At 72.9% G+C, this 56,922-nt stretch carries 47 protein-coding genes and 1 pseudogene (2 of these 48 cut by a window edge); 24 read left to right on the top strand and 24 right to left on the bottom strand.

All coding sequences use genetic code 11. The features are described from left to right. Together QQM67_RS16740 and QQM67_RS16735 are read left to right on the top strand one after the other, a co-directional pair. Positions 1-223, top strand: partial view of an FkbM family methyltransferase gene (locus QQM67_RS16740; protein WP_314174684.1) — the 3' end only. It extends 671 nt beyond the left edge of the window; the window shows 223 of its 894 coding nt (coding positions 672-894); the start codon falls outside the window, past its left edge; its stop codon occupies positions 221-223. A 438-nt stretch (positions 224-661) separates the two neighbouring features. Then, positions 662-2,416, top strand: coding sequence for a glycosyltransferase family 2 protein (locus tag QQM67_RS16735; RefSeq protein ID WP_314174683.1), 1,755 nt, complete (start codon positions 662-664; stop codon positions 2,414-2,416). A 6-nt stretch (positions 2,417-2,422) separates the two neighbouring features. Here the strand turns inward: QQM67_RS16735 and QQM67_RS16730 are convergent, their stop codons facing one another. Beyond that, entirely contained in the window at positions 2,423-2,911 is a 489-nt protein-coding gene (locus QQM67_RS16730) for a hypothetical protein (protein ID WP_314174682.1), read from the bottom strand. Between the two features lie 207 nt (positions 2,912-3,118). Here QQM67_RS16730 and QQM67_RS16725 point away from each other — a divergent pair, with 207 nt between their 5' ends. Together QQM67_RS16725 and QQM67_RS16720 are read left to right on the top strand one after the other, a co-directional pair. Then, entirely contained in the window at positions 3,119-3,367 is a 249-nt protein-coding gene (locus QQM67_RS16725) for an SCO4226 family nickel-binding protein (protein WP_314174681.1), read from the top strand. A 71-nt stretch (positions 3,368-3,438) separates the two neighbouring features. After that, the gene (locus tag QQM67_RS16720) at positions 3,439-3,741 is read left to right on the top strand and encodes a hypothetical protein (protein WP_314174680.1); all 303 of its coding nucleotides are present in this window, start codon (positions 3,439-3,441) and stop codon (positions 3,739-3,741) included. On the opposite strand, the gene QQM67_RS16715 is transcribed toward QQM67_RS16720, so the two are convergent. From QQM67_RS16715 to QQM67_RS16705, 3 genes are all read right to left on the bottom strand, one after another. Further along, positions 3,728-4,675, bottom strand: a complete 948-nt coding sequence (locus tag QQM67_RS16715; protein WP_314175116.1) for a phosphatidylinositol-specific phospholipase C — start codon at positions 4,673-4,675, stop codon at positions 3,728-3,730. The genes QQM67_RS16720 and QQM67_RS16715 overlap by 14 nt on opposite strands. 152 nt (positions 4,676-4,827) lie before the next feature. After that, positions 4,828-5,334, bottom strand: a complete 507-nt coding sequence (locus tag QQM67_RS16710; RefSeq protein ID WP_314174679.1) for an HIT family protein — start codon at positions 5,332-5,334, stop codon at positions 4,828-4,830. Continuing rightward, the gene (locus QQM67_RS16705; RefSeq protein WP_314174678.1) at positions 5,324-6,346 is read right to left on the bottom strand and encodes a nucleoside triphosphate pyrophosphohydrolase family protein; all 1,023 of its coding nucleotides are present in this window, start codon (positions 6,344-6,346) and stop codon (positions 5,324-5,326) included. The genes QQM67_RS16710 and QQM67_RS16705 overlap by 11 nt, the downstream gene beginning before the upstream one ends. Before the next feature lie 282 nt (positions 6,347-6,628). Here QQM67_RS16705 and QQM67_RS16700 point away from each other — a divergent pair, with 282 nt between their 5' ends. Next, positions 6,629-7,435, top strand: coding sequence for an acyltransferase domain-containing protein (locus tag QQM67_RS16700; protein ID WP_314174676.1), 807 nt, complete (start codon positions 6,629-6,631; stop codon positions 7,433-7,435). Positions 7,436-7,706: 271 nt separating this feature from the next. On the opposite strand, the gene QQM67_RS16695 is transcribed toward QQM67_RS16700, so the two are convergent. Next, positions 7,707-8,183 (bottom strand): GNAT family N-acetyltransferase, encoded by a 477-nt coding sequence (locus QQM67_RS16695; protein ID WP_314174675.1) that lies wholly within the window; start codon positions 8,181-8,183, stop codon positions 7,707-7,709. A gap of 23 nt (positions 8,184-8,206) precedes the next feature. Here QQM67_RS16695 and QQM67_RS16690 point away from each other — a divergent pair, with 23 nt between their 5' ends. Continuing rightward, entirely contained in the window at positions 8,207-9,010 is an 804-nt protein-coding gene (locus tag QQM67_RS16690; RefSeq protein WP_314174674.1) for an exodeoxyribonuclease III, read from the top strand. Positions 9,011-9,018: 8 nt separating this feature from the next. Further along, entirely contained in the window at positions 9,019-10,134 is a 1,116-nt protein-coding gene (locus QQM67_RS16685; protein WP_314174673.1) for a sulfotransferase, read from the top strand. 128 nt (positions 10,135-10,262) lie between these two features. Here QQM67_RS16685 and QQM67_RS16680 read toward each other — a convergent pair whose 3' ends face one another. The 8 genes from QQM67_RS16680 to QQM67_RS16645 all read right to left on the bottom strand — a co-directional run bounded on the left by QQM67_RS16680 (position 10,263) and on the right by QQM67_RS16645 (position 22,306). Further along, on the bottom strand, positions 10,263-11,153 hold the full coding sequence (locus tag QQM67_RS16680; RefSeq protein WP_314174672.1) for a TauD/TfdA dioxygenase family protein: 891 nt from the start codon (positions 11,151-11,153) through the stop codon (positions 10,263-10,265). Between the two features lie 150 nt (positions 11,154-11,303). Next, positions 11,304-12,602: an FAD-dependent oxidoreductase gene (locus QQM67_RS16675; protein WP_314174671.1), complete on the bottom strand. Its 1,299-nt coding sequence runs from the start codon at positions 12,600-12,602 to the stop codon at positions 11,304-11,306. Continuing rightward, the gene (locus QQM67_RS16670; RefSeq protein WP_314174670.1) at positions 12,599-14,380 is read right to left on the bottom strand and encodes a prenyltransferase/squalene oxidase repeat-containing protein; all 1,782 of its coding nucleotides are present in this window, start codon (positions 14,378-14,380) and stop codon (positions 12,599-12,601) included. The genes QQM67_RS16675 and QQM67_RS16670 overlap by 4 nt, the downstream gene beginning before the upstream one ends. Beyond that, positions 14,374-15,495 (bottom strand): UbiA family prenyltransferase, encoded by a 1,122-nt coding sequence (locus QQM67_RS16665; RefSeq protein ID WP_314174669.1) that lies wholly within the window; start codon positions 15,493-15,495, stop codon positions 14,374-14,376. Before QQM67_RS16665 ends, QQM67_RS16670 begins: the two co-directional genes overlap by 7 nt. Positions 15,496-15,664: 169 nt before the next feature. After that, positions 15,665-16,717: an aminotransferase class I/II-fold pyridoxal phosphate-dependent enzyme gene (locus QQM67_RS16660; RefSeq protein ID WP_314174668.1), complete on the bottom strand. Its 1,053-nt coding sequence runs from the start codon at positions 16,715-16,717 to the stop codon at positions 15,665-15,667. Positions 16,718-17,193: 476 nt separating this feature from the next. After that, positions 17,194-17,763 carry a hypothetical protein gene (locus QQM67_RS16655; protein WP_314174667.1) on the bottom strand — a complete coding sequence of 190 codons (570 nt, stop codon included), beginning with the start codon at positions 17,761-17,763 and terminating at the stop codon, positions 17,194-17,196. Further along, entirely contained in the window at positions 17,760-18,713 is a 954-nt protein-coding gene (locus tag QQM67_RS16650) for a MerR family transcriptional regulator (protein ID WP_314174666.1), read from the bottom strand. Before QQM67_RS16650 ends, QQM67_RS16655 begins: the two co-directional genes overlap by 4 nt. Positions 18,714-19,102: 389 nt before the next feature. Beyond that, complete coding sequence (locus tag QQM67_RS16645; RefSeq protein ID WP_314174665.1) at positions 19,103-22,306, bottom strand: AfsR/SARP family transcriptional regulator; 3,204 nt, start codon at positions 22,304-22,306, stop codon at positions 19,103-19,105. Between the two features lie 356 nt (positions 22,307-22,662). On the opposite strand from QQM67_RS16645, the gene QQM67_RS16640 reads away from it, so the two are divergent. Together QQM67_RS16640 and QQM67_RS16635 are read left to right on the top strand one after the other, a co-directional pair. Continuing rightward, positions 22,663-23,973: a hypothetical protein gene (locus QQM67_RS16640; protein WP_314174664.1), complete on the top strand. Its 1,311-nt coding sequence runs from the start codon at positions 22,663-22,665 to the stop codon at positions 23,971-23,973. Positions 23,974-24,044: 71 nt separating this feature from the next. After that, a complete protein-coding gene (locus tag QQM67_RS16635) occupies positions 24,045-24,554 on the top strand; it encodes a hypothetical protein (RefSeq protein ID WP_314174663.1) in 510 nt (169 codons plus the stop codon). Between the two features lie 162 nt (positions 24,555-24,716). Here the strand turns inward: QQM67_RS16635 and QQM67_RS16630 are convergent, their stop codons facing one another. Next, complete coding sequence (locus QQM67_RS16630) at positions 24,717-26,996, bottom strand: ATP-binding protein (protein WP_314175115.1); 2,280 nt, start codon at positions 26,994-26,996, stop codon at positions 24,717-24,719. Between the two features lie 458 nt (positions 26,997-27,454). On the opposite strand from QQM67_RS16630, the gene QQM67_RS16625 reads away from it, so the two are divergent. The 3 genes from QQM67_RS16625 to QQM67_RS16615 are packed head-to-tail and all read left to right on the top strand — an operon-like array spanning position 27,455 to position 31,058. After that, positions 27,455-29,062, top strand: a complete 1,608-nt coding sequence (locus QQM67_RS16625; RefSeq protein ID WP_314174662.1) for a flavin-containing monooxygenase — start codon at positions 27,455-27,457, stop codon at positions 29,060-29,062. Next, complete coding sequence (locus QQM67_RS16620; protein WP_314174661.1) at positions 29,062-30,171, top strand: alpha/beta fold hydrolase; 1,110 nt, start codon at positions 29,062-29,064, stop codon at positions 30,169-30,171. The genes QQM67_RS16625 and QQM67_RS16620 overlap by 1 nt, the downstream gene beginning before the upstream one ends. A 14-nt stretch (positions 30,172-30,185) precedes the next feature. Beyond that, positions 30,186-31,058: an SDR family oxidoreductase gene (locus QQM67_RS16615; RefSeq protein WP_399067100.1), complete on the top strand. Its 873-nt coding sequence runs from the start codon at positions 30,186-30,188 to the stop codon at positions 31,056-31,058. Positions 31,059-31,456: 398 nt separating this feature from the next. Here the strand turns inward: QQM67_RS16615 and QQM67_RS16610 are convergent, their stop codons facing one another. Beyond that, on the bottom strand, positions 31,457-35,089 hold the full coding sequence (locus QQM67_RS16610) for a S41 family peptidase (protein ID WP_314174659.1): 3,633 nt from the start codon (positions 35,087-35,089) through the stop codon (positions 31,457-31,459). 370 nt (positions 35,090-35,459) lie between these two features. Next, positions 35,460-35,873 carry an SsgA family sporulation/cell division regulator gene (locus tag QQM67_RS16605; protein ID WP_314174658.1) on the bottom strand — a complete coding sequence of 138 codons (414 nt, stop codon included), beginning with the start codon at positions 35,871-35,873 and terminating at the stop codon, positions 35,460-35,462. A 301-nt stretch (positions 35,874-36,174) separates the two neighbouring features. Between QQM67_RS16605 and QQM67_RS16600 the strand changes: the two genes are divergently transcribed. The 4 genes from QQM67_RS16600 to QQM67_RS16585 all read left to right on the top strand — a co-directional run bounded on the left by QQM67_RS16600 (position 36,175) and on the right by QQM67_RS16585 (position 40,464). Then, on the top strand, positions 36,175-37,470 hold the full coding sequence (locus QQM67_RS16600) for an energy-coupling factor ABC transporter permease (RefSeq protein ID WP_314174657.1): 1,296 nt from the start codon (positions 36,175-36,177) through the stop codon (positions 37,468-37,470). A 1-nt stretch (position 37,471) separates the two neighbouring features. Further along, complete coding sequence (gene cbiQ / locus QQM67_RS16595) at positions 37,472-38,233, top strand: cobalt ECF transporter T component CbiQ (protein WP_314174656.1); 762 nt, start codon at positions 37,472-37,474, stop codon at positions 38,231-38,233. Positions 38,234-38,346: 113 nt separating this feature from the next. Then, complete coding sequence (locus QQM67_RS16590) at positions 38,347-39,087, top strand: ATP-binding cassette domain-containing protein (RefSeq protein ID WP_399067098.1); 741 nt, start codon at positions 38,347-38,349, stop codon at positions 39,085-39,087. A gap of 48 nt (positions 39,088-39,135) precedes the next feature. After that, positions 39,136-40,464, top strand: coding sequence for a serine hydrolase domain-containing protein (locus tag QQM67_RS16585; protein WP_314174654.1), 1,329 nt, complete (start codon positions 39,136-39,138; stop codon positions 40,462-40,464). 172 nt (positions 40,465-40,636) lie between these two features. Here the strand turns inward: QQM67_RS16585 and QQM67_RS16580 are convergent, their stop codons facing one another. Continuing rightward, positions 40,637-41,095, bottom strand: coding sequence for an ATP-binding protein (locus QQM67_RS16580; RefSeq protein ID WP_314174653.1), 459 nt, complete (start codon positions 41,093-41,095; stop codon positions 40,637-40,639). 191 nt (positions 41,096-41,286) lie between these two features. Between QQM67_RS16580 and QQM67_RS16575 the strand changes: the two genes are divergently transcribed. The 4 genes from QQM67_RS16575 to QQM67_RS16560 all read left to right on the top strand — a co-directional run bounded on the left by QQM67_RS16575 (position 41,287) and on the right by QQM67_RS16560 (position 43,689). Beyond that, the gene (locus QQM67_RS16575) at positions 41,287-42,168 is read left to right on the top strand and encodes a helix-turn-helix domain-containing protein (RefSeq protein ID WP_314174652.1); all 882 of its coding nucleotides are present in this window, start codon (positions 41,287-41,289) and stop codon (positions 42,166-42,168) included. Further along, positions 42,165-42,422: a DUF397 domain-containing protein gene (locus tag QQM67_RS16570; RefSeq protein ID WP_314174651.1), complete on the top strand. Its 258-nt coding sequence runs from the start codon at positions 42,165-42,167 to the stop codon at positions 42,420-42,422. The genes QQM67_RS16575 and QQM67_RS16570 overlap by 4 nt, the downstream gene beginning before the upstream one ends. Positions 42,423-42,544: 122 nt before the next feature. Further along, the gene (locus QQM67_RS16565; protein ID WP_314174650.1) at positions 42,545-43,363 is read left to right on the top strand and encodes an SAM-dependent methyltransferase; all 819 of its coding nucleotides are present in this window, start codon (positions 42,545-42,547) and stop codon (positions 43,361-43,363) included. After that, positions 43,360-43,689 carry a hypothetical protein gene (locus tag QQM67_RS16560; protein WP_314174649.1) on the top strand — a complete coding sequence of 110 codons (330 nt, stop codon included), beginning with the start codon at positions 43,360-43,362 and terminating at the stop codon, positions 43,687-43,689. Before QQM67_RS16565 ends, QQM67_RS16560 begins: the two co-directional genes overlap by 4 nt. A gap of 58 nt (positions 43,690-43,747) precedes the next feature. Here QQM67_RS16560 and QQM67_RS16555 read toward each other — a convergent pair. Both QQM67_RS16555 and QQM67_RS16550 read right to left on the bottom strand, forming a co-directional pair. Then, positions 43,748-45,490: pseudogene (locus tag QQM67_RS16555) on the bottom strand (ATP-binding SpoIIE family protein phosphatase); the annotation flags it as partial. A 1,918-nt stretch (positions 45,491-47,408) separates the two neighbouring features. Beyond that, the gene (locus tag QQM67_RS16550) at positions 47,409-47,699 is read right to left on the bottom strand and encodes a hypothetical protein (protein WP_314174648.1); all 291 of its coding nucleotides are present in this window, start codon (positions 47,697-47,699) and stop codon (positions 47,409-47,411) included. Between the two features lie 271 nt (positions 47,700-47,970). Here QQM67_RS16550 and QQM67_RS16545 point away from each other — a divergent pair, with 271 nt between their 5' ends. From QQM67_RS16545 to QQM67_RS16530, 4 genes are all read left to right on the top strand, one after another. Further along, positions 47,971-48,810 (top strand): helix-turn-helix domain-containing protein, encoded by an 840-nt coding sequence (locus QQM67_RS16545; RefSeq protein ID WP_314174647.1) that lies wholly within the window; start codon positions 47,971-47,973, stop codon positions 48,808-48,810. Next, a complete protein-coding gene (locus QQM67_RS16540) occupies positions 48,807-49,049 on the top strand; it encodes a DUF397 domain-containing protein (RefSeq protein WP_314174646.1) in 243 nt (80 codons plus the stop codon). The genes QQM67_RS16545 and QQM67_RS16540 overlap by 4 nt, the downstream gene beginning before the upstream one ends. Positions 49,050-49,061: 12 nt before the next feature. Then, entirely contained in the window at positions 49,062-49,838 is a 777-nt protein-coding gene (locus tag QQM67_RS16535) for an SDR family NAD(P)-dependent oxidoreductase (RefSeq protein WP_314175114.1), read from the top strand. Positions 49,839-49,998: 160 nt separating this feature from the next. After that, the gene (locus tag QQM67_RS16530) at positions 49,999-50,979 is read left to right on the top strand and encodes an alpha/beta fold hydrolase (RefSeq protein ID WP_314174645.1); all 981 of its coding nucleotides are present in this window, start codon (positions 49,999-50,001) and stop codon (positions 50,977-50,979) included. Between the two features lie 127 nt (positions 50,980-51,106). Here QQM67_RS16530 and QQM67_RS16525 read toward each other — a convergent pair whose 3' ends face one another. The 5 genes from QQM67_RS16525 to rsmI form a co-directional block, all read right to left on the bottom strand. After that, entirely contained in the window at positions 51,107-52,072 is a 966-nt protein-coding gene (locus QQM67_RS16525) for a 4-(cytidine 5'-diphospho)-2-C-methyl-D-erythritol kinase (protein WP_314174644.1), read from the bottom strand. Further along, a complete protein-coding gene (gene rsmA, locus QQM67_RS16520) occupies positions 52,069-52,920 on the bottom strand; it encodes a 16S rRNA (adenine(1518)-N(6)/adenine(1519)-N(6))-dimethyltransferase RsmA (RefSeq protein WP_314175113.1) in 852 nt (283 codons plus the stop codon). Before rsmA ends, QQM67_RS16525 begins: the two co-directional genes overlap by 4 nt. Positions 52,921-53,090: 170 nt before the next feature. After that, positions 53,091-54,779 carry a ubiquitin-like domain-containing protein gene (locus QQM67_RS16515; protein ID WP_314174643.1) on the bottom strand — a complete coding sequence of 563 codons (1,689 nt, stop codon included), beginning with the start codon at positions 54,777-54,779 and terminating at the stop codon, positions 53,091-53,093. 290 nt (positions 54,780-55,069) lie between these two features. Further along, entirely contained in the window at positions 55,070-55,912 is an 843-nt protein-coding gene (locus tag QQM67_RS16510; RefSeq protein WP_314174642.1) for a TatD family hydrolase, read from the bottom strand. 357 nt (positions 55,913-56,269) lie between these two features. Then, positions 56,270-56,922: the 3' portion of a 16S rRNA (cytidine(1402)-2'-O)-methyltransferase gene (rsmI, locus tag QQM67_RS16505; protein ID WP_314174641.1), read on the bottom strand. The gene runs 199 nt beyond the window's last position; only the last 653 of its 852 coding nucleotides appear in the window; its start codon lies beyond the right edge, outside the window — the gene reads right to left on this strand; it ends in the stop codon at positions 56,270-56,272.

Below are 56,922 nucleotides of genomic sequence, written 5' to 3'. Positions count from 1 at the left end.
CGAGTACGTGGGGATGCAGTCGGAGGTCGCCGTGCTTCAACTGTACGAGGGGAGCCCGCACATGATCGAGGCCATCGCCGCCTACGAGGAGGCGGGCTTCGAGATCACCGGCATGTATCCCGTCACCCGTGAGGAGACCACGGGGCGGGTCGTCGAGTTCGACTGCATATTGGCGCGCGCGGACTCGGTGCCGGCGCAGCGTTCGGCTCCGCCCCGGGGCTGAGGTGCAGGAGCGTACGCGGGGCTTCGGACCCCTGGTCCGGGTCCAGGGCCGGGGTCCGGCGTGCGGTCCCGTTTCCGGCGCCGGTTCTGCGTTTCCGGCGCGGCGCCGTCGGCTTGAACGTACGGGCTTCCAGGGGGAGTTGGGGGTTCTGACGCCCGGTTCTGACGGTCCCGGGTGCGATGCCCGGCCACGCACGCGGAGGCCGTCTCCGACCGCGCGCGTCTCTCCCGGCTCTCGCCCGATGTCCTTCCGGCGGGGACCGCGCCCGGCGCGGTGAGAGGCACGCCACAGCATCCCCTCACCTCTGCCGGAGACCCGTGAGCTGCCGGCGGCGGAGGCGGTTTCACACTGCGATTTTCCGGCGGTCGAACGCCGTTCACTTGTGATGTGCAGCCTGCGGGCAGGCATAAAGAGACGCAATCAACGCGAAAGGCAGCAGTGCGTAACACGTCGTCCACGGTTTACCAGGCGCCGATCAAGGTGAGCGTCGTCGTTCCCGTCCACGACACCGGCGAGACGGTCCTGACCGGACTGCGCTCCTTCCTCGCCCAGACCATGGCCCCGTCGGACTTCGAGGTCGTCTACGTCGACGACGGCTCCACCGACGGCACCGTCGGAATCCTGGAATCCGAGATCGCCCGTCAGGAAGGCCAGGAAAGCCAGGAAGGCCAGGAAGCCGGACCGGCGGTCCGGGTGATCCGCATCGCGAACTCCGGCTGGCCCGGCAGGCCGCGCAACGTCGGAATGGACGCCGCGCGGGGCGAGTTCGTCTACTTCGTCGACGATGACGACTGGCTGGCACCCGAAGCCCTGGAGCGTACGTACGCGCGGGCGCGGGAGACCGGAGCCGACATCGTGATAGGCCGCATCGCCGGACACGGACGCCGCGCGCCGCGAGCCCTCTTCGAAAAGCCGCTGGCCGCCGCCGACTTGCGCTCGGGCACCGAGCTGCTGGCCTCGATGACGGTGCACAAGCTCTTCCGGCGCGCCTTCCTCCAGGAGCACGGGCTGCGCTTCGCCGAGGGCCAAGTCCGGCTCGAGGACCACATGTTCACCCTGCGCGCCTATCTCCTCAGCGGCCGGGTCGCGACCGTGCACGACTACACCTGCTACCACTGGGTGCGTCACAGCCGCGACGATCTCAACATCAGTTACGGGACGATCGAGCCGGGCCCGTACATCGACAGCGTCCGGAAAGTGCTCGCCATCCTGGACGCTCCCGGCACCCGCGTCGCCCCCGGCAAGCACCGCGACCGGCTGACGGCGAACTGGTACGGCAAGAAGGCGCTCGCGCGCGTCAGCGGACAGCGCCTCCTCGACCAGCCCGCCCCGCGCAGGGCCGAATGGATCGAGGCCGTCGGCGCGCTGGCGGCCGGGATACCGAGGGAGGTCGACGCGGTGCTCCCCACGCGGCTGCGCATCGTCGCGGCCCTCGCCCGGCACGGCGACCGCGCGCTGCTGGAAGAACACGCGGAGTTCGAGGCCGGGATCGACCAGCGGCCCGTCGTCCGCTCCGCCGGGTGGGACGACGGACGGCTCACGGTCAGGTGCGCCGCCCGGCTGGTCCGCAAGGCGGGCAAGGGCGTTCCCGCCGCGCCGCTAGCCTTCTCCCGCGCCGGGGGCCGCTACCGGCTGCGGCTGTCGCCGGGCGTCGCACAGGTGCCGGAGGCGGCCGAGGCCGCCGACTTCACCAGGGCCGTACGCCGCAGCAACGTCCGCGGCCTGCTCCGTCACCGCGAAGGGGGCACCGTGCTGAGCGTGCCGCTCGATCACCGAGTGACCGAGCGGCCGCTGCCGGAGCAGGAGTCCGCCGCGTCCGGGCTCGTGGCACGGGCCGCGCGTGTGCTGCGGCTGTCGCGGTGGCTGAGGTCCCGCCTCCCGGGCGCCCGCCGGAACCCGGATCTGTGCGCGCTGGGCTTCGAGACCGAGTTCACCGTCGACCCGTACACGGCCGACAACGGCCGCCCGCTGGCGCCGGGAACCTGGGATCTCCAGCTTCAACTGGGCTGCGGCGGCTGGCGCATCGCCCGGACGCTGCGCGGCCAGTCCGTCGAGGTACCGGCCGACATGCGGGCGGACGTACGGCCGGAGGCAGCACCACCCCAGGACGTACCGGACGACGCCTCATCGCACGGCGTACGGGAGGACGCAGCGGAGTCCCCGCCGGTCGCGGCGGCCGCCAGGCCCGGCTAGGAGCGTCTAGGAGCGGCCGTGGCCGTGGCCTCTGCCGCGCTCGACCGTTCCGCCGTACTGCGCCTGGATCGGTCCCAGCTTCGAGGGCTTGTCGGTGACGACGATCCAGCGGGAGCCGACGAGGTAGGTGCCGCCGTAGTCCTTCGAGTAGTCCAGCCAGCCACGCTTGGCGTGGTTGTCCTTGAAGGTCACGAAGGTGTACAGCGTCTTGTCCGCCTTGCAGGCGCCCAGGCGGTAGTCCTCGACCTTCTTCTGGATGTCGGCCTTGCACTTCAGCGCCCCCGCGAGCTTCTCGACCGTGGGCGGCTTCGAGGACTTCGCCACGGACGCGGTTCCGGAGTCGCCGCTGCATCCGCCGAGCAGCAGCGCGGCGGAGGCCGCCACGACTGCCGGGAGGACGATCCTGCCGGGTCGTCGCGACAGGGCTCCCAGTGGCGCCCCCTCGTAGCGCCGCTGGGTGCTGTCGGCCTCGGCCGGTGGCAACTGCTCTCTCATCAGCGCTCCCTGGGACGGAGAAGGCTCCACGACTCTAGGTCGCGGCCACGGTGCGGGGCCGTATTTGTCACCGGCGTGAAGGGTTCCGGACGGGGCCTTCGGCGGCCCGTCGTTTATAGGGGATAAGCGCTGGTTTGGGGTTCTTGTCCGCCGGTAGCACCATGGGAGTCGGCGGGGGTCCTCATCGACCACCGGAGGAGGAGGGCTGTGCCCAGATTCATAGACGTCCATCACGGGATGCACGGCATCACAGCGGAGCAGCTCGACAGCATCCACCGGGCCGACCTGGCCGCCGAGCACGCCGAGGACGTGCACTTCGAGCGGGCCTGGGCCGATCCGGCCTCTGGGACGGTGTTCTGCCTGTCGGAGGCGCCGTCCGCCGAAGCCGTACGGCAGGTGCACGCGCGGGCGGGACACCCGGTGCGGGAGGTCCATCCCGTGCCGCTCAGCGTGTGACGGGAACAGGAACAGGAACAGGAACAGGAACGGGAACAGCAACAGGAATCAGGACGACGGGAGGCCGAGCCATGACGTTCGTCCAGATCATCGAGTACGAGACGACGCGCGCGGACGAGCTGGAAGCCGTCTTCGACGAGTGGATGAAGGCCACGGAGGGCAAGCGGACCGTGCTGCACGAGATGCACGGACAGGACCGTGAGAACCCGACTCACTTCGTGGACATCGTCGAATTCCCCTCGTACGAGAAGGCGATGGAGAACAGCCGGCTGCCGGAGACGCAGAAGATAGCCGACCAGGCCCGCGCCCTGTGCACGGGCGAGCCGCGCTTCTTGAACCTGGACGTGCAGCGCGAGCAGATCAAGCAGAGGTGAGCCGAGCGGCCTTACGCCGGAGCCGGAGCCCGCGGGCGGCGGCTCTGGTGGGCTGGTGCCGCAACAGGGCCTCGGTGAGGCCGTGTTCGTTCGGGAAGTCCATGGGGACGATGCCCAGACCGTGCCAGCCCGAGTTGTCGGCTGAGTCGAGCAGGTCGCGGACGCGGGGGTTGAGGCGGTCCGCGTTGGAGCGGGGCGGCAGGAGTGCCGCCGTACTGACGAAGTTGACGTAGAGCTTGCCCGGTTGGGCGACGGCCTTGCGGAAGTGCTCCTCGATCAGCGGGTACTTGGCACCCGGCTCCTCCATGTAGGAGTCCTGGATGTCGAAGAGCGCCGCGTCCCCGTAGCGCACGCCGGGGAGCCCGTCGGAGTCGCCGAGCAGCACCACACGGCCGCGCGCGGAGCCCAAGTCCGGCAGCGCGGCGTCCAGTTGGAAGAGGGGACGCCAGCCGTGTCCGTCCAGATAGTCGTCGAAGACGGCACGGAAGCGCTCGGCGCTCTCCTCCGAGTACTCCTGCTTGACGCGCATCAGGACCGTCTCGGACGGATGCGAGGCGAGGAAGTCCCGGCAGGCGCCCAGTACGTCGTCGAAGTTGAGGTGCTGGTACGAGGGGCCGTGGTGGATCGTGAAGGAGCCCTCGAAGAGGCGGCAGCGGATGTCGAGGAAGCGGACGCCGGACGCGAGCTGATCCGCGATGGCCGTGTTCTGGCACTCGGTCCACGGACCGCCGTGGCGGGCACCGGAGTTGTGGGTGCCGGGGATCGTCAGCTCCCGCAGCAGGGCGGCGTCGGGCAGCAGTGACATCCAGGCGTCGGGACCGGCGTCCGCGGCGGTGCGGGCGGGTGCGGCGTGTGCGTCGGCGGCGGTGGCCGCGGCCGTCAGCGCGGCGAGGGAGAGCGCGGCTGAGCCGCGGAGGAAGTGACGGCGTTTCATGGCCATGACAATGATGGAAGCACAGGGCTCCGGCTTTCCACAGAGTGTGAATGCGCCGTCCTGACACGGTAGTTGCGCGCCGGCGCCTCACCTGCCTGCCTGCGCTCGGCCGGATTGCGCTCGGCCGGACTCGCGCTCTGCCGGACCGCGCTCTAGCGTCCGAGCCGCGCGGCGCACGCGTCGCGCAGCCGGGCCGCGAGCGCGGCGGACTCCTCCGGGGACCTCGGCAGGACGCCGTTCTCCGTCATCAGCGCGTGGAACTGCTGCTGCCTGTACGGCACTCCCTCCGGCAACCCCGCGATGTGCCAGTGCAGATGGGCGTTGCCCTGGCGGCTGCCGAGGGACAGCAGATAGGTGCGCTCGGGCGCGACCACGTCCTCGACGGCCAGCGCCACCCCGCGCACGACACCCATGAGGCGCAGATACGCGGCCTCGTCGAGCTCGCGTACGACGTGCTCGACGTGAGCCTTCGGGGCGACGAGGACCTTGCCGGGGAGCGTGGGGTACCGGTCGAGGAAGGCGATCTGCTCCTCGTCCTCGTACACGGTCTCGTGGGCGAACTCCGGGTCGCCGCCCACGAACGCGCAGACGAAGCAGGGCCCGGAACGGGCCCGCGCCTCATACGCGTCGAGATCCATCGGCTCGCGGTCAGCGGTCATGTGCGTGCTCCGCGGCGGCGATTCGCGCGCCGATGTCCGAGTCGAGCTCGTCCATGGTCCGGTGGTAGGCCTCCGCGAGCGGAACGCCGTACCGGTGGGCGAGGATCAGCACCGACCACAGGCAGTCCGCGAGCTCGTGCTCCAACGCGCCCCGCCCGCCGCGAACTTCGCGGGCCCCCTCCTCGGCCATGACCAGTTTCGCGAGGTCGCCGACGTCGCCGGTGAAGCCGAGCATGAACTCCTCGCGGGTCCATACCCGTCCGCGTTCGAGGCGGTTCAGCTCGTCGTACAGGTCGTGGACGTGTACGGCCCGGTGTCGCAGCTCTTCCAGGTCCGCGGCCGGCGGTACGCGGACGCGTGGGGTGCGTGACGGGCGGAGGACCGATTCGCTGGCGATCGGGGTGAAGTCCGCCGCGAGGAACGCGCGGAGCGAGCGGGCGTTGCCGGGGGAGACGGCGGCGAAGACGGGCTCGCCCGCGGGGACGAGGGTGAGGGCGTCCCGGATCAGGGACCGTCCCGTCCCGTGGCCGCCGCTCTGTGCGGGGTCGTTGAGCTCGACGCTCAGTTCGCGGCGGCCGGCGAGCCCGTCGGCGAGGGTGACCAGGCCGCGGTCGTCCCCGAACGTCCGTACGCGCGTGCGCAGTTCGAGGGCCAGCCGGACGCGGGGGTGGTCCTCCAGGCCGGTGCGTTCGTGCAGGCGGGGCGGGCCGCCCGTGCCCCTGGCGGTCAGGGTGGCGTCGACGCAGCCGATCGCGCCGTCCGGACCGGCGAGCCCGCGCAGCACGTCCGGGGTGAGGGAGCCGCCGAAGCCGTCGGGTTCCAGCTCGTCGACCTCCTCGGGCGGGAGCGACGTCGCGATGACCGCGTGCCCGGTGAACGCGACCGAGCACTCCAGCCCGCGGGGCAGCGGCCCGAGCACGGTAACGCCACCGTCGGCGGGCGGGAACCGTCCGTCGGCCGCGTCGAGGAACAGACGGAGCAGAGGGTGGGGCTGGTGCTGGTCAGCGGCCACGGCGGACCGCCTGCCGCGGCGTTCGCCGTCCTCGTGTCCCGCCGTGCGTCCGGGCTCGTGTCCCGCCGTGCGTCCGGACGTTCTCGGGTGTGCGCATGGGCCCAGCCTCACACGGAGCTCCGGGGAGGCGTACCGGATTACAGCGGCTCTGGTCCGGTGCCGTCGCGGTGCACGGACGGGCGTCCTCGGGGCCCTCCGCCGGGCGTGGGAAAGGGGGTTCGAGGGGCCCGGGCAGGCGGACCGATTGGCGCAGCGCACCCTGTGCGGGCCAGGCTGGCCCCCATGAGCATCGCGTTCCTCTTCCCGGGGCGGGGTTCGCAGCGTCCCGGCATGCTGCACCGGCTGCCCGACACCGCGGCGTCCGCGACCGTACTGGCCGAGGCGGACTGGGCGTTGCGGCGGCTCGCGTCCCGTACGGGCGGGGAGAGCGGCACCGGCTCCGGGCCGGAGTACGCGGACGGCATCGTCGAGCTGGACTCACCGGAGGCGCTGGAGCGCTCGCCGGTGGCCTGCCATGTCGCGCTGCTGATCGCCGGGGTCGCGGGCGCCCGCGCGCTGATCGAGGACGAGGAGGTGCGCCCCTCGTACGTCGCCGGGCACGGCACCGGCGGATACGCGGCGGCCGTGCTCGCGGACGTGCTCACCTTCGAGGAGGCGCTCCGTGCGGTACGGCTGCGCGGCGAGCTGCTCCAGAGCGCCGAGAGCACGAACGCCCCGGAGAGCGATGTGGCGATCCGGCTGGCTCAGCACCTGGCCACGGTCAAGAGGCGCCCGCAGTCCGTGTCTTACGTGGGCGGGGTGCAGGGGCGGAGCCTGCTCGGGGACACGAACGCCGTCTTCGACGACCTCGCGTGGTCGGCCGCCCGGCCGGTGCGGTGGGCCGAGGTGCTGACCGTGCTGGCGGAGGAGAAGGTGGCCTGCTGCGTCGAGCTGCCGCCGGGTCGTGCGCTGACGGGGCAGCTGACGGACGCGGGGACGGGCCTGCGGGCGGTGTCGGTGGAGGAGCAGGGCATCGCGGAGGCCGCGGAGTTCGCGCGCGCGGCGGGCGGCGGAGGCGGCGGGAGCCGGCACCAGAGCGAGGACTGGTAAGCCCCGGCCCGACCCCCGGAGCGAACGCCTCGGCCTGCGACCGGCTCCGGGCCCGCCCTCGGCTCAGGCCCGGGCTAAGCCCCGGGCACCGGGCCAGGCTTGGGCCCTGGTTCGGGCCCCGCCTCGGGCCCCGCCTCGGGCCCGGCCTCGGGGTTGGGGTTCGGGTCCGGGCCCGGCCCCCAGTCTGGGTTCGGGCCCTGGTCCAGATCCGGGCATGGGCCCCGGCTCCCGGCTCGGAGCAGGCCGCCCCGGCGGGGGCCGGCGGGGCCGGTCAGAGTGGCTTCGCGTAGCAGCGGCTCTGGGGCTCGAAGCGGTAGAGGCCGAACTTCTCCGTGGGTTCGTAGCCCGAGGAGACGTACAGCCCGATCGCCTCGGGCTGCTTCGTGCCCGTCTCCAGCACCATGCGGGTGCGGCCCGCGGCCCGCGCGTCGTCCTCCAGCGCGGCCAGGACCTGACGGGCGAGCCCGCGCCCCCGCGCCTCCCGTACCACGAACATTCGCTTGATCTCGGCGTCGCCGTCGGCGTAGCCCTCGTCGTTGCGCTCCTGTGCGCGCCAGCCGCCCGTCGCGACGGGGCGGGCGTCCTCGTCGTACACCAGCAGATACAGCCCGTGCGGCGGTTCGAACATCGCGGGGTCGAGCGGCGTGATGTCGCCCCCGTCGCCGTAGCGCTCCGCGTACTCCAGCTGCACGGTGTCGTTGAGCTTCATCGCGTCAGGGTGGTCGTAGGGCACGCGGACGATTCGCATGACCGCATCGTAAGGTGACCCGGATGCCGAAGGTGACGACGATCAACGTGAACGGGCTGCGGGCGGCGGCCAGGAAGGGCTACCGCGAGTGGCTGGCGGCGACCGACGCGGACGTGGTCTGCCTCCAGGAGGTGCGGGCGGAACCGCACCAACTCCCCGACGACGTACGCACACCCGAGGGCTGGCACACGGTCTACGCGCCCGCGGCGACGAAGGGCCGCGCCGGTGTGGCGATCCTCACGCGGCGCGAGCCGGACGAGGCGCGGATCGGCTTCGGCGCGGAGGAGTTCGAGGACTCCGGCCGCTACGCCGAGGTGGATCTTCCGGGGATGACCGTGGCCAGCCTGTATCTGCCCTCGGGGGACGTCGGCACGGAGCGGCAGGCCGCCAAGGAGCGCTTCATGGCGGCCTTTCTGCCGTACCTGCGCGAGCTGCGCGAGCGTGCGGCGGCGGACGGGCGCGAGGTGCTGGTGTGCGGCGACTGGAACATCGCGCACCGGGAGGCGGACCTGAAGAACTGGCGCGCGAACCGGCGTTCCGCGGGCTTCCTGCCCGAGGAGCGGGAGTGGCTCTCGCGGGTCTTCGATCCGGAGGACGGCGGCTACGCGGACGTCGTACGAGCCCTGCATCCGGACGTCGCGGGGCCGTACTCGTGGTGGTCGTACCGGGGGCGGGCGTTCGACAACGACGCGGGCTGGCGCATCGACTACGCGGTGGCGACGCCGGGGCTGGCGTCGCGTGCCGTCAAGGCCGTGGTGGAGCGGGCCGCCGCTCATGAGGAGCGCTGGAGCGATCACGCCCCGGTGAGCGTGGACTTCGTGGCCTAGGACGAGCAGTGGGCGGCACGGACGGCATCGACAGGGACGGACTGGATACGGACGGCATGGACCCCTACACCGGCACGGACACGGGCACCGCCGCGGGCACGACCGGACCGTCCCCGCGAACGTTGACGTTCGTCGTCGGCACCGGACGGTGCGGATCGACCGCCCTCTCGGACGTGCTGCGGCTGCACCCGGACGTGCTCGGCCTCAGCGAGCTCATCGCCTCCGTCGAACCCGGCGCGCTGCCCGAACAGCCGCTGACCGGCGAGGAGTTCTGGCAGCTGCTCGCGTCCAGCCGACCGTTCGCCGACCGCATGATCCGCGAGGGGGCGCCGCTGCCCGAGCATCTCTATCCCCGCCTGCCGGGAGGCCGGTTCTCGGGGGCCGACGGCGGCGGCGTGCCGGCGCTCTGCCTGACGACTCTGCCGCACCTCACCGACGATCCGGACGCGCTGTTCGACGCGCTGGAGCCCGAGTTGGCGGGCCGCGGACGCGCAGCCGTGGCCGATCACTACCGTGCTCTCTTCGCGGCCCTCGCGGCGCGCGTCGGCGGCGGCCGTGCCGTGGTGGAGCGCTCGGGCTTCTCGCTCGCGTCGGTGCCGCGGCTGCGCTCCCACTTCCCCGAGGCCCGTTTCGTCCACCTCTACCGCGACGGGCCCGACTGTGCGCTCTCCATGAGCCGCCATGCGGGTTTCCGCCTGCTGCGGACGGCGGCGCAGGCCGAGGAGGGGTCCGGGGACCAGGAACTCGCGGCGCGGCTGGGGACGTTGATGGCGGACGACAGCTTCGACCTGCGGGCCGTGCTGGACCGGCCGGTGCCCGTGGAACGCTTCGGCGAGCTGTGGAGCGCGATGGTCACCGAGGGGGTCGGCAGTCTCGGCGAGGTTCCCGCGCCGCTGCGCGCCTCCCTGTCGTACGAGAGCCTGCTCGACGAGCCCGAGCGCGAACTGACCGCGCTGGCACGGCACATCGGCGTCGATCCGCGGCCGGACTGGCTGAAGGCCGCCGGCGCGCTGCTCGACGGCGGCCGCCGTGGCGCGGCGCTCGCCCTGCCGCCGGACGAGCGCGCCCGGCTGAGCGCGAGCTGCGCCCCGGGGATGCGGGCGCTGGGGCTCGGTCCCGGCTGAAGCTGGAGCGGCCGGGACCGGCCCGGATCGGCGGGACCGGCCGGGCGGGCGGCGGAACCGGCACCCGCGGCGCCGCCCCGGCACACGCCCCCCCCGGCCACGCCACACGCCACCCGCACCGCCGAACGTCAGTAGCCGGAGCGGGCGTTGACCCGCCGCGGGTAGTAGCGCTCGTCGCCCCTGCGCTCGTACGGCTTCCAGCGAGGCGCGTCGCCCGTGGGGTGATCCCCGAGGACGGTCACGCGCCGGCCGAGCCGGTACTCCTGGTAGTCGTTGATCGCGACGTGCTGGGTGGCACGGTTGTCCCAGATGGCCACCGCGCCCGGCTCCCAGCGGTAGCGGCAGTTGAAGCGCGGCGACTCGGAGTGCTCGAAGAGGTACTGGAGCACCGCGTCGCTCTCGTTCCGGCTGAGCTGCGGAATGTGCGACGTCCACATGCGCGTGACGTAGAGCGAGCGCCGTCCCGTCTCCGGATGTACGCGTACGACGGGGTGTTCGGCGGAGTGCGTCCCCACCTCCGGTGCCTGGAGGACGTGCACCGCGGTGAGCCCGTCGAGCATCTCCCTGAAGGGCTCGGAGAGCGTCTCGTAGGCGAGGTACTGGTTGCTCCACATCGTGTCGCCGCCCGACTCGGGGCAGGTGATCAGCTGGAGGACGGAGGCGACGGGCGGATTGGGGCTGAAGGTGACGTCGATGTGCCACTCGTCCGCCTTCCCGCCCTTGTCGGACTCGATGAGCGTCAGCTCCGGATGGCCGTCCAGCTTCGGCAGGAAGGGATGCACCTCCACCTCGCCGAAGCGGCGTCCGAGCGCTATGTGCGCCTCCGGGGTGAGCCCGGTCTGGCCGGGGATGAAGAGGACGAGGTAGCGCAGGAGCAACTCGTGTATCCGCGCGAACAGTTCGTCGTCGAGGGCGGTCAGGTCGATGCCGTGCAGCTCCGCGCCGAGGGCGCCGGAGACGGGACGTACGGACAGGCCGAGGTCGTCGTCGGCGGGGCGCTGTTGGGGGGAGGCGTTCACGGACACTCCGTTCTCCGGGGGCAGTTGGCCGGCGGCAGGTGATGTGCGGTCGGTGGTCGGCGCCGGGCGGTCGGCGGTCATCGGTCGGCGGTCATCGGTCGGTGACGTGGCGGGTCGATGCTCGTACGGACTGCGGATCGTCGGCCCGCCTCACGCCGACGGGACCCGGTGGGCGCGGGGGTCGGGCAGCAGACCGATCTGGTGCAGACGGTCCAGCAGCGTAAGCGGGCGCGGCCCCAGACCGGCCATGTTGTACGTGATGGTGTGCAGCAGCCGCGGGTTGGCGCCGGTGCAGCGCACCGCACGGCGCCCGAGCACCCGTCCCGGCCAGGTGAGGTCGGTGACCATGCGGGCGGCGTTGGCGCTCGTCCGCCCGGCGTGGCCCAGCACGGGCAGCCGGTCCTGCTCGTAGTCGCGCAGGGCGGCGTCGACCGCCTCGGCGGCGAGCTGCTCCGGCGAGTCCGACCACCCGGCGGGGGTGAGCCGGGCGTCGAGCTGGTCGGCGAGCGCCGCGGCGCTCGTGATCGCGGAGTTCATGCCCTGCGCGGCCATGGGGTGTACGGCGTAGGCCGACTCCCCGACGAGCGCGAGGCCCGGGGCGGTCAGCCGTGCGGCGAGGAAGCGCGCGACGGGGAAGAGCTGCCGGGTCTCCGCCGCCGCTCCGGCGGCCCCGGCGAGCGCTTCGAGGGCCGGGACCTCGCGCACCGCCTGCTCGCTCCAGCGTGCGAACCCGGCACGGTCCAGGCCGCGCAGCTCTCCCGGCTCGGCCTGCACGTACAGGCGGACGCGTCCGCCCGGGAGTGGATACACCAACCGCAGCCCCCGGCCGGTGAGATACGCCGAGAAGTCCTCGGGCAGCCAGGGCGCGTCGTGCAGCTCCAGCGCGACGAGCCGGTGCGGGTAGTCGCCGCGGCTGCCGCCGATGTCCGCGGCGCGGCGCAGCCGGGAGCCGATGCCGTCGGCGGCGACGACGAGCGGCGCGTGCACGTCCCGCCGGGTGGTCCCGCCCTCGTCGAGGCGTACGCCGACGACCCGCCCGGTGGCGTCGCGCAGTGCCTCCATCACCCGTACGCCGCGCCGCAGTTCGACGTTCGGGCCCAGCCCCGCCGTCAGGGCGTCGAGGATCGCCACATGGTCGTGAGCGAGCAACGAGCTGTCAGCGGCGGGCAGTCGGCCGTAGTCGAGCGTCATGACGGGCCCGCCCGCGGCGTCGCGCACCGTCAACTGCCCGAGGCGCAGCGCCCCGTTGCGCGTCAGCAGCCGGTCGGTGCCCCAGCGGCGCAGCACGCGCAGCGCGCCGGGCTGGAGGACCTCGCCCTTCGCGACCGGGCGCGCGGCGCGCTGCTTGTCGACGAGCAGGACGCGGAGCCCGATCGCGCCCAGGGCGCGGGCGGAGGCCAGGCCCCCGGCACCGGCGCCGCACACCACCACGTCGTGGTCGCCGCTCATGCCGCACCGGCCTCCTTCGTACCGCCGCTCGGGCCGGTGGTCTCCGTGGACGTGAGTGCGCGCAGCCTGGCGAGGGCGCGGACGGCGAGGCCCGAGGCGATGCCGTCGTCGGCGTAGCGCGAGCAGAACCGGACGTACTCGTTGAGCGGTGCGCCCTGCCAACTGCCGTCGTCGCACTGCGATTCGGTCAGCCGGTGTGCTGCCGCGGCGACCGGCTCGCCGTGCGGGTCGGTGCCCGACGCGAGCAGCGCGTGCAGCGCCCATGCGGTCTCCTCGACCGTGCCCTTGTCGGTCCCAGCGTTCCCGTCGCGGGCGCTGCCGGGTGGCGCGCCGGGGCCGTCGGCGTCGGCCGTCGACCACGAACCGTCCTCGGACTGCGTACGCAGCAGGAAGTCGCGCGCCCGCCGTGCGGTCCTGCTGCCGCCGCGCCCGGCACGGCAGAACGTCTCCAGCACGACCGCCGTGCCAGCGGTCCGGCCCCGGTACCACAGCGCCTCGTACGAACCGTCCGCGTCCTGCACCCGGCTCAGCCATCCCAACGCCCGTACCACGCGCCGGTCTTCGGCGGACGCGCCGGAGTCGAGCAGCGCCCGTACCGCCTTCGCCGTCATGTGCGGGCAGGGGCCGAAGCCGCCCGGCTTGCTGCCGCGTACGGCCAGGCTCCAGGAACCCCGCGGGTCCTGGGTGGCGGTCAGCCACTCGATGCCGCGCCGGGCGTGCGCGTCGCCCGTCCCGTCCGGCATGCGCAGCAGCGCCGAGCTGACCTCCGCGGTCTCCAGCGCCATGGGCCAGCTGTACGCGCTGGAGAAGCCCCAGAAGCCGGGCGGGCAGCCGAGCGCCGCGAACGGCTCGTCCTGCTGGCGCTCGCGGAACATGGTGCGGGTCGCCTCCAGCCGCGGGTCCCTGGCGCGCCCCGCCTCCAGCAGCGCGGCCGTCGCGAAGCTGGACCACGTCACATCGAGCGGCATCAGGTCCCACGAGCCGTCCGGCCGTGCCATCGCGCGCAGGCTCCGCGCGGACGCGCGCGAGATGTCGGGGGCCAGGCCGGAGCGGGTGACGCCGAGCGAGATGAGGCTCGTCAGCCACGGGTCGGTGCTGAACTCGCCCGTGGCGCCCTCGCGTTCGTACGCGTCGCGCACCACCCGGAGCGCCTCGCGCCGCGCGGGACCGCGTACGGGTGCGAGGAGCGGCATGGGCGGACGGTGTACGGACTGCGCCAGCGCCATGCTCGCGAAGATCGGCAGGCGGAGGCTGAGCAGCCTGCGGGCGGGCCCGCGCAGCAGGAGCAGCTCCAGCGGCAGCCGCGGGAGGGCGGCCAGGTCCCCGTTGCCGGAGAGGGCGTCAAACTGCCGGACCAGGCCGGTCATGGCCGGTTCGCGGAGGGCCTCGGGCCCGCCGAGCCGGGCGACGAGGCCGCTGCCGGCGCGTATCGCCGACGCCGCGTGGCCGGGGGCGGTCAGCCGGAGCGCGGCCGTGGCGGCGGCCGTCGCCAGCAGCTCGGTGGGGACTTTGGCCATCGCCCAGCCGCCGTCGGCGCGTTGGGAGTCGCGGAGGCGGGTCACGCCGCGGGCGACGACCCCGTCCGGCCCGTCCGGCCGCTGCGCCCCCTCCGCCCTGTCGGCGTGGTGCAGCGCGATGAGGGCGGCGGCCGTGTTGGCGGGGGAGAAGCGGTCGCCGCGCGGTGCGAAGACCCCGTCCGGACGCTGCCGCGCGAACAGCGCCTCGCAGCCGGAGTCGACCGCGGCGCCGATCCGCCGGGTCAGGTCCTCGCTCAGCATGTCGGGGAGTCACCTCGCAGGTCGCGCGGCGCCGGCGGAGCCCCCGCGGACTCGGAGTCCGGGGCCTGCGCGCCGTCGGCCCGGTCCGGGAACTCGTGGCGGGAGCGCATCCGCGCCTGGACGACCAGGCTGAGGGTCAGCAGCGGCAGCACCACCGCGAGCGCGGGCAGCAGCGTCCAGCCCGCGGCGAGCAACGCGCCCGCCAGCAGCAGCCGTTGGGCCACCAGGATCTCGTGCGCCCGCAGGGCGCGTTCGGGGGTGAGCGCGGCGGACTCGCCGTCGCGGGCCCCGCCGTCGCCGGCCTCGCCGTGTGCTCCACCGCCGAGCACACCGCCGTCACGCAGCAGCGGTACGAACGCCGCCGCGCCGCAGGCCGCCGCGCACAGCAGCGGCAGCAGGGCGCTCCGGGGCTCGGCCGTCGCGAGGAGCAGCGCCGGTACGGCGGTCGCCAGGGCCGCGGCGTGCAGCAGCGCGGCCGTGCGGACCGCCGCGCGCACGCCGCGGCGCACCGGAACGGTCTCGCAGCCGCCTCTGCGGTCTCCTTCCACGTCGCGCAGCGTGCCCACGAGGTTCGACGCCGTGTCCTGCGCCCAGAACACCCCCGCGAACACCACGACTTGCCACGACGGCAGCTCCGTCACGGTCATCGCTCCGAAGACCACGGTGGTGGCGGTCAGCGCTCCCCGCACGGCGTTGCCCGTCAGGCCGCGCCCCTTCAGCAGCCTGCTGTAGGCCACGATGCCCAGCATCGCCACGGCGACCAGCAGCACCGTCCGCCAGTTGACCGACGCGGCGGCGACGGCGGCGGCCCCGGCGCACCCCACACCGCACAGCAGCGCGGCGCGCGGGCTCAACCGCCCGGAGGGCAGCGGGCGTTGGGGCTTGCTGATCGCGTCGAGCTCGCGGTCGAACCAGTCGCCCAGATAGTGGCCGCTGACCCAGCCGAGCGTCGGAGCGCCCCAGGCCACCAGGAGGCCTCCGGTGCCGGGTGCGCCGTCGGGGGCGGCGTCACCGCTGCTCAGGGCCGCGCCCGTGAGGCCGACCAGCCCGGGATAGGCCAGGGTGTACGGGCGCCACGTCTCGATGTGGGCCCTGCACACGCCGGTGGACCGCATCCGCAGCGCCCGTGGTGACCGTGGCGGCACCGGCCTCAGCCACCCCGGCGGCTTGCGCAGCCGCGACGGAAGCCGGGGAGTCCGTGCGCGCGCACGGACCGCCGTGCGTGCCGCTTCCAGGGCGTTCACCGGACCCGGACCGGGGCCGCGCGCCCTGGCCGCTGTGCGGTCATGTCGCGGCCCCCTCCCCGAACTTGCCCGCCAGCTCCGCGAATGCGTCGTTGCCCTCCCGGTCGGCGACGGTCACGCGTATGCCCTCGCCCGGCTTCCCGCAGACCAGCACACCGTGGTCCGCGCAGAACTGGGTGAACTCCTCGACGCCGCTCGTCATGGGCAGCCACAGGAAGTTGGCCTGGCTGGGCGTCACCCGCCAACCCAGCTTCAGCAGCCGGTCGTTGAGCCTCTCGCGCTCCTCCACGGTGACGTCGCAGCGCCGCCTGAACTCCGCCTCCTCGGCGAGCGCGGCCTGCGCCGCGGCCTGCGCGGTGTTGCTCACCCTGAAGAACGGCTGGAGTCCGCGCAGCCGCCCGAGGGTCCGCCCGTGTCCGACGAGATAGCCGACGCGCAGGCCGAGCAGCCCGTACGACTTGGAGAACGTCCGCACGGCGCACACCCGTTCGTCGCTCCGGTAGAGCGTCACGGCGTCGGCGGCGCCGTCGTCGCGTACGAAGTCCCGGTACGCCTCGTCGACGACCACGACGACGTCTGAAGGCAGCCGGGTCAGGAAGCGCTCGACGTCCGCGTGCCGAAGGGCGTTTCCCGTCGGGTTGTTGGGGTGGCACAGCAGCACCATGCGCGTGCGGTCGGTGACGGCGTCCGCCATCGCGTCGAGGTCGTGTGCGTCGTCCTCGCCCAGCGGCACACGGACCGTCGTGGAGCCCGCGTTGGCCGCGAGCATCGGATACGCCTCCCACGACGGCCACGCGTGCACGGTGTCGCTGCCGGGGCCCGTCAGCACGCTGAAGAGGTGCTGGAGCAGGGCGGCCGACCCCGGTCCCACGAGGACATCGCCGGCCGGGACGCCCAGCCGCTCCGCGATGCGGCCGGTCAGTCCGGTCGCGAGGGCGTCGTTCGTACGGTGCGACTCGGCGGCGGAAGCCTGAACGGCCCGCAGTACCCCCTGAGTCGGCGGGAAGAAGGTCTCGTTGAGCGACATCTGGTGCGACACGGGATCAGGACCGAGCGCCGGCTGCATTCTGTTCCAGCCGTCTTCTTCGTCCATTTACGTCCAATCCGATTGAACCGGCCCGGAACGTTCCGGTGTGACGCCCCCGCGGGGAGGGCCGCGCAGACGGAGCAACGATTGTGAACGCTCAAGTGCCCTCCGGCCAAGGGAAGTTGTCAGCCACCGGCTTGAAACCGGAATCACCGGGCTGCACTTGGAGCCTCCCCGGGAGGAATACCGGAAAGGTGCCGGTGGAGGGACGGAAGAAAACCGGGGAGACAAGCGCGACTCGGGAATGTGCGTGCTTATCCGGCAGCCGGGTGCTGCCGCCCGGAGGTGCGGGAGCCGAATACCCGGCGATCTGTTCGCGCCGTTTCATCCGGGACCGGAATCCGGCGGAAGCGCTGCCGGATTCGGGTACCTCGGCGAAGTATGCGAGCTGTGATTTCGAGGCCGGGACGATCTGCGGACGACGCCCGACGCGGACCAGCGCCCGGCCTGCGGGGCAGCCGTCCTGCGGGACGGCCGTGCGGTCACCGTCCGGTGCCGCTCCGCTCCTGCCGTTCCTTCCGCTCCTGCCGTTCCGCCAGCTTCCGCAGGGTCAGCAGCTGACGCCGCATCATCAGCAGATCCCCCCACGCCATCAGCGGACGGCGCAGCCGCCGCAGCGCCCCGTCGCCGTCTCCCACGACGAGCTTGACCAGCAGCCGCGTCCTGCCGTGCTCCTCACCCGTGACCCTGTACGTGACCGCGAAGTTCCCGAACAGGCCCTGGCCCTTGGGGTCGTCGAGCGTGAGCGTCATGTCCCGGTCCTGTGTGAACTCCACGAGCCGGAAGATGGTCATCACGCGCTGCCCCGGCTCCAGCCGCTCGGCGCCGGGAGTGAGCCGGCGCGGGCTGCGGCGGCCGAAGTTGTCCAGGGTGTCGTAGCTGTACGGGGCGACCTTGAGCTGGCAGAGCCAGCGGAAGACGGTGGCCGGCTCGGCGTCCACGGTGACCGCGCGGAACCAGCTCTCCCGCGGACGGTCCAGCAGTCCGTCGCAGGGGAACTCCGCCCGTACCTCGTCCTCCCGCGCCCCCCACACCTTCGGAACCCGCGTCATCTCGACCCGTTCGTTCCGGTCATGCCGTTCTTCCCGGTCGTGTCGTTCGTGCCGGTCGTACCCGCGTCGTCCCGCGCGGCGGGACCGCCGTTCGCGAGCCACTCCTCGATCTCGTCACGGACCCGCCGGTCGAGGGCCAGGCCCAGTTCGGCCTCGACGACCTGCTTGGCGAGGGGACGCAGCTGAGTGAGCAGGTCGTTGAGGCAGTCGGCGTCGAGTCCGTCCGGGGCCGCGGCCGCGTGCTTGGGCAGCAGATACGTCCTGAAGAGCCGGGCGAAGACCTCCGCTGTCGCCTCGCTCTGCGTACGCAGCTCACGCCCGGCGGCGAGTACGGCGGCGAGCGGGATGCCCTTCTTCACCAGCTCCGACGACGCGTCGAGCAGCCGCCGGCTCGTATGGACGAATTCGTCCCCGTCGACGGCGATATAGCCGATATCGAGCGATGCGGCGAGATTCTCGGGTGTGACCTCGCCCTGGTAATAGTCGGCGAGTTCCTGCGGCGTGAGCCTGATCGGCGTCTCTTCCGCGAAGAGGTGCCCTATCTCGGCGGATTCAAGGCCGAGCAGCTCGGCGGTGCCGTGCGAGCCGCGTCCCTTCTCGAAGGCTTCGAGAAGGTCGGCGATCCCGCCGAGCGTGTGCCCGCGCTCCACCAGCGCCGTGATGGTGCGCAGCCGGGCCAGATGGTGCTCGTCGTAAAAAGCAACACGGCCCTCGCGGCGGGGCGGGGGCAGCAGTCTGCGCTCGCGGTAGAAGCGCAGGGTCCGCGTGGTGATCCCGGCGAGCTCGGCCAACTCGGCGGCCCGGTACTCGTGCGGCTCGCCGTTACCCGCTTCCGCGCCTGCGTGAGGGGCGGCGTAGGGCTCCGGGTCCGTGCCCGATCCCTCGTCGGCGTGACCGGCTCGGCCCGGGACGCCCGGCGCCGTGCTCTGCGCTCGCTCTATGTCGGTCACCTTGGCAGCTTAACGATCCGGTCCAGCAGGGCCCACGGCTGTAGTCGCCCGGTGACTGTGCGGGGTTGCGGGTGCCCGCCTGCCTGCCTGAACTGCCGGGCCCCAGAGGGGAGTTGGGATCGACCCCTGATTGGCGTGAACAGGGGCGTACGTCTAGGATCACCGGCCTCAAGATCCAGAAGTTCCCTCGATTGAGTGAAACGAGACGTCAGTGGCAGCGAGGAAGTTTGTCGTCCGATTCGTCGCAAGTGCGGCTCTTGCGCTGATCGTCGTTCCGGCGATATCCCAGGCGCTTCAGGGCGACGATCGTCCGGCGACCCGCGTGGTCGCGGGGTCCGCTGAGCCGCGGAAAATGGATTGGTGACCAGAGAGTCGCCTGACCGTCTGTCTCAGGAGCCCGTCGCCTTGCGGTCTCCGAGGAAGGTCCGGAGCGAGGCCGCCTCGGCCTTGGCGCCGAGCCTGGTGTAGAGGGCCAAGGCCTCTTCCGCCCAGCTGCGCACCCGGTCTCCGGCCGTCGTCAGCGCCGTTGCGCGCGCGAGCCCGTCCATGGCCCTGGCTGAGCCCAGCGGGTAGTTGATCTCCCGGGAGATGCGCAGCGCCTTCTCGTAGATGTCCAGCGCCTGGTTCAGGCGCCCGGACGTCCGGTGTATGTCGGCTGTGTGCACCAACGCACGTTGCTGCTCATACGAGTTGTCGATGCTCTTCGCCAGTTGCTCGGCCCTGGTGAAGTGCAACAGGGCCTCCCGCAGGCGGCCCGTGTCCGCGAAGGTCTTGCCCAGGGCGATCAAGGTGTCGGCTTCGCCGCTTGTGTCGCCGCCCGTGCGGTAGCCGTCGAGGGCTCGCTGCAAGGAGGCCAGGGCTCGTTCCGGCTCACCCGTGGCGTTGTAGACGACTGCCAGGTTGCCTTCCAGGATCACGCAGACCCGGCGCGCGCCGAACCGCCGTGCCAGGTCGAGCGACCGCTCGAAGTAGTCGCGAGCCTCCTCGTACCGTTCCTGCAGAAGTGACAAATCGCCCATGTTGTTCAGGGCCCTCGACTCAAGCTGCTGATCGCCGAGTTCCTCCGCAAGGCGAAGCATGGCGCCGAAGCGCTCCGAGGCCGCGCGGTGATCGCCGCGGTAGTGCAATGCGACACCCTGGACATTCAGGACTTCCGCCTGGCTGTAGCGGTCCCCGCACTCCTCGTGCAGTCGCAGTGCGCGCTCCAGTGTCCGCAGGGCGCTGTCACCGCGGCCTGCCGCGAGCCGCCCGCGTCCGATCTGGAGGAGGGCGGCGGCGCTTCCCTCCACGTCGCCGAGCTCCTCGAACAGCGAGAGTGCCTCGGACGCGTCGTCGAGGGCATCGCTGGGACACTCCTGGGCGCGTATGCCCGCACGGTCGGTCAACGCCTGCGCCAGTGCGCGCCGGTCGGAGCCCGAGCGCAGCACGGAGACCGCCCCGGCGTGCAGTTCGGCCGCGAATCGCCAGACGCCCCACGACCTGAGAGTCGGCGCGAGCACGTGGGAGAAGCCCGCGATGCGGGACGGCGCCGAGTCCTTCGCCGTGCACGCCGCCGCGAGCAGATTCGCGCGTTCGACGTCCAGCCAGACCGACGCCTCGTCCGCGTCGGCGAACTCCTCGGCGTACACGGGTACTTCGGGGTCCGCTACCGGCGTCCGCCCGCCGACCGGCAGTCGCCGCCGCCGCGGGTGGACGAGCCGGTCGGCGCGGTCGGCGCTGCGCAGGTAGTACGTCAGGAGCCGGTCCGTCGCGGAGTGCCGCGAGGTTTCCGGCTCGTCCCGGCGGCACACCTGGACCGCGAAGGCCCGTACGAGGTCGTGGAGTTGGTAGCTGCCCAGCTGGCCTTCGCTGAGCAGGTGCGCGTCCAGCAGCGTTTCCACGTGCTGCCGGGCCGTCGCCGGGCCGGTGCCGAGGAGCGCGCTCGCCGCGCCCAAGGTGACGGCGGGGCCGGAGTGCAGCGCGAGGCGGCGGAGCAATCGCCGTGTGTCAGGGCCCAGTTCGGCGTACGACAGCGCGAACGCCTGCGTCAGCCCGAGTCCCACGTCGAGCCCGGCGTCGAGCTCCTCCAGCGGGTCCGGTGCCTGCGTCAGCCGCTCGTAGAGGTGTTCCACGTCCCATGACTCCCGGTGCCGGTAGCGGCCCGCGAGCAGTTGCAGGGCGAGCGGGTGCCGGCCGCAGGCGTCGACGACCTGGCGCAGCGCGGCGCGGTCGGCCGTGCGTGCCGGGCCCGCGACGCGGCCGAACAGCTGAATGGCCTCGTTCGCCGACAGCACGTCGAGGAAGAGCGGCGTGGCGCCGTCCAGCCCCACCAGCCGGTTCCGGCTGGTCACGATCGCCCGGCAGGCCGGTGCTCCGGGCAGCAGGGGAGTCACCTGCTGTGTCGTACGGGCGTTGTCCAGAATGACGAGAGCCCGGTGCCGAGCAGTCCACTCGCGCCACCGGGCGGCCCGTTCGTCCAGGGAGTCCGGTAACTCGGTGACGGCTCCCGACGACCGCAGCAGCAGGGCGAGCGCTTCGCGGGGCTCGCACCGGGACTGCTCGCTGTAGCCGCGCAGGTCGACGTAGAACTGCCCGTCCGGATAGCGCTCCCGCATCCGGTGCGCGGCGCGAACAGCCGTGGCCGTCTTGCCGATTCCGGGCATCCCGTACAGCACGGTGACGGGCATGGCGGTCTCGTCGTCGCCGTCCGGGCGGACGGGATCGGCGAGCAGGGCGGCGAGTTCGCCCGTACGTCCGGTGAAGTCGCGGGTGTCGCGGGGCAGATTCCCCGACGGCCGGGACGTCCCCGGAGGCGCGGACCCCGCGCCTCCGGCACCCCCGCCGGCATCCCCGCCCTCGCCATCGCGCGAGCTCTCGTCCCCGCTTCCGGCCCCGGCCCCGGCGGCGGAAGCCTCCCCGCTCCCCAAGTGAGCCGGAGGCAGGTCCAGTTCGGGGTCCTGCTCGATGATCTGCCGGTTGAGCCGCTGCAACTCCGCGCCGGGCCGGATGCCGAGCTGGTCGTCGAGGCGCCGGTACGTCTCGCGGTAGACGTCCAGCGATTCGGCGTGCCGGCCGCTGCGGTAGAGCGCCAGCATCAGGGAGCCGACGGCCTGTTGGGCGAATGGATTCTGCACCACGAGTCCGCGCAGTTCGCCGATGAGGTCGGCGTGCCGCCCTCTCTCCAGTTCCAGCCTGATCCTCTCCTCCTTCACCCGCAGCAGGTCTTCGTGGAGCTGGGCGCGTTTGGACGCCGCCCACTCCCCGGTGAACTCGGGGAGCGGCTCGCCCCGCCACAGCGCTTCGGCCTCCCGCAGCAGACCGATCGCCGTCTCGGCGTCGTCGCTGTCCACGGCGGCGCGTGCTCGGGTTCGCAGGTGCCGGAAGCGCAGCAGATCGACCGTGTCCGGGGCGACGGTCAGCCGGTACCGGCCCGGCGAGGGGCGCTCCAGCCGTGCCGCGTCCCCCAGAACCTTCAGCCGTCCCCGGAGCCGCGAGAGGTAAGTGTGGGTGTTCCCGACCGAGTTGGGCGGCAGCTCTTCGTCGTCCCAGACGCGGGACATGATCGTCTCCAGCGGGACCGGCTCGCCCCGCGCGTGCAGCAGCACGGCCAGCACGCAGCGCTCTTTCGGCGAGCCCAGGCTGCGTTGCCGCCCCTGACTCCACAATTCGATGGGTCCCAGTGCAAGAAGGTTCACCATCGCCCCCGAATGGTCCCGCTTCTCCTGCCGTTGCGGCAGCACCCGCACGTTCGTACGGCCCTCAACCAACGTCGTGGCAGAGCGGATCCACCGACAGGGGCGCAATGAGGCAACGGGGGCGCACGGCCCTGCCACCTCGGCGGTCATCACGGTGCAAGGTTCTTGCAATCAGGTCATCCAGCTCCGCAGGGCAACCCCTCGTCACGAGGGTCGCGGATTCGCGGCCTCGTCAACGACCCGACAGGCAAGCGGAGTTGAAAGGACCACGGGGGATGTCGATGAACACGGTGCTTGATCTCGATACGCAGCATGTACCTCTGCGCCCGGACGTCGAGCGATGGGCGACCCGGCACGTACGCAAGCGCGTCCTGGCCGTGGTGCACACGGTCACCGCGGGGCAGCGGCTGCTGGAAGCCGTACGGCTGCTGGAGGGCGACCCACGGGTGCAGGTGTTCTTCACCGCCGGGCCCGACGTATTCACCAACGGGGTCCAGGAGTTCCTCGCCGACATCGACGGCCTGGTGCTGCCCTGGACCCACGCCGTGCGGACGGAGTTCGACCTGGCGCTGGCGGCGGCCCACGGGGGCCTGCACGAGCTGCACGCCCCGGTGATCGTTGTGCCGCACGGGGCCGGGCACAACAAGTTCGGGTCCGCGCGCCTTTCCCGGTCCGGCTCTCGACGTGGACGCGGCGGAGGCGACCACGTGCGTGTGCGCGGGGGTGCCCCCTCTGAGCGCAGCGTGTCCGGGCTGGGCCGGCGTTGGCTGGTGCAGGACGGCGTCGTCGTCCCCCGGGCCATAGCCCTCGGACACGAGGACGAGAAGGACCGGCTGGGCCGCGAGTGCCCGGAGGCGCTGCCCGCCGCCGAGGTCGTGGGCGACCCGTGCTACGACCGCTTGGTGGCGAGCTTCTCGTCCCGGGCGCTGTACCGGCAGGCACTCGGCGTCTCGCCGGAGCAGTCGCTGGTCCTGGCCTGTTCCACCTGGGGCGGGGCCTCGCTGATCGGGAGCGACTGGGAGCTGCTGGAGCGGCTGGTGACCGAACTGCCGTCCGACCGCTACCGGACCGCCCTGATGCTGCACCCGCACGTGTGGAACACGCACAGCCCGTGGACGGTACGGAGCTGGTTCGCGGCGCTGGCCCGCAGGGGGCTGGTGGTGCTCAGCCACCGCGCCGACTGGTGCGGGGCGATGGCCTCCGCGGAGTTCGTCGTCGGCGACCACGGCTCGGTCTCCCTGTACGGGGCGATGACCGGCGTACCCGTCCTGACGGCGGGCGAACAGCGGCCGGGTGGCGCCGGGTTGGACCCGGAGTCGCCCCTCGCCGAGCTGCGGTCCTTCGTGCCGCGGCTGCGTCCCGACCGGCCGCTGCAACGGCAGCTCACGCGCAGTTCGGCGACGTACCGGCGCGACCTGCACGAGGGCGTCGCGGCACGCATCACGTCCGAACCGGGGCGGTACGTACGCCGGATGAGGGCTCTGCTCTACCGGACGCTCGGGCTGCGCCCGCCCGCCGTGCGGCCGGTCACCAGCCCGGCGGCGCTGCCCGTCGTCGTCGACTGCGACGGACGGAGCACGTGGTGAGCGCCGTGCGGCGGTTGTCGCTGCGGTGCGCAGGACCGGGGTGCCGGTCGTACGCGACGGTGTCGGTGTCGGTGACGGTGACCGTGACCGAGAGCGCGGCGGCGGGCGGCTTTGCGGAGCAGGGCCCCGGGGCAGGGCGGTTCGTCCGCGTCGTGCTCACCGGGGCGGCGGGGGAGCGCGTGGTGGACGAGCATCTGCGCGCAGGGCTGCACGCGCCGCCGCGCGGGCGCAGGCTCGCGGACGTTCTGGTCGGATGCGGCGGGAACGACGGCCCGCGCCCGGACTGCGGCTGCGCGGCGTGTACCGGGCGGGGGTCCGCCGTGCGGCACCCGGGTGCGCTGGTGGTCGCCGTGCCGCGGAACGCGGAGTGCGTGCTGCGGTACGGGGCCGCCGCCGGTGGCGCGTCCGGTTTCGCTGCTCCGGACGCGTCGGGGACCGACGGTCGGCTGACGCTCGGGAGCGCTCACAGGGCGCGGGCCCCGTGGGAGGCGTGGGCGTCGCTGGCCCACGCCTGGCTGGTGGCGGGATGGCCGATGGAGGAGTTCGGCACGCTGCCGGAGGCCGGACACCGGCGCCCGTAGGCGGTCGACCCGGGCCGGTGAGCCCGACCCGGTCGCGGTTCGGCCGGTCGACTCGGGCCGGTCAATCTGGGCCGGTGAGCCCGACCCGGTCGCGGTTCGGCCGGTCGACTCGGGTGGGTCAACCCGGGCCGGTCAGCCAGGCCGGGTCAGGGTTCGGCCCGGTCAACCGCCGCCGGGAGCGGCGCTGTTGGTATCGCCTGCGTGCCCGCTGTCGGCGTCGCGTGCGTTGTCGCCGCCGGCGGCGGTGCCCGCGTCGCCGGTTCCGGCCCCGCGCAGCCGCTCCATCCGGCTGCGCGCGGCGTCCGCCTCGGCGGCGTGCCGGACCGCCGAGTAGAGGGCGACCGCCTCGCGGTAGTGCTCCCGTGCCTGCCCGGGGCGGCCGCGCAGCTCGGCGAGCCGCGCGCAGGACTCCACAGCGCGCGCCGTCTCGTAGTCGGCGGACATCGGACGCAGTACGGCCAGCGCCTCGGCGAGCCACAGTTCGGCCTCTCGCAGCCCCTCCGGCGACGCCTCGCGCTCCTCGCGTCCGGTCGCGAGGTACGTGCGCGCCATGAGTCCGGCCGCGCGGGCCGCGTTGTAGACGTCGCCCGCGTCCCGCAGAGTGGTCCGCGCGGCGCGGGCGTTGAGCAGGGCTTCGTCCGAACGCCCGTCCTCCAGGGCGAGTTCGGCGAGGTTGAAGCGGGCCAGGGCGCCCGCGCGTGCGTCGCCGCACCCGGGGAGACGGTCGGCCGCGAGGGCGAAGAGCTCCGCCGCCTCCGCCGGCCGGCCCAGCCGGTACAGCGCCCGCCCGCGGTAGTTGAGCGTGCGGGCCTGTCCGAGCGCGTCGCCGTTCTCCTCGAAGAGCCGTGCGGCGCGCTCGAACTTGGCCAGTGCGGCCTCGACGTCCATGACGAGTTCACCCATGCCGCCCGACGTCAGCATGCGGCACTCCGCTCTCACGTCCCCCAACTCCCGTGCGGCCACGAGCCCTTCCTCGTGTGCCGCGCGCCAGTTGTCGTAGTGCTTTCTGCGCAGGAAGAGCGGCCACAGGGCGTCGGCGAGCTGCCAGGCGACGGACGGGAATCCCGCCGCGCGGGCCGTCTTCAACGTGGCCATGGCGTTGGGCAGTTCGCGCTCCAGCCAGTCCAGCGCGGTGTTCGCGTCCGCCTCGCCGCCGTCTCGCGGCGGTGCGAGGTCCGGGACGATCCTCGGGCCGGGCCCGTACGTGCGGGCCATCGTGCGGTGCTGGGGGTCGATGATCTGCTCGGCGAGGGTCGCTCCCGCCAAGTAGTGGTCCGCGATGCGCCGCCGCGCCGCCGCGAGCTCCTCCGGGGGTTCGTCCTCCGCCGCCTTGGCCGCCGCGTGCAGCCGCACGAGGTCGTGGAAGCGGTGCCGTTCGTCTCCGGCGTCCACCAGGAGGCTCGCGTCGTGGAGCAGGTCGAGGAGCGGCGTCGCCCGCGCCTCGTACGAAGCGGGCGGCGTCCCGTCGGGCCGTGCCAGCGCCGCGGCGGCCACGCCGCTGCCGAACTCCCCTCCCGGGTGCAGCCCGAGGAGCCGGTACAGGCGTGCCGCCTCGGCGGGGAGTTCCCGGTAGGAGAGGTCGAGCGCGGCCTGGACGCCGTGGTCGTCGTCCTCGACGGTCAGCACCGCGAGCCGGCCCCGCTCCTCGGTCAGGGCGCGGACCATCGTGCCGATGCGCCGGGAGGGGCGGGTCGCGAGCCGCGCGCCCGCGACCCGCACCGCCAGGGGTAACCCCGCGCACAGATCGACGAGCGCGCGTGCGTCGTCCGGCTGGTCGTCGACCCGTCCGTCGGCGAGCGTGGCCGCCAGCAGCTCGACGGCGGCGTCCTCCGCCAGCGGTTCCAGCTGGACCGCCCGGCAGCCGTCCAGGGCCAGGCCGGACAGCCGTCTGCGGCTGGTCACCGCCGTGACGTTGCGGCCTCCCGGCAGCAGAGGTCTGACCTGGGCGGCCGTGAGCGCGTCGTCGAGGAGCACCACCAGACGGCGCTGAGACGTCAACGAGCGGTACAGCGCGGTGCGTTCGACCACGTCGACCGGTACGTGCTCCGCCGGTACGCCCAGGTCGCGCAGGAATCGGGCCAGCACCTCGCCGGGGTCGGCCGGGCCGTCCGGCGACTGCGCGCGCAGGTCCGCATACAGCTGCCCACCGGGATAGCGCTCGCGCAACGTGTGCAGCCAGGCCAGTGCGAGCGTGGTCTTGCCGACTCCGCCGAGGCCGCTCACGGCGGTCAGCGTGGGGTGGCCCCGCTCGGCGAGCTCGGCCCGGTGGCGCTCCAGCACGGCCAGCGCGTCCGTACGGTCGGTGAGCGGCGCCCCCGGCGGAAGCTGCCACGGCACATGGGCCTCACGGCGCGGGCCGGCCGGGTCGGCGGGGCCGTCGGAGCCCGTGCGGATGTGGACGTCGCCGTGGATCGCGCCTGCCTGCACGCTCGGCCCGTACACGGAACCGCTCAGCTCGTTGCTCCTCGGCTCGTCGCCGCTCGGTTCGTTGCCGCTCGGTTCGTCGTGCCTCGGCTCGTCGCCGCTCGGTTCGTTACGGCCCGACTCGTTCCTGCGGCTCAACTCGCCGTGGCCGCCCGTCTGTTGCTCCCTCACCCGTCCCCCTCCGGCCGCGAGCGATTCCCCCGCGCACGGCACATTCGACGTCATTCGACGTGCCGCGCGGAGCCGTCGTCGACCGCGGGCACTCGTACTGAGTTCGCTGTACGTGCCGGCCCCGTTGCCGGTACCAGGTGTGCGCAGTGCTGTCGCCGAGCCGGACGCCCTCCAACCGTGCAACCGGCGGTAACTTCCGTTGCGCGACCCCTACCCATCGGTATCCGTCTGCCCTACGCTCCAACCGTGCCAGTGATTACTGGCATGTTGCTGGTGGTGGAAGACAGACCCCGGGAGGCGGCGGAATGGCGGCCGAGCGCGAGCGCGAGCACGAGCACGTAAGGGTTGCGGTGATCGGATCCGGATTCGGCGGTTTGGGAGCCGCCGTACGGCTGCGCCGCGCCGGAATCACGGACTTCGTCGTCCTCGAACGCCGGGAGGCCGTCGGCGGCACCTGGCACGACAACACGTATCCGGGGTGCGCGTGCGACGTGCCCTCGCATCTGTACTCCTTCTCCTTCGCGCCCAACCCCGAGTGGCCGCGCACCTTTTCGGGGCAGGAGCACATCCGCGCCTATCTGGAGCGGGTCGCGGACACCTTCGGGCTGCGGCCGCACATCAGGTTCAACTCCGAGGTCGAGCTGATGAGCTGGGACCCGGAGGAGCTGCACTGGACCATCACCACCGGGCAGGGCGACCGGCTGACCGCGGACTTCGTCGTCAACGCGACGGGCCCGCTCTCCGACGCCAAGATCCCGGACATCCCCGGCCTGGAGGGCTTCGGCGGCAAGGTCTTCCACACCTCGCGCTGGGACCACGACTACGACCTGAGCGGCAAGCGCGTGGCCGTCATCGGCACGGGCGCCTCCGCGATCCAGGTCGTGCCGTCGATCCAGCCGCAGGTCGAGCGGCTCACCCTCTTCCAGCGCACACCGGCGTGGGTCATGCCCAGGGCCGACCGGGAGATCCGCGCGGTGGAGCGCAGGCTGCACGCCAGGGTGCCGGCGACGGGCAGCCTGCGGCGCCAGATCCTGTGGGCCATAAGGGAGTTGCAGGTCTCGGCCTTCGCCAAGCACCCGCAGGTCCTCGGCCTCCTCGAAGGCCTGGCGTCCAGGCACATGAAGCGTGCCGTGAAGGACCCGGAGACGCGGCGCAAGCTCACTCCGGACTACCGCATCGGGTGCAAGCGCATCCTGCTCTCCAACGACTACTATCCGGCGCTCGCTCAGCCCAACACCGACCTGGTCGCCTCCGGTCTGAAGGAGATCCGCGGCAACACCCTCGTCGCCTCGGACGGCACCGAGGCCGAGGTCGACGCGATCATCTTCGGCACCGGCTTCCACGTCACGGACATGCCGATCGCGCAGCGCGTCAAGGGCGCCGACGGCATGACGCTCGCCGAGTCGTGGTCCGAGGGCATGGAGGCGCTGCGCGGCTGCTCGGCCGCCGGCTTCCCCAACCTGATGACCGTCATCGGGCCCAACACGGGCCTGGGCAACAGCTCGATGATCCTCATCATCGAGGCGCAGCTGACCTACATGGTCGACTACCTGCGGAAGTTGGAGACGTTGGGCGGCGAGTCCGGCAAGGTCGCCCTCGACGCCCGCCCCTCGGCCGTACGCGCCTGGAACGGCCACGTGCAGGACAGGATGCGCCGCAGCGTGTGGAACACGGGCTGCGACAGCTGGTATCTCGACGCCAACGGCCGCAACACGACCGTGTGGCCGGGCACGACCTCCGAGTTCCGCAAGGTCACCAGCGAGGTCCGGCTTGAGGAGTACGAGGTGCTGCGGCAGCCCGCGCGGGGCCGTGCCTCCGCCGCGCGCCGCCCCGCCGCGGCAGGCGCGCGGGTGCCGGGCACAGCCGGACGCGGCGTCGCGACCGCCGCCTTCCACGCGGCGGAGGAGGGCTGATGGCGCGCCTCACGGCGTCGCTGGGCAGGACGCCCGGCCCGTACGATCCACCGCCCGCCGCACGGGAGTTGACCGCGACATCCGCCGACGGCGCCCGCATCCACGTCGAGGTGCACGGACGCGGAAGCGATCCGGCCGTGGTGCTGTCACACGGCTGGACGTGCTCCACGGCCTTCTGGGGCGCCGTCATAAGGGAGTTGACGGCGAGCGGCCACCGCGTGATCGCGTACGACCAGCGCGGCCACGGCCGCACGCCGGGCACCGACCCCCGCGCCTACAGCCCCGCCACGCTCGCCGACGATCTGTGCGCCGTACTGGACGAGGCGCTGGAGGCGGGCGAACGGGCCGTCGTGGGCGGCCACTCCATGGGCGCGATGACCCTCATCGCCGCCGCCGGGCGACCGGACCTCGAACGGCGGGCCGCCGCACTGCTGTTGTGCAACACGGGTGCGCACCGGCTCGTGACCTCGGCACGGATTTTCCCCGTCCCCTCAAGGCGCGTCCGCGAGCGGGCTCAGCGATTCCTGCTGCTCTCCAGGCTGCCGCTCGGTCCCGAGTCGCCGGTGACGAGAAGGGCGCTGAAGTACGGGACGCTGGGCCCCGGCGCCACTCCCGAACAGGTCGCCGTCGTCGCCCGCGTGGTGCACGCGTGCCGCCCGCGCGAACGCGGGGCCTGGGGCGCCGTGTTGGCGGACCTCGACATCGCGGCGAACGTCCGCTCGCTCCGCCCGCCGACCGCGGTGATCACCGGCGCCGCGGACCGTCTGACGCCTCCGGCCGCGGGCCGCGAGATAGCGGACGCGCTGCCGCACTGCACCGGGCTGCACGAGCTGCCCCGGCGCGGGCACATGACGCCGATCGAGACTCCGTCCGAGGTGAGCGGGGTACTGCGCGCGCTCGTACGGGAGCACCTCACGGACGCGGAAGCGGCGGCGGGAGAGGCGGCCGGGGCGGCGGCCGGAACCCGAACGGACAAGCCCGGTACGGGAACGGGAACGAAGACGCCGGCGCGGACGCGAACGAAGCGGACACAGGCGAAGCAGACACAGCCGAAGCAAGCACAGCCGAAGCAGACACAGGCGAATCAGACGAAGGAGGAGGCGCCGTGAGCCGTCGTCGGAGCATGGAGGGCCAGGTCGCGGTCGTCACCGGGGCGGCCCGCGGAGTGGGCGAGCTGCTGGCGCGGAAGCTCTCCGCGCGGGGAGCGAGGGTCGCGCTGATCGGCCTGGAACCCGACGAGTTGAAGAAGGTGAACGCGTCGCTCCCTGCGGAGTCGGCGTACTGGCACGGCGACGTCACCGACCAGGACGCGATGACCCGTATCGCCGCGGAGGTCGGGGACCGCTTCGGCAAGGTCGACGTCGTGGTGGCCAACGCGGGCGTCGCCAGCGGCGGCCCGTTCACCGACTCCGACCCCGTGTCGTGGCGGCGCGTCATCGAGGTCAACCTCCTCGGCGGGGCGGTGACGGCGCGCGCGTTCCTCCCCCGGCTCATCGCCTCCCGGGGCTACTTCCTCCAGATCGCCTCGCTCGCCGCGATCACTCCGGCTCCGATGATGAGCGCGTACTGCGCGTCGAAGTCGGGCGTCGAGGCCTTCGCCCACTGCCTGGCCGCGGAGGTGGGCCACAAGGGCGTACGGGTCGGCGTCGGCTATCTCTCCTGGACCGACACGGACATGGTGCGCGGCGCCGACGAGGACGAGGTCATGCGGGACCTGCGCAAGCGGCTGCCATGGCCGGCGAACCGCACGTATCCGCTGGGCCCGTCCGTCGACCGCATCGTGGCGGGCATCGAACGCAGGTCGCGCCATGTCTACGGGCAGTGGTGGCTGCGCGGCATGCAGGGCGTCCGCGGCTATCTGCCGCCCGTCATCGGCACGGTGGGCCGCCGCGAGATGCGCCGCTTCGAGCCCCGCCTCACCGGCACCGGCATCCGCACGGGCCTCGTGGGCGCGGGCGGCGCCGCGGACGAGGGCGAACGCGCGGCCCGCCGCTGACGCGACGCCGCGGTGGCGCGCGCTGCCGCGCGGGGTTCTGCCCGAGTGAACGCCGCCCCGGCCCGGCCGTGAAGCCGGAGAACAGCCGGCGGGTCTTGCCGGTTGCGGAGCTGTTCCGCCGCCGGGCTCTCACCGCCATGGTGCGTCCGCCGTTGCTGCGGAGGCGACTCCGCCGCAGCGGCGGGCGGCGGCCCGACGGACGCTGCGGAGCCGTTCCGTACGAGTCTCCCGCCGCGTCCTCGAATGCCGTGCACAGAAGCGGCGTTCGGGCTGATCCACCTGGTCGGGGCTCGCGGGGCACCGCGTTCGCGCTTCGGAGTCCTCCCCGGCTGCCGGCTGCCGGCTTCCCGGAATCCCGTGGCCGGACGCGGCCCGATACCGCCCGCTCAGCCGTCCGTTCAGCCGCGCGGTGGCAGTGACGGGCGGCTCAGGTCGGGGACGCGGGTGTAGTCCGGCGGGGCGGACGCCGGGTGGTGTTCCAGGAGTTCGAGGGCGGTGCGTACGGCCTTCTCCAGCACCGAGGGCCGCCCCTCCGCCCACTCCACCGGCGAACGCACCGCCTCGATGTCCGGCGCGATGCCGTGGTTCTCCACGGACCAGCCGTACGCGTCGAACCAGGCGGCGTGCATGGGCACCGTGATCGTGGTGCCGTCCACGAGCTGGTGGCGGCCCGTCACGCCGACCACGCCGCCCCAAGTGCGGGCGCCGACCACGGGGCCGAGGCCCAGCAGCCGGAAGGCCGCGGTGATCATGTCGCCGTCGGACGAGGTCATCTCGTCCGCGAGCGCGACGACGGGGCCGCGCGGCGCGTTGCCCGCGTAACTGACGGGCTGCGCGTCCCGCGTGAGGTCCCAGCCGAGGATGGTGCGGGTCAGCGTCTCGACCACCAGTTCGCTGATGTGCCCGCCCGCGTTGCCCCGTACGTCGACGATCAGGGCCGCTCGTGAGACCTCCATCCGCAGATCGCGGTTGAACTGTGCCCAGCCCGATCCGCCCATGTCGGGGATGTGCAGATAGCCGCACCGTCCGTCGCTCAACTCCCGTACGACGGCGCGGCGTCGGGCGACCCAGTCCTGGTAGCGCAGCGCCCGGTCGTCGATGAGCGGGAGGACGGCGACCCGGCGCGGGGGCTGTCCGTCCGCCCCGGCGAGGGACGGTGCCTGGCCGTGGATGCGGGAGCTGCCACCGGTCGCGGGACGGGCGCCGTTGCCGGTCGCCGGCCGGGCGCCGTTCCGGGAACCGCCGCGGGTCGCGGGCCGCGAACCGTCGCCGTCCGGCTCGGCCTCGGGCTGTGTGAAGCCCAGCTCGACCGTGCTGCCTCCGGCCGCCGCCAGCAGCGGCCACGGCCCGGCGATCGGGTCGACCTGCCGCCCGTCGATGTGCGTGAGTACCGCGCCCTCCCGCACGCCGGTGCCCGCGAGAGGCGAACGCGCCTTGGAGTCGGAGGAGTCGCCCGGCAGGATGCGCTGGATGTGCCACTCGCCGGACGGCGTACGCGCGAGGTCGGCGCCCAGCATCCCGATGGGCTGCTGGTAGTGGGACGGGCCCTCGTCGCGCCGCGCCGGCGTGACGTACGCGTGCGAGGTGCCCAGTTCACCGAGGACTTCGCGGAGCAGGTCGGCGAACTCGTCGGGCGACGCCACGCGCCGTACGAGCGGACGGTACTGGTCGAGCACGGCCGTCCAGTCGATGCCGCACATCCGCGGCTCCCAGAAGTACGCCCGTACGATCCGCCCCGCCTCCTCGTACGCCTGCCGCCACTCGGCGCCCGGGTCGACCTCGTGGAGTACGCGGCGCAGGTCGATCCACGTGGTCGTCGCGTCCTCCGCGACCTCGGCGGCGGGCACCGCGCGCAGCTCGCCGTCGTCGTTGACCACGAGCCGCGAGCCGTCGCCGCTGAGCGAGAACCAGTCGACGTCCTCGCTGAGTTCGGTGCGCTTCGCCGTCGCCAGGTCGAAGTGTTCGAGGGTGGGGCGGCCGGAGGTGTCGGCGGGGTTCGCGAACGTCTCGCCGAGCGCTCCGGAGATCGGGTAGCGCAGCCAGATCAGCCCGCCGCCGCTGACGGGAGCGAGCGCGGAGTACTTCGACGCCGTCACCGGGAACGGCGTCACCCTGCTCGCCAGGCCCTCGGCCTCGACGAGCACGGGACCGCCCTCACCGCCGCCGTTCGGGGTCTCTTCGCCGTAGGCGGGGGCGGGATCGAGCCCCCCGGCGGCCGGGCGGCCCTCGGGGGAGAGGGCGAAGGGCGAGGGGGTCGCGGACGACAGCGGTACGAGATAGGGGCGGCAGCCCAGCGGGAACGACAGGTCGCCGGTGTGCACGTCGTATACGGGGTCGAAGCCGCGCCACGAGAGGAACGCGAGGTAGCGGCCGTCCCGGGTGAAGACCGGCTGCTCGTCCTCGAAGCGGCCGTCGGTGACGTCGATGAGGGTCCGGCTCTCCAGATTCGCGATCTTGATCTGGCTGAGTGAACGGCCCACGCCCGGGTGCGCCCAGGTGAGCCAGCGCGAGTCCGGTGAGAAGGACAGGTCGTGTACGGGACCGTTGTCCGACCGGACCAGCACGTCCACCTCGGGGTCCGGGGCGGCGCCCGCGCGCGCGGCCCCGGCAGCGCCGTCGGCCCTGCCCCCGGTGACCCCACCGGCCTCGACACCCGTGTCGACACCCGCCTCGACACCTGCCTCCCCGCCGCTTTCGACGCCCGCCTCGTCCCCGGCCTCGACGGCCGCCCCGCTCAGCGCGCTCACGTCGAGCAGCAGCAGCCGTCCGTCGTGGCTCGCGACGGCCAGCCTCCGCCCGTCCGGCGAGACGGCCAGCTCGCGCGCGCGTCCGAGGAGGCCGGAGGCGATCCGCCGGGGCGGGCCCGTACGGGTCGCGCGCGGCAGGTCCGCGATCTCGACGGCGTCCTCGCCGGTCGCGTCCGAGACGTACGCGATCTTCCCGGTGTCGCCGAGCATCCGCGGCAGCCGCACCCGCACCCCCGGGGTGTCGGAGACGGCGCGCGCCGGGCCGTCCCGGTGCGTGAGCCAGTAGAGGCTGCCCCGTACGCAGACGGCGCTGGCCCGCCCCGTCGCGTCCGCCGCGAGGGAGTCGAGGTTGGCGGCGGCGGGGACCTGGTAGCTGCGCCGCCCGGCCCGCGGACCGCCCAGCCTGACGTCCAGCCGGCGCGGCCTCCCGGACGGCGAGAAGTCGTCGACGAGCCACAGGTCGCCCCCGCACTGGTAGACGACCCGGTTGCCGTCGGTCGACGCGTTGCGGGCGTAGAAGTCGTCGTGGTCGGTGTGCCGCCGCAGGTCGGTGCCGTCGGGACGGCACGAGTAGAGGTTGCCGATGCCCTCGTGGTCGGAGAGGAAGGCGATCCGGGCGTCGTCGCCCACGAACATCACCGAGTCGAGGTGCCCCTCCAGGTCCGGCAGCAGCCGCTCGCCGTGCAGCCACAGCCGCCCGGTGGCCCCGCCCCGGTAGCGCTTCCAGGAGGCGGGGTCGTGCGGCGGCTTGCCCGTGAGCAGCAGGGTGCGGCGGACGCCGCCGTATTCGGTTACGGCGATGTCGGCGACGGGGCCCCAGGGCAGGCGGCTGCCGGGGCTGCCGTCGGTCGGGAGCCGGTAGGACCAGGTGCGGTAGTGGAACGGCTGCTCGTGCGAGGAGACCGCCAGCACGTCTCCCTCGGGCGTCCAGCCGCACACGCGCGCCTGCGGTGCGCCCCAGTACGTCAGACGACGGGCCGGGCCGCCGTCGACGGGGACGACATGGATCTCGGGGTCGAGACTGCGCCACGAGGTGAAGGCGATCCGCCGCCCGTCCGGTGAGAAGCGGGGGCAGGTGACGCGGGTGCGGTCGACCGTCAGCCGCCAGGCTCGCCCCCGGGATCGCTCGCGCCGTGCGGCCGTCCCCGCGCTTCCGGTCGCCGCCGTGCTTCCCGGGGTGAGCGGCGCGATCCAGACGTCGTCCTCGGCGACGAAGCACACGAGGTCGTCGTGCAGGTGCGGGTAGCGCAGATACGGGGCGTGTGCGCCGTCCTCGTCAGCCACGGCGGCCCCCCGGCCGCTGCCCGGGGCCCTGCGTCGGGGCGCACGGTGCCGCCGAGATGAGACGGGTTCGGCGTGCGGCTCCCGCGGGCGAGGGCGGCGGATCGTGACGCATGGCCATGACTGCCATGGTTCGAGCAGGTTCGCGCGGCGGCAACTCGTGAGCAGCGGCGGCATGAGCGGGCGCATGAGCGGCACGAGCGGGCGCGTGAGCCGGGGCGGCCGCGACCTACGTACGAGGGTGTACGGGGAGACGCCCGAGCGGGAACGGGAACGGGATCGAGAGCGGAAACCTGAGTCGGGAGCGGAGGCGGAAACCGGGTCGGAAACCGGGTCGGGAACCGAGTCGGGAACTGGGCCGGGCCCCTGTCGCTCAGACCCCGCGCAGCAGCGCGGCCAGGCCCAGCTCCACGTCCGTCTCGCCGTGCTCCTGGCCCGCGGCGACCTCGTCGTACGAGCGGAGCAGGAAACAGCGGAGGTCGGCGCTGTCGAACTCGACGACGGCGACGCCCTCTTCGGAGAGCAGCTCGATCACCGTGCGGGAGCCGTCGCGCGGCCATACGTGTACGTCGCCCTCGCCGGCGGGGCTGTGGAGTCCGGCGTCGAGAAGTTCACGGGCGAAGGCCCAGGCGACGTCCGCGCCGTCGAGCGAGGCGTCGGCGGGGAAGAGGATGCGGACGGCGAGGGGATCGGCGGCGTCGTAGCGCAGGGAGGGGCGCAGCTCCCTGCTCGTGTGCGGTCCAGCGATGAGGCGGGCCTGCACGGTGTGATCGAAGACTGCGGACATCCTCTGCTCCTATGTCGTCGGGGGCGGCCCCGGCCGCTCGGCTCCGTGTTGCCCATTCCCACTGACAGACGCACGGGGAGGGGCTGGAGTCACCGGAAAAACAGGGTGAGGTGTGCCACAGGCTGCCCCGTTCCGGTCTCTCGTGAACACCGGCCCGCCGTCCGGTATTTCAAGCGAGGCTCCCGCTCTTGCAATTGGTTTGCAGGAAGGCCCTATCATCGAACGGTTGCGTAGTGGCTGAAGGATCCGGCCGAGCCGGGAAGTCCAGCCGGGAAGCCGAACCGAGAAGCGGAGTGGCGTCATGCATGTGCCCGACGGATTCATCAACGCCCCCGTGTCCGTCGCCGCCGGCGTCGCCGCGGCGGGTGCGGTCGCGGTCTCGCTGCGCGGCGCGCGCCGCGAACTCGGCGGCGGGGAGGGCGAGTCCGCAGGTGGAGCCGCCGCCGGCGCGCTGCCGGGCGGTGAACGCACCGCGCCCCTCGCAGGTCTCGTCGCGGCGTTCATCTTCGCCGTGCAGATGCTCAACTTCCCCGTGGCGGCCGGGACGAGCGGCCATCTGCTGGGAGGCGCGCTGGCCGCGGTGCTCGTCGGCCCGTACACCGGGCTGCTGTGCGTCGCCGTCGTACTGCTGATGCAGGGGGTGCTCTTCGCGGACGGCGGGCTGACCGCGCTCGGCGTGAACATCCTGGACATGGGCGTCGTGACCGTCGTCGTCGCCTACGGGATATTCCGCGGGCTGCTGCGCGTCCTGCCGCGCGGACGGGGAAGCGTCACGGGCGCCTCGTTCGCCGCGGCGCTGGTCTCGGTGCCCGCCGCGGCGGTCGCGTTCACCGGGCTCTACGCGCTGGGCGGCACCGCGGACGTCGAGTTGGGCAAGGTCTTCGCCGCGATGACGGGCGTGCATGTGCTGATCGGCATCGGCGAGGCGGCGATCACGGCGGCGACGGTCGGCGCCGTCGTCGCGGTGCGTCCCGATCTCGTCTACGGGGCACGGGACTTCGCCGCACGGCCGCTTGAGCTGCGTACGGCGGTGGTGGCGGCCCCCGGCGGCGCCACGGCGACGCGGCAGGCGGACGCCGGAGCACCGGACGGGTCCGGAACCGGGCCCGTCTCCGCACACGTCTCCGCGTCCGTCTCCGCACCCGCGTCCGGAACCGCACCCCAGCCCGCCGCCGAGCGCGAGCCCGAGACCGCACCCGTCTCCGCGTCCGCGCCCGCCGCCCCCTCCCGCCGCCCCAACCGCGGCCTGTGGCTGGGCGGTCTGGCCGCGACCGTGCTCTGCGCGGGCGTCGTCAGCTTCTACGCCTCTGCCAGCCCCGACGGCCTGGAGAAGGTCGCCGCCGACAACGGCATCGACAAGCGCGCCGAGGACCACGCCGCGAAGGACTCCCCCCTCGCCGACTACGGCGTCGAGAGCATCGCCGACTCCCGCCTGTCCGGCGGGCTCGCGGGCGTCATCGGCGCCGGGGCGACGCTCGCGGCGGGCAGCGCCGTCTTCGTCGTGGTGCGCCGCCGCCGCGAGGGGAACCGGACGGGTCCGGCGAACCAGGGGCCGGTGAACCAGGGTCCGGCGAACCAGGGACAAGAGGCCGTCTGACATGGGTGCGGGCCATGCCCACAAGCTCTATCTGCACGGGAGTTCACCCGTGCACGCGCTGCCGCCGCACTGCAAGCTCGCCGCGGTCTTCTGCTTCGTACTCGTCGTGGTCTCGACGCCGCGCGAGGCGATGTGGGCCTTCGCGCTGTACGCGGTGCTGCTCGCCGCCGTCGCCCGCGCCGGGCGGGTTCCGTACGGGCATCTGCTGAAGCGGATGCTGATCGAAGTGCCGTTCGTGGCCTTCGCGGTGCTGATGCCCTTCGTCGCGCGCGGCCCCTACGTGGAGGTGCTCGGCATGACGCTCTCCTCGTCGGGGCTGTGGGGCGCGTGGAACGTCCTCGCCAAGGGCACGCTCGGCGTCGCCGCCTCGGTGCTGCTCGCCTCGACGACGGAGCTGCGCGAACTCCTGCTCGGGCTCCAGCGGTTGAGGCTGCCCCAACTGCTCGTCCAGATCGCCTCGTTCATGGTCCGGTACGGCGACGTCATCACCGACGAGATGCGCAGGATGCGGATCGCGCGCGCCTCGCGGGGCTTCCGCGCGCGGGGCGTACGGCAGTGGGGCGTGCTGGCGAAGTCCGCCGGTGCGCTCTTCATCCGCTCGTACGAGCGTGGCGAGCGCGTCCACCTCGCCATGGTCAGCCGCGGTTACACGGGCACGATGCCCGTCGTCGACGAGGTGAACGCGACGCGCGCGCAGTGGACCGGGGCCGCGGCCCTCCCGCTCGCGGCGCTCGCGGTCTGCCTGCTGGGATGGACCCTGTGACGAGCGACAGCACGAGCGACCCGACGAGCGGCAGTACGCGCGCCGGCGCGGGCCGCAGCACGAGCGGGGCCACCGGCGGCGAGCCGGGCACGGGCTCCGCGCCCCCGCCCTCCCTGCACGTCTCCGGCCTCGCATACGCCTACCCCGACGGCCATCAGGCCCTGTTCGGCGTCGACTTGACCGTCCCGCGCGGTGAGCGCGTCGCCCTGCTCGGTCCCAACGGCGCGGGCAAGACCACCCTCGTACTGCACCTGAACGGAATCCTCACCGCGGGCGCGGGCTCCGTCACCGTGGCGGGGCTGCCGGTCGGCAGGGAGCATCTCGCGGAGATCCGGCGCCGGGTCGGCATCGTCTTCCAGGACCCTGACGACCAGCTGTTCATGCCCACGGTGCGCGAGGACGTGGCGTTCGGCCCCGCGACCGCCGGGCTGCGCGGCGCCGAGCTGGCCTCGCGCGTGCACGACGCCCTCGCGCGGGTCGGCATGGAGGCGCACGCCGACCGCCCGCCGCACCACCTCTCCTTCGGGCAGCGCAGGCGCGTCGCGGTGGCCACCGTGCTGGCCATGCAGCCGGAGATACTCGTACTGGACGAGCCGTCCTCGAACCTCGACCCGGCGTCGCGCCGTGAACTGGCCGACATCCTCCAGCAGTTGGACGTGACGGTGCTGATGGTCACGCACGACCTGCCGTACGCGCTCCAGCTGTGCCCGCGTTCGGTGGTGCTCAGCGACGGCGTCATCGTCGCGGACGGCGCCACGCAGGAACTCCTCTGCGACGAGGCGCTGTTGGCCGCGCACCGCCTGGAGCTGCCGTTCGGCTTCGACCCCGGCTCGGTGCGGGTGCCGCAGCGATAGCACCATGGACCGTGCACGGAAGACGGCACGAGTGGGACGGACAAGGGCGTGAAGGCTCGCAGCGCTGAGAACGCGGTGGACGTCCAGGGCACGGTCGCGGACGGCTACGAGCCCGTCCGGGACGCCTTCGCGGAGAACTTCGCCGAGCGTGGCGAGGGCGGCGCGGCCCTCACCGTGCACCGCGAGGGACGCGTCGTCGTCGACCTGTGGGGCGGCACCCGAGGCGAGGCGAAGCGAGACGAAGACGACCGAGGCGGAGAGAACCCGGACCGAGAGAGCCCGGACCCAGAGAGCCTGCCCTGGCGGGAGGAGACCGCCGCCGTCGTGCGTTCCGCCTCCAAGGGGCCCGCGGCCGCGGTGCTCCATCTGCTCCATCAGCGGGGCCAGTTGGACCTGGACGCGCCCGTCGCCACGTACTGGCCGGAGTTCAAGGCGAACGGCAAGGACCGCGTCCTGGTGCGGCACGTTCTCGCCCACCGCGCCGGGCTGCCCGCGCTCGACACCCCGCTCAGCGTCGGCCAGGCCGTCGACGGCGTCAGCGGCCCCGCCGCCCTCGTGGCCCAGGCACCGCTCTGGGAGCCCGGCACGGACCACGGCTACCACCCGCACACCTTCGGCTGGCTCGTGGGCGAGCTGGTGCTGCGCGCGACGGGACGCGGCCTGGGGCGCTGGTTCGCGGAGGAGGTCGCGGGGCCGCTCGGGCTGCGCATGTGGTTCGGGATTCCGGCGACGCCCGAAATCCCCGACGGAGGCGTCGACTTGGCGCCCCTGGTCGATGTGGCCACCCCGGAACCGCCCGCCGCGGCCGGGCTGCGCCTGCGGCCGAAACGATCGGTCACCCAGGCGTACAGCGATCCGGCCTCGCTGACCCGGCGGGCCTTCGACTCGGTCGGCCCGCGTCCGTACGAGAACGATCCGGCCTGGCTCGCCGCCGGGCTGCCGGGCGCCGGTGCCGTCGCGACGGCCCGCTCGCTCTCACGCTTCTACGCGGCGCTGATCGGGCCCGTCGATCCGCTGCCGGGGACGCCGCGGGACCTGGTGCCGGACCCCCGGCGGTACGGGCGCGGAGCCGCCGCCGCGGCCGGGCGGCTGTTCACACCCGCAACTCTGACGCAGGCGCGCTCCCAGGAGTCGAGCGGCCCCGACCGGGTGCTGGTCGTGGGCTCCCGCTTCGGACTGGGCTTCATGCTGCACGGGCCGGGGGCGCCGATGCTCGCGCAGGGGTCGTTCGGCCACCCCGGCCGCGGCGGTTCGCTGGCCTTCGCCGACCCGGAGTCGGGCGTCGCCTTCGCGTACGTCACGGCCGCCATGCAGCGCTCGGTCACCTCGGATCCGCGTGCCCACGCCCTCGTACGGGCGCTGCGCGGGTGCGTCTGAACGCGAGCCGCACGGCCGACGTCCGACCGACCAACCGCCCGACCGCCCGACCGCCCGTCTTACGACGGGCACCCGGCCGGCCTTCCGGCCGGCCGGGTGCCGCCGCCCCCCTGGATGGTCCGAACGTGCCCGGCGTGCGCTCCGCCGGCCCTGGAGCCTTCAGCCTTGGGCCTCAGCCCTGGAGTTGTGCCCAGACCGCGCTGCCGCGCGTGACCGGAGACACCGTCACGCCCCAGCAGTCGGCCAGCGTCTCGACGATGAACAGCCCGCGGCCGGATTCCCTCTCGGCGGTGGGCGAACGCCGCTGCGGCGCGCGGCTGCTGGTGTCGTCGTCGTGGACCTCCACCCTGACCCCGTCGTACGGGGAGAAGGAGGTGGCGCAGACGATCCACGCGGAGTCGGTGTGCGTGACCGCGTTGGTCACCAACTCCGAGAGGACGAGGGCTGCTTGCTCGCGTAAATCGGGAGAGGCACCTCTGCGGCCGAGCCAGCGGTCCATCGCGTGCCGGGCGCGCGGGACGCTGACGTCCTCGGCCGGCAGCCGGAGGGCATGGGAGTCCGCGCCGGCGGCCGTACCGGACGGCGGGCGCGGTGGGCGGAGTTGCGTGGGGGGCACGCTCAAGGGGAGCACGGCCTCACTATGAGCGCTGCGGTCTTCAACTCGCAAGCTTCCTTCTGATAATTTCAGAGTGAAGGCGCAATGAGGCGGCCTGAGTTGACGGAAAATCGTCGGCTCTGTCCCGCCACGGCTGTGTGGTGGACCGCGCGCACGGTGTACGGCCGCACCGCCGATGACAACCGGGATCTCGGGGAGGTGAGGGCGTGACGGATTCTCTGCCGAGCGGTTCGAGTGCTCCGACGGTCCTGCGCATCATCCTCGGGAAGCGGCTCCGGGAGCTGCGCGAGAGCTCGGGCGTCCGGATCGACGCCGCAGCGAAGGCGCTCCACGTCAACCATCTGACGATCAGGCGGATGGAGAACGCACAGGTCGGTCTCAAGGTCCCGTACCTCAAGGAACTTCTGAACCTGTACGGCGTGGGGGACGCGGAGGTCGGCGAGTTCATCGCCCTGGCCGAGCGGGCGAACGCGCCGGGCTGGTGGTATCCCTTCCGCGACGCGCTGCCCGACTGGTTCCGCGCCTACGTGAGCCTGGAGACGGACGCGGAGGTCATCCGGGTCTACGAACCCCACTACGTGACGGGGCTGTTGCAGACCCGGGACTACGCCCGGGCGGTCATCGGCGCCGGATTCCCCAACGAGTCCTACGAGTCGCTGGAGCACCGCGTCGATCTGCGGGTGCGCCGCCAGGAGTTGCTGGAGCGGCCGGACGCCCCGACGTTGTGGGTCGTCCTCGAAGAGGCCGCGCTGCGGCGCGAGGTGGGCGGCCCGGCGGTCATGCGGGGACAGCTCGACCGGCTCGCGGAGGCCTCGGAGGCGCCGAACGTCACGCTGCGGATCGTTCCGCTCGCGGCCGGGCCGCACCCGGGGACGGGCGGGCACGTGACCTACTTCCGTTTCCACGAGCGGGAGTTGCAGGACATCGTCTACACCGAGGTCGGCCTGACCAGCGCTATCTATCTCGACCAGCGGCCCGACGTGGTCACGCATCTGGAGGCGCTCACGCGCATCTCGCTGCTGGCCGCCGAACACGTACCGGATCCCCGTACGTACCTGCTCAACCTGCGTAAGGAGTTCGAGAAATGACTCGTCAAGCTCCCACCCGTCACGGGGTGCACAACGGGATGCCGGCCCGTGAACTGGGCACCGAGGGCTGGCACAAGCCGTGGAGCGGCCAGAACGGCGGCGCGTGCGTGGAGGCCAAGCGACTGTCCGACGGATGCGTGGCGCTTCGTCAGTCCACCGATCCGGAGAGCCCCGCGCTGCTTTACTCGATGCACGGGATGACCGAGTTCATCGAGGCCGCCAAGTCGGGGGACGCCGACTTCCTCACGAGCTGATCGACGGGGCAGCGAACTTCGACCGACCATACGGGCCGGCCGGCGGGGAAGTACTTCGCCGTGTACTTTCCCCGCCGGCCTCACATGGCAGCCGACCCCACACGGCAGAAGAGGGATGACCGATGACCACGTCCGGCAAGCCGGAGATCGACACCAGCAGGCCCCACTCGGCCCGGATGTACGACTACTACCTGGGCGGTAAGGACTGGTATCCCGTCGACGAGGAAGCCGCCGAGCGGGTCCTCCAGGTCTGCCCCCAGATCCGGCGCACCGCGGAGACCAACAGGTCGTTCATGCACCGCGCCACGCGAACTCTCGCCGCCGACCACGGAGTTCGCCAGTTCGTCGACATCGGCACCGGGATTCCGACCTCGCCCAACCTCCACCAGGTCGCCCAGAAGGTGGCGCCCGACGCCCGCGTCGTCTACGCGGACCACGACGCGACGGTGCTGGAGTACGCACACGTCCTGATGCGCAGCTCCGCCGAGGGCCGCACCGCCTACATCAACGCGGACGTGCGCGAGGACGACATACTCGACTCCCCGCGGCTGCGCGAAGTCATCGACCTGGACAAGCCGGTGGCGCTGTCGCTCGTGGCCCTGCTCCACTTCGTCCCGGACGACCGCAAGCCGTACGAGATAGTCAGCGGCCTCCTGGACCGGCTCGCCTCCGGCAGCTTCCTCGTGCTCAGCCACTGCACGGCCGACTTCGACGCACCGGCCTGGCAGGGCGTGAAGAAGATCTACGACGCGGGCGGCACGGCGGTTCAGCTGCGCAGCAAGCAGGAGGTCGAGCGGTTCTTCGACGGCCTGGAACTGCTCGACCCGCAGGTGACGGCGGCACACGACTGGCGTCCCGACGAGCCCGTCGAAGTGACCGGCGAGGAGGCCGAGTTGCTGCGCAGCGCCGCGCTCTACGCGGCGGTCGGGAGGAAGCCGTGAGCGTTCCGCTCGGAAAGCGGCCCTCCGGCGCCGGCGGGCCGCGGCCGACCAAGGAGCAGCTGCGGCTGGCACACGTGCGGGCCCGTGCGACGGGCGAGTCCCTCGCGCATGTGCTCTCGGTGTTCATGGGCGGGGGCCGCTACGGCGAGGAGACCGGCGCGGCGCCCACCGGGCCCGAGGCCCCGCTGCGGCCCGAGCCGCAGGAGCCGTCCGGGTCCTCCGGGGCGCCGGCTCAGGCGGAGCCGGAGGTCGGCGGCGCCGAGCAGCTCGCCCCGGTGATCCCGCTGTCACGCGCGGCCCGCGGCGACCGCCCGGGACGCAGCTGACAGTTGAGCCCGGCCCGCCCGGCAAGGACCCGAGCCCGAGCGGCCCGGGCCCGCCCGGTCAGAGGTCGGGAAGCCACGCGGACGTCTCCGGAGAACCGGGCGTCTCCTGCCGCGTCTGCTCGGCCCAGATGACCTTGCCGTCCTTGGTGTAGCGGGTGCCCCAGCGCTCCGCGACCTGGGCGACGAGGAAGAGCCCGCGCCCGCCCTCGTCCATGGTGGCCGCGTACCGCAGATGCGGCGAGGTGCTGCTGTGGTCGGCGACCTCGCAGATGAGCGTGCGGTCGCGCAGCAGCCGCACGTTGATGGGCCCGGCGCCGTGGCGCATCGCGTTGGTGATCAGTTCGCTGAGGATCAGCTCGGTGGTGTCGACGAGGTCGTCCAGCCCCCATTCGGTGAGGCGCTCTGAGACGGCGGCGCGCACCCTGGCGACGGCGGAGGGGTCCGACTCCACGTCCCACTCGGCGACTTGGTCCGCTCCCAGCACCTGCGTACGGGCGACGAGCAGCGCGATGTCGTCGCTCTGGACGACGGGCAGAAGCGCGTCGAGCACGGCGTCGCAGGTCTCCTCGGGGGTCTGCTCGGGGTGGGCGAGGGTCTCGCGGAGCAGCCGGAGCCCGGTGTCGATGTCCTGGTCGCGGCGCTCCACGAGCCCGTCGGTGTACAGCACGATCCTGCCGCCCTCCGGCAGCGGCAACTCGGCGGTCTCGAAGGGCAGTCCGCCGATGCCCAGGGGAAGGCCGGCCGGCACGTCGAGGAACTCCACGGTGCCGTCGGGGTGTGCGAGCGCCGGCGTGGGGTGGCCCGCCCTGGCGATGGCGCAGATCCGGGTGACGGAGTCGTAGACCGCGTACAGGCAGGTGGCGCCGGTGATCGTGGTCTGGTCGCCCGCCGCGACCGCGTCCTGGTCGATGAGGGTGACCAACTCGTCGAGGTGGCCGAGGAGTTCGTCGGGCGGCAGGTCGAGGGAGGAGAAGTTGTGCACGGCGGTGCGCAGCCGCCCCATGGTCGCGGCGGCGTGCAGCCCGTGCCCGACGACGTCGCCCATGACCAGCGCGACGCGCGCGCCCGGCAGCGGGATGACGTCGAACCAGTCGCCGCCGACGCCCTCTTGGGCGGGCAGATAGCGGGAGGCGACCTGGACGGCGTTCTGTTCCGGCAGGGCACGCGGCAGCAGGCTCCGCTGGAGCGTCACCGCCATGCCGTGCTCGCGGGTGTAGCGGCGGGCGTTGTCGATGGACACGGCGGCGCGGGCGGCCAGTTCGGCCGCGAGGGAGAGGTCGTCGTCCTCGAAGGGCTCTGGCTTTTCGGAGCGCCAGAAGTTCACGACGCCGAGCATCACGCCACGGGCGGGCAGCGGCGCCGAGATGAGCGAGTGGATGCCGTAGTCGATGACCCGGGAGGCCCGTGTGCGGTCGATCGCCTGCCACCCGGGGGACTCGTCCAGACGGGGTTCCAGGACCGCCTGCCCGGACTCGAAGGTGCGGGCCTGCGGCGAGGACGGCACGAAGGTGATCAGGTCGCCGACGGGGAAGAGGGGCGGCTCTTCGCTGATGCCGCTGAAGGCCGTGCGCCGCAACCGCACTCCGCCTTCGCTGGTGCGGCTGCTGGTGCCGTTCACGCCGGGCTCGTCGCCGCGCAGCACGGGCTCGGCCAGATCGACGGTGACGAAGTCGGCCAGACGGGGCACGGCGACCTGTGCCAGCTCTTCGGCCGTACGGGTCACGTCCAGGGTGGTGCCGATGCCGCCGGTCGCGTCGTAGAGCAACTCCAGCCGCCGACGGACCAGCTCGACCCGCTGCGACGCCTCGCCGATCATCTCCATGATCTCGTCGGAGCGGACCTGCTCCTCTCCGGCCACCGCGTCGACCGCGAGCCGCGCGGAGGCCGCGCCGACCGAACCCGCGAGCTGGGACTCCGCGTGATGGACCAGCTCCGGGGCCGCCTCGGCAGTGGGCGAGTCGGCGTCCGTCCCGTGATAGGAGCGCATCGCCCGCTGGGCGCCGTCCCGTCCGAGGAAGCGCTGGAGCAGCCTCTGGAGCTCGCCGACCGTGGCGCGGGTCCGCCAGCGCCGCTCCCTGGGGGGCCCTTCGAGGACGTCGACGAACTGCACCGCCTGCGCCCGCTCGGAGGCGTCCGGCTCACCGGCGAGGGAGACCACGACATACGCGCCGATGTTCAGCAGCGCGCTCCAGAACATCGCATGGCTGACCGGGTCCAGCCCGGACAGGCCGAACAGCTGCTGCGGCCGCAGCGCGTGGATGCCCAGAGGACCGTCGTTCAGGAACGACTTGGGCAGCAGTCCGGACTCGGCGAAGCTCGGCAGCAGCAGGGTGTACGCCCACACGGCGAACCCGAGCGCGAGGCCGGTCAGCGCGCCCTGGCGGGTGCCGCCCTTCCAGAACAGCCCGCCCAGGATCGCGGGCGCGAACTGCGCCACCGCCGCGAAGGACACCGTGCCGATCGCCCCCAGCGCCGGCCCCTCCCCGGCGAGCCGGAAGTACGCGTACCCGAGCAGCAGGACCAGCACGATGGTCACCCGGCGGATGCCCAGCACCATGCCGGAGAGGTCCTCCCGGTGGGCCATCCGGCGCTTGCCGCGCAGCAGCAGCGGCATCACGAGCGAGTTGGACACCATGGTGCTGAGCGCGACCGTCTCGACGATGATCATGCTGGTGCCCGCGCTGACGCCGCCGATGAAGACCAGCAGCGCGAGCGCCTGCGGGCCCTCGGACATCGGAAGCGTCAGGACGTACGTGTCGGCGTCGGCTGAGTTCCCCAGCCGCAGAAGCCCCCCGGCCGCGATCGGCAGCACGAAGAAGGTGATCGCGAGCAGATACAGCGGGAACACCCACATCGCACGCTTGAGGTGCTTCTCGTTGACGTTCTCGACGACGATCATCTGCCACTGCCGGGGCAGCAGCACGATCGCGAGCATGGCCAGCAGATTGAGCCAGACCCACTCGCCGTAGCCGGTCTCCGGCCGCAGCGTGAACAGCTTGGAGAGGCCGTCCGAGGTCTGGGAGAACAGGTCGCCGAACCCCGAGAACACCCAGAAGGTCACGAAGACCCCGACCGAGACGAACATGACGAGCTTGACCACGGACTCGAAGGCGATGGCGGCGACGATGCCCTCGTGGCGCTCGGTGGCGTCCAGGTGCCGGGTGCCGAAGAGGATCGTGAACGCGGCCAGCGCCAGCGCCACGTAGAACCCGGTGTCCTCGTACAGCGGGACGTGGCCCAGGTCCGAGGTGGAGGTGATGTCGGGGTGCCGCCGCAGGATCTCGAAGGTGTTGGAGATCGCTTTGAGCTGTAGCGAGATGTAGGGAACGATCCCGACCACCGCGACGATCGTGACCAGACCGCCCAGCGCGGCGCTCTTGCCGTAGCGGGCGGAGACGAAGTCGGCCAGCGAGGTGATCCGGTGCCGTCTGCTGATCCGGATGATTCTGCGCAGCACCAGCCAGCCCAGCGCGAACATCACCATCGGCCCCAGATAGACCGAGAGGAAGCCGACGCCGTCCTTGGCGGCGGTGCCCACGTTCCCGTAGAAGCCCCACGCGGTCTCGTACACCGCGAGGGACAGCGCGTAGACCGTGGCGTTGTTGATCAGGCTGCGGCCGGTGTCCGCCCGCCGGTCGGCATAGAAGGCCACGGCGAAGAGCAGACCGAGGTACGCCACCGAGACGGCGACGATCACCCAGGTCTGTAGCAGCACGGCATTACCTCGGTCTGCCGCCGATGAAGGCGACCAGACCGATCAGGACCGCCCAGACGAGATAGAGGTAGAACCAGAGGACCGGGACGCCGAAGATCCGGTCCGGGTGGTCGAACTGCGCCAGCATCGGCGGAACGATCAGCACGATCCCCAAGGCGGCTACGGCCGTCAGGCGCCCGGCGAGCTGTTTGTCGTCTCGTGGCTTCGCCACGGCTCCCTCCGCATCCTCAAGGTCCGCGCTGCGACCGCCCTGGTACGTCCGCTGCCGTACCAGGGCGCCGATCGAGTCCGCCATGGCCGGCACTGCGCCCAGTCCAGCACGGCACGGTCAGGGCCGCACTGCGCGACCTCGTTCGCAGCAGGCCCCGCCGCCCCCCGGATGGGTCAACGCCACCGGGGGCGGCACCTCCCGGAACCGGCACCCCGGAACGGTCGGAATCGGCGGTACGCGAGCTGGTACGCGGTGGGAGCGTACGAGTGCGACCCGGTGGACACCCTCGTTAACTCTCTGTGAGCATCGGGGAGTTGCGACAGGTCAGGGCCAACGGGACCGGAGGGGGCCGGAGATGAGGCAGAGTGCGGGCAGGTCCTGGGGCGGCGAGCCGGACACGTCGGACAGCCTCAAGTCCTTCGGCGCGATCGTGAAGGTCTTCCGCGAACGGGCCGGGATGACGCAGGACGCGCTGGCCGAACTGGTGCAGTACTCGCTTCCGATGGTCTCCTCGATCGAGCAGGGACGCCGCCTGCCGCCGCCGGAGTTCGTCGAGAGGGCCGAACTCGCGCTGGACGCCTTCGGAGTGCTGCGGGCGGCGGCCCAACACGTCGGACGGCAGCCGGGGTTGGCGAACTGGTTCCGCGAGTGGGCGCGGCTGGAGAAGGACGCCATCAACCTGTGTACGTACGAGTGCCGTCTGGTGCCGGGGCTGCTCCAGGCCGAGAGGTATGTCCGCACGGTCTTCGACAACCGGCTGCCGCCGCTGACGGACACGCAGCTGGAGTCCCAGGTCACCGCGCGAATGGAACGGCAGCGGCTGCTGATCGAGCGCCCCTGCACGTCCTTCAGCTTCATCGTCGAGGAGTCCGTCTTCCTGCGCCGCCTCGGCGGCGTCGACGTCACGCGTGAGCAGCTCGAACATCTGCTGCGCTGCGGGGAGTTGCGCAATGTGGAGATCCAGATCGTCCCGGCCGACCGGGAGGAGCACGCGTGCCTTGACGGCCCCGTCGCGCTGCTCGAAACGCCGTACCACCGCTGGCAGGCCTACAGCGAGGGCCAGGAGAACGGCCGGCTGATCTCCGAGCCGAAAGAGGTCAGCGTGCTCCAGATGCGGTATGCCAAGATGCGCTCACAGGCTCTGTCCCACGTCGAATCGATGAGCCTGCTGCATCAGATGCGAGGAGCGCTATGACCCCCGAACTGGCCTGGTTCAAGTCGAGCTACAGCGGCACATCCGGCGACAACTGCCTGGAAGTGGCCCTCTCCTGGACCAAGTCGAGCTACAGCGGCACCCAGGGCGACGACTGTGTCGAGGTCGCGGCCTGCCCCGGCACCGTCCACGTGCGGGACTCCAAGGACAAGGAAGGCCCCCAGCTCGCGCTCTCCCCGAGCGCCTGGACCGCCTTCGTCGCCCACGCCGCACAGGCGTAACTCCCCGTGTCCATGCGGCGGTTCGAGGGCTGTGCGGCGCTGGTGACCGCCGCCGGGCAGGGCATCGGCGCGGCCGTCTCCCGGCGGCTGGCCGACGAGGGCGCACGCGTGCTGGTCTCCGATCTGGACGGCGCGCGGGCAGCCCGTACCGCCGAAGAGATCCGGGAGCACGGAGGAGAGGCCGAGAGCACGGCCTGCGACGTCGGGGACCGCGAATCGGTCGAGTCCGCCGTGTCGCAGGCCGTGGAGCGCTTCGGCCGCCTGGACGTGCTGGTCAACAACGCCTACTCCTGCCACGCGGACGCGGAGTTGCTGGAGGACGAGCCGGACGAGGTCTGGCAGGCGGACCTGGACACCACGCTCACCGGCGCGTTCCGCTGCGCGCGGGCCGCGATGCCGCACCTCGCCGCCGCGGGCGGACGTGGCGCGATCGTCAACGTCGGCTCCGTCAACGGGATTCAGGACTTCGGCAACCACGCGTACAGCGCCGCCAAGGCCGGTCTCGCGAGCCTCACCCGCACCCTCGCGGGAGACGGCGGACCGCGCGGCGTGCGGGTCAACCTGGTCGCGCCGGGCACCGTACGTACGGCCGCGTGGGCGGGCAGGGACGAGGCCCTGGAACGGCTGGCCGAGGTCTATCCGCTCGGCAGGGTGGGCCGCCCCGAGGACATCGCGGCGGCGGTCGCGTTCCTCGCCTCCGCCGACGCGGAGTGGATCACGGGCGTGACGCTGCCGGTCGACGGCGGCATCACGTCCGTCAACACGGCCTTCGCGCGGCAGCTGCGCTGAGGCGGCGGCACGCGGGACGCCGGACGAACCGGCCGCCCCGGTGCCGGGTTTGCCGAACCGGCAACGAAACTCGCGGTGTCCGCGCCGTTCCCGCAGGATCGAGCGCGGATCACCGCCCGGGGCCGCCCTCCGGGGGCGGACCGAGAACCTTGGAGCGCTCATGTCGCAGCAGGCCACGGACGTCACGCACCGGCTGGTCCCCTCGCCCGCGGGCCGAATCCACCTGGCCGAACAGGGCACGGGGCCGCTGGTGCTGCTCGTGCACGGCTTCCCGGAGTCCTGGTACTCGTGGCACCGCCAGCTGCCGGCCCTGGCGGCGGCCGGATACCGCGCGGTCGCGGTCGACGTACGTGGCTACGGCCGCTCGTCCAAGCCCGGCAGTATCGAGGCGTACCGGATGCTGGAGCTGGTGGAGGACGCCGCCGCCGTGGTGCACGCCCTGGGCGAGGAGTCCGCGGTCATCGTCGGCCACGACTGGGGGTCGGTCATCGCCGCCAACTCCGCCCTGGTCAGGCCGGACGTCTTCCGCGCGGTCGGGATGCTGAGCGTTCCCTACGCCCCGCGCGGCGGGCCCCGGCCCAGCGAGATCTTCTCCCGGCTGGGCGGGGACGACGAGTTCTACATCTCCTACTTCCAGGAACCCGGCCGGGCCGAGGCGGAGATCGAGCCCGACGTGCGCGGCTGGCTCGCGGGCGTCTACGCCGCCCTGTCCGCCGACACCATGGCTCCGCCCGGCGGACCGGCCCCGCACTTCATCAGCCCGGGCGGGAAAATGCGCGACCGCTTCCCCACCGACCGGCTGCCCGGCTGGCTCAGCGAGAGCGATCTGGACGTCTACAGCGGGGAGTTCGAGCGGACCGGCGTGAGCGGGGCGCTCAACCGCTACCGGAACATGGACCGGGACTGGGAGGAGCTCGCCGACTTCGACGGCGCCCCCATCACCCAGCCGTCCTTCTTCGCCGGCGGCGGACGGGACGCCTCCACCACGTGGATGGACGAGGCGATCGAGGCCTTTCCGACGACGCTGCCCGGCCTGATCTCCTCGCAGATCCTCGACGACACCGGCCACTGGATCCAGCAGGAGCGCCCCGACGAGATCAACCGGCTCCTGGCCGACTGGCTCTCCGAACTGCCGAGTTGAGGTCTCGCTGGCTGTGCCCGGGTCGGGCCCGGTCGGGTCGGTTCGGCCGGGCTCGGTCCGGGCTCGGTTTCCGGGCTGGGTCCGGGCTGGGTTTCCGGGCCGGGTCCGTGGCTCTCTCGGGGCGCCGTCAGCGGAGGGTCGCGCCCGGAGCCGGTGAGGTCGTCGTGCGCGCGGTGCGGCAGTGCCCCGAGGCCCTCAGTGCCGATGCGACCTGTTCCGCCGACTCCGCGTCCCGGGTGAGGAACGCGCACGTCGGGCCCGAGCCGGAGACCAGCGCGGCCAGCGCGCCCGCCGCCGAGCCGTTCTTGAGGGTGTCGGTCAGCGACGGGCGCAGCGAAACGGCCGCCGCCTGAAGGTCGTTGGAGACCGAGGCCGCCAGCGCCTCCGCGTCGCCCGTGCGCAGCGCGTCGAGCAGCGCACGCGAAGGCCGGGGCTCCGGCACGGAGTCGGCGGTCGCGCCCGTACCGCCGCTCTCGCGCAGCCGGTCGCACTCGCGGTAGACGGCCGGCGTGGACAGCCCGCCGTCCGCCAGGGCGAAGACCCAGTGGAACGTCCCGCCGGTCTCCAGGGGCGTCAGCAGCTCGCCGCGCCCCTGGCCGAGCGCCGCGCCGCCCACGAGGGCGAACGGCACATCGGACCCCAACTCGGCGCCCAGGGAACGCAGTTCGTCCGGCTCCGTCCGCGTGCCCCACAGGGCGTCACACGCCAGCAGCGCGCCCGCCGCGTCCGCGCTGCCGCCCGCCATGCCCCCCGCGACGGGGATGTCCTTCTCGATGTGCAGCCGCACGTGCGGCTCGCGCCCGTGCCGCTCGGCGAGCAGCCGTGCGGCACGCACGGCCAGATTGCTCTCGTCCAGCGGGACTTGGGCCGCGTCGCGGCCCGCGACGGTCAGCCGCACGCCGTCCTCGCCGGGGCTCGCGGTGACCTCGTCGTACAGGCCGACGGCGAGGAACACGTTCGCCAGGCCGTGGAAGCCGTCCGGGCGCAGACCGCCCACCGCCAGCTGGACGTTGACCTTCGCCGGGACCCGTACCGTCACCCGGCCGGTGTCCGTCCCGGTCCCAGTCCCGGTCCCGGACGCATTCGCTGTCACGCGGCGTTCTCCTTGTGCTTCGTACGCTGTTCCGCGATCGCGGCGAACTCCGCGACCGTCAGCTGCTCCCCGCGCGCACGCGGCGAGACACCCGCGCCGGTCAGCGCCTCCTCGGCCGCCGACGCCGAACCGGCCCACCGGGCGAGCGCCGAGCGCAGCGTCTTGCGGCGCTGCGCGAACGCGGCGTCCACGACGGCGAAGACCTCGTCACGCGTGGCGCGGGTGCGCGGCGGATCGCGCCGGACGAGCGAGACCAGGCCCGAGTCGACGTTCGGCGCGGGCCAGAAGACGCTCCGGCCGATCGAGCCCGCGCGCTTCACCTCGCAGTACCAGGACGCCTTGACCGACGGCACGCCGTAGACCCTCGAACCGGGCCCCGCGGCAAGCCTGTCGGCGACCTCCGCCTGCACCATGACCAGGGCGCGCCGCAGCGTCGGGAACGACGCCAGCATGTGCAGCAGCACCGGAACGGCCACGTTGTAGGGGAGGTTGGCGACCAGCGCGGTCGGCGGCGGCCCCGGCAGCCGCGTCACGTGCATCGCGTCGTCGTGCACGAGCGCGAAGTGCCCGGCGCGGTGCGGCAGTCGGGCCCCGACGGTGGCCGGAAGGCCGGCTGCCAGGGCGTCGTCGACCTCGACGGCGACGACGCGGTCCGCGGTCTGGAGGAGCGCGAGCGTCAGCGAGCCCAGGCCCGGCCCGATCTCCAGCACGACGTCGTGGGCGCCGACGTCCGCGGTACGCACGATCCTGCGCACCGTGTTCGCGTCGATGACGAAGTTCTGACCGCGCTGCTTCGTCGGCCGCACGCCCAGCGCATCGGCGAGCTCGCGGATATCGGCGGCGCCCATGAGCGCGCCGGGGGCCTGCTCGTGCCCGGCGTCGTGGTCGCTTTCGGGGGCCCGCCGGGGCTCGGCGGCGAGCTCGCGGCCGGGCTCTCGATCGGGCTCCTGCGCGGGTTCCTGACCAGGTTCCCGACCAGGCCGCTGACCGGAGTCCTGATCAGGGTCGTGGGCTGCGGTCACTCGGCCAGTTTACGGCCGCAGTACGGCCACGGACTCGCGCCCTCCGAGACGTACAGCTTCTTCGCGCGGTACGTCTGCTCCTGAGCCGGAGCGTCCTGCGGTCGGCCGCTGCCGCCCAGGGCCTGCCAGGTGGGGGTGTCGAACTGGTAGAGCCCGCCGTGGTACCCGGAGGCGTCGACAGCACGGGGACGGCCGCCGGACTCGCACTGCGCCAGCGCCGCCCAGTCGAGATGGTCGGCGCCCGGAACGGACTGCGGCAGCGGCCGGGTGCCCACGCGGATGATCTGCTTGTGCGGCTTGCGCAGCACCTCCACGGCGATGCGCCGCGGCTTCTCCCGCACCCCGTTGACCGTACGCAGCCTGTACGTCACACGTCGCAGGCCCGGCCTGCCCTCGCGCGCCACCACCTCGGTGCCCTGCGGCAGTTGGGGGTCCGCGTGCCGCACGGTCTTGAAGGCGATCCGCTCCTCCTTCACCTTCTCCCTGCCGGTGATCCTCATCACCGTGATGGTCTGCCCGTCGCGCGGGAAGCTGTCCATCGGCGCGGACGTGGTGTCCAGGCCGTCGAGTTCGACGCCGGTCTCCGCGAGGGCGTCGGCCACGGTCGCGGCGTTCGTACGGACCGTCTTCTCGTGCCCGTCCGCGAGGAAGGTCACGGTGCGCTCGGTGCGCACCTCCAGCCTGAGGCCGGTCGCCGGGATGTCCGCGCTGGGGGCGAGCGAGAGGGCCGCGCCCTGCGTGTGTACGCCCATGCGCCGCAGGGCGTCGTGCACCGTGCGCGCGGTCGTCCACACGCGGCGGCGGGTGCCGTCGAGGGTGAGGTCGAGCGGACGGCCGTGGCTGAAGGTGATCTCGTCGCCGTCGGCGATGCGCTGGCGGGGCGACGGGCCGACGCTGTCGTGCGAGCCGAGCTCCACGCCTTCCTCGTCGAGGAGTTCGCCGACGTCGTCGGCGAAGGTGTGCAGCGTGCGGGGCGAGCCGTCGACGCTCAGCTCGACCTCCTTGTCGTGGGCGACGAAGGCCGAGGTGCCGCCCGCCAGGAACGCCACGACGAGCGCCTGCGGCACCAACCGGCGCAGCGCTTCCGGGCGTTGGGCGGCCTTGCGCGCGCGGGCGGCGCGCCGGGCGGCGGCGCGACCGGGCTGCCGGGGCTCGTCCGACTGGTCCGCCTGGTCCGGGTGGTCCGCGTGGTCTCCGGGTTCGGACCGCTCCGGCTGTTCCGCCCGCTCATAGGGCTCGTAGGGCTCGAAGGTCCTGTAGCCCTCGTAGGTCTCGTACGAGGGGCGGTAGGTGTCGTACGGGTTCCGCGCGTGGCGCGGCGGCGGTACGGGCCGGAACGCCGGGGGAGGGGGCGGCGCCGGTGCGGGTGCCGGTGCCCGGGGCGGCGCCGGTGCGGGCGCGGCGTGCCTGCCCTGCTTCGGGCGGGGCTGCGGGTGGTGAGCCGGGCGGCCGGCCGTGTAGGGCAGGCCCTGCGGGCGCGCCGGATACGCGGGCCGCGGCTGGGCTTGTGGCTGCGCGTGCGGCTGGGCGTACGCCTGGGCGTGCGCCCGGCGCTGACCGTAGGGAGACGCGGCGGAGGCGGGCGGCGCGGAAGCGTACAGGGTCGGCGGTCCGTACGCGGAGGGGAGACCCGGGCGGACCGGGACGACGAGCGTCCGCTGATCGTCGTACCTCTGCTCCGGCACGCGCGGCGCGGGCTCCGGCTGCCCCCCTCGCGGTCCGCGGCCGGCTCGGCCCCCACCTCGCACCGCGCGATGACTTCCCTGAGTCTGGCTCAACACGCGCTCCAAGGTCCGGCGGGATGTCGCGGGGATGTCGCGCGGACTGTAACCGGTGAACCGGTCACTCTCCAAAGTCGGTTGACTGCGAAGAGTGGTCATCGGGTGGACGCCGAGGCCCCGGCGAGGGGGCGAGGGGCGTTCAGTCGTGGCTCGACAGCCGCTCAGTGACCGCTCGATAGCCGCTCTGTAGCGGCTCAGTAGCCGAAGGCGCGCGCGGTGTTGGCGGCCACGTGCCCTGCCAGAGAGTCCTCGGACATCCCCTTCGTCTCGGCCATCGCCCGCAGGGTGACCGGAACGAGGTACGGGGCGTTGGGCCTTCCGCGGTACGGCGCCGGCGTCAGGAAGGGCGCGTCGGTCTCGACGAGGACCAGCTCGGGAGGCACGACGGCGAGCGCGTCGCGCAACGGCTGCGCGTTCTTGAACGTCACGTTCCCCGCGAAGGACATGAACCAGCCCCGGGACGCGCAGTGCCGGGCCATCTCCGCGTCCCCGGAGAAGCAGTGGAAGACGGTGCGCTCCGGCGCGCCCTCCTCGTCGAGGATGCGCAGCACGTCGGCGTGCGCGTCGCGGTCGTGGATGACGAGCGCCCGCTGCTGCCGCTTGGCGATCGCGATGTGCGCGCGGAACGAGTACTGCTGCGCGCTGATCCCGTCCTCACCGGTACGGAAGTAGTCCAGCCCCGTCTCCCCGACGCCGAGCACCTGCGGCAGCGCGGCGAGCTTCTCGATCTCCGCGAGGGACGAGTCCAGTTCACCGCGTGCGTCGGCGCGGGGCGCCTCGTTGGGATGCAGGGCGACGGTGGCGTGCACCGCGGAGTGCGCGGCGGCGGTCTCGGCGGCCCACCGGGACCGCTCCAGATCGCACCCGACCTGCACGAGCGTGCTCACCCCGACCGAGGCCGCGGCGCTCAGCGCCTCCTGCACGGAGGCCTCCTGCATGTCGAGGTGCGTATGCGAATCGGCAACGCCCACCCGCAACGCCTCGGGCAACGGCGCCGCCTCCTGCACCTTCCGCGACCCGTCCTTGGACGTCGGCATACGCCCGATCCTAGGCGGGCGCGGAGACGGGGGGCGTCGCGGGGGCGGGGGTTGCCGGGGCCCGCGGCTCCGCACCCCTGCGCCCCCGGCCCAGGAGCCGACGCCCCGCGCGTTCCGGCACGACGCCTCACGGCTCGCGCGTTCCGGTGGGCCGGGGCGGTCCGAGGCGCTGCGGCGGGCGCCGTGCCGGATCACACGGCGGTCGCCACACCGCCGGACCCTCGCCGTCGTGGTTCGCCGCCGTTGCGGCGGAACGAGGTGGGCCCGGCGGCGTGGACGAATGCGGGCGGGCCTTCTCGGGGCCGTGCCCCGAGGGGTGCGAGGCTCGCGGGGCGAGCCGAGGCGGCCCCGCGGGGGCTACCCGCGAGCCGTTGTCTTGGAGGCCACCACCGCGTCGAAGACCTTGCGCTTCGGGACGCTCACCTGTTGCGCCACCGCCGCGATCGCCTCCTTGCGGCGTTCTCCCGCCTCCTCGCGCACCGCGACCCTGCGGGCCAGCTCCGCCGCGTCCAGCTCCTCGCCGCCGCGCTCCGTGGCGCCGCCGACGACGACCGTGATCTCGCCCCGTACGCCCTCGGCGGCCCAGTCCGCCAGCTCGTCCAGCGGTCCGCGCCTGACCTCCTCGTACGTCTTGGTCAGCTCGCGGCACACCGCGGCCGGGCGGTCGCCGCCGAAGGTCTCCGCCATCGCGTGCAGCGTCTCCGCCAGGCGGCGCGGGGACTCGAAGTACACCAGCGTGCGCCGCTCGTCCGCCGCCTCGCGCAGCCGCGCGCCCCGCTCGCCGCCCTTGCGCGGCAGGAAGCCCTCGAAGCAGAACCGGTCGACGGGCAGCCCCGACAGCGCGAGCGCCGTCAGCACGGCGGACGGGCCCGGCACCGCCGTGACGCCGACGCCCCGTTCCACGGCCGCGGACACGAGCCGGTAGCCCGGGTCGGAGACGGACGGCATGCCCGCGTCCGTCACGAGCAGCACCCGCGAACCCGCCTCCAGCGCGTCGGCCAACTCCGCTG

Source organism: Streptomyces winkii, from assembly GCF_032248595.1.
Taxonomy (GTDB): Bacteria; Actinomycetota; Actinomycetes; order Streptomycetales; family Streptomycetaceae; genus Streptomyces; species Streptomyces winkii.
Note: the sequence above shows the minus strand (reverse complement) of the source record. Positions and strands in the feature narration are given on the sequence as shown.

Bases quoted from the DNA above. Each gene is read 5' to 3' on its own strand.
- QQM67_RS16730 (WP_314174682.1), bottom strand. From the start codon at position 2,911: ATGAGAGAGCAGTTGCCACCGGCCGAGGCCGACAGCACCCAGCGGCGC.
- QQM67_RS16720 (WP_314174680.1), top strand. From the start codon at position 3,439: ATGACGTTCGTCCAGATCATCGAGTACGAGACGACGCGCGCGGACGAG.
- QQM67_RS16715 (WP_314175116.1), bottom strand. From the start codon at position 4,675: ATGAAACGCCGTCACTTCCTCCGCGGCTCAGCCGCGCTCTCCCTCGCC.
- QQM67_RS16710 (WP_314174679.1), bottom strand. From the start codon at position 5,334: ATGACCGCTGACCGCGAGCCGATGGATCTCGACGCGTATGAGGCGCGG.
- QQM67_RS16700 (WP_314174676.1), top strand. From the start codon at position 6,629: ATGAGCATCGCGTTCCTCTTCCCGGGGCGGGGTTCGCAGCGTCCCGGC.
- QQM67_RS16695 (WP_314174675.1), bottom strand. From the start codon at position 8,183: ATGCGAATCGTCCGCGTGCCCTACGACCACCCTGACGCGATGAAGCTC.
- QQM67_RS16690 (WP_314174674.1), top strand. From the start codon at position 8,207: ATGCCGAAGGTGACGACGATCAACGTGAACGGGCTGCGGGCGGCGGCC.
- QQM67_RS16675 (WP_314174671.1), bottom strand. From the start codon at position 12,602: ATGAGCGGCGACCACGACGTGGTGGTGTGCGGCGCCGGTGCCGGGGGC.
- QQM67_RS16670 (WP_314174670.1), bottom strand. From the start codon at position 14,380: ATGCTGAGCGAGGACCTGACCCGGCGGATCGGCGCCGCGGTCGACTCC.
- QQM67_RS16665 (WP_314174669.1), bottom strand. From the start codon at position 15,495: ATGCGGTCCACCGGCGTGTGCAGGGCCCACATCGAGACGTGGCGCCCG.
- QQM67_RS16660 (WP_314174668.1), bottom strand. From the start codon at position 16,717: ATGGACGAAGAAGACGGCTGGAACAGAATGCAGCCGGCGCTCGGTCCT.
- QQM67_RS16655 (WP_314174667.1), bottom strand. From the start codon at position 17,763: ATGACGCGGGTTCCGAAGGTGTGGGGGGCGCGGGAGGACGAGGTACGG.
- QQM67_RS16640 (WP_314174664.1), top strand. From the start codon at position 22,663: ATGTCGATGAACACGGTGCTTGATCTCGATACGCAGCATGTACCTCTG.
- QQM67_RS16625 (WP_314174662.1), top strand. From the start codon at position 27,455: ATGGCGGCCGAGCGCGAGCGCGAGCACGAGCACGTAAGGGTTGCGGTG.
- QQM67_RS16620 (WP_314174661.1), top strand. From the start codon at position 29,062: ATGGCGCGCCTCACGGCGTCGCTGGGCAGGACGCCCGGCCCGTACGAT.
- QQM67_RS16615 (WP_399067100.1), top strand. From the start codon at position 30,186: ATGGAGGGCCAGGTCGCGGTCGTCACCGGGGCGGCCCGCGGAGTGGGC.
- QQM67_RS16605 (WP_314174658.1), bottom strand. From the start codon at position 35,873: ATGTCCGCAGTCTTCGATCACACCGTGCAGGCCCGCCTCATCGCTGGA.
- QQM67_RS16600 (WP_314174657.1), top strand. From the start codon at position 36,175: ATGCATGTGCCCGACGGATTCATCAACGCCCCCGTGTCCGTCGCCGCC.
- cbiQ (WP_314174656.1), top strand. From the start codon at position 37,472: ATGGGTGCGGGCCATGCCCACAAGCTCTATCTGCACGGGAGTTCACCC.
- QQM67_RS16570 (WP_314174651.1), top strand. From the start codon at position 42,165: ATGACTCGTCAAGCTCCCACCCGTCACGGGGTGCACAACGGGATGCCG.
- QQM67_RS16565 (WP_314174650.1), top strand. From the start codon at position 42,545: ATGACCACGTCCGGCAAGCCGGAGATCGACACCAGCAGGCCCCACTCG.
- QQM67_RS16550 (WP_314174648.1), bottom strand. From the start codon at position 47,699: ATGGCGGACTCGATCGGCGCCCTGGTACGGCAGCGGACGTACCAGGGC.
- QQM67_RS16545 (WP_314174647.1), top strand. From the start codon at position 47,971: ATGAGGCAGAGTGCGGGCAGGTCCTGGGGCGGCGAGCCGGACACGTCG.
- QQM67_RS16540 (WP_314174646.1), top strand. From the start codon at position 48,807: ATGACCCCCGAACTGGCCTGGTTCAAGTCGAGCTACAGCGGCACATCC.
- QQM67_RS16535 (WP_314175114.1), top strand. From the start codon at position 49,062: ATGCGGCGGTTCGAGGGCTGTGCGGCGCTGGTGACCGCCGCCGGGCAG.
- QQM67_RS16530 (WP_314174645.1), top strand. From the start codon at position 49,999: ATGTCGCAGCAGGCCACGGACGTCACGCACCGGCTGGTCCCCTCGCCC.
- rsmA (WP_314175113.1), bottom strand. From the start codon at position 52,920: ATGGGCGCCGCCGATATCCGCGAGCTCGCCGATGCGCTGGGCGTGCGG.
- QQM67_RS16510 (WP_314174642.1), bottom strand. From the start codon at position 55,912: ATGCCGACGTCCAAGGACGGGTCGCGGAAGGTGCAGGAGGCGGCGCCG.